Genomic DNA, 57,671 nt, shown 5'->3' with positions numbered 1-57,671 from the left:
GAGCCCTTCGCCCGAACCCACCGCGTCATAGCTGAGCGTGACACCCGACGATGCGGCATACCCCGTCGACCAGATGCGATACACCGGCGCAGCGGCAGTCGACCCCGCGCCGCGCACTTGCGCGTGGGCGAGAACGGGCAGGCCCGCAGCGGTAACCGCCAGGGCAATAACAAGGTGTTTGAACATGGAAAGACCAGCGAACAGCGGTGGGAACGAAGCCGGCGATTGTAGCGATGCATGCGTGACAGCACCGTATGTGGGCCTATGCGTCCCCTCTATTGCGGGGGTGTGAGCGTTGTAATCCGTTCCGCAAACGTTGGGCAGCTTGGGTGCTGCCAATATTTCCAATATAGTGGAAATATGGAAGAAAACGACATCATCCGCGCCCTCGCCGCGCTCGCACACAACCTGCGCCTGCGCGTGTTCCGCATGCTGGTCGTCGCTGGCCCGGCGGGGCTGACGCCTGGAGCGATGGCGGAACAGCTCGACGTGCCCGGTGCGACGCTCTCATTCCACTTGAAGGAACTGATGCATGCGCAGCTCGTGACGCAGGAGCGCGATGGCCGCAACCTCATCTACCGCGCCGCGTTCGATCACATGCAGGGCGTGCTGGCTTTCCTGACCGAAAACTGTTGCCAGGGCGAGCCGTGCGGCGTGGAAGGCGCCGCCTGCCCGTGCTGACGGTGCACCCATGACCACCAACGTTCTGATCCTCTGCACCCACAACTCCGCGCGCAGCGTGCTGGCCGAGGGCATGCTGAACCACTGGGCGCAGCAGTTGGGCAAAGACGTGCGCGCCTACAGCGCCGGCAGTGCACCCAGCGGCCGCCTGAACCCGTTCGCGCTGGAGGCGCTCGCCAATGCCGGCGTCGACACCACGGGCTATCACAGCAAAAGCTGGGACGCATTCGCGGCCGAGGGCGCGCCGCCCATGCGCATCGTCATCACCGTCTGCGATAGCGCGGCCGCTGAGGCTTGCCCCTACTGGCCCGGTAGTCCGGTGAAAGTGCATTGGGGCTACCCCGATCCGTCCAACGCGCTGGGCGGCGATGCGGGTAAGCGCCAGGCCTTCGAGCTGACGCGCCAGGCCATCGGCTACCGGATGCTGCAACTGCTGATGCTGCCGCTCGATACGCTGAGCCACGCCGAGCTGCAGGCCCATCTCGAACGCGTTGCACGCACCTGAACACCATGGCGGATTGGCGCAACCGATGGCTGGCTGAAACGCTGGGTACGGCCTTGCTGCTGGCAGTCGTCATCGGCTCGGGGATCATGGCCGAGCGGCTGGCTGGCGGGAACGTGGCGTTGGCGCTGATCGCCAATACGGCCGCCACGGTAGGCGGGCTGTATGTGCTGATCGAAGTGTTGGGGCCCGTGAGCGGGGCGCATTTCAACCCCGTGGTGTCGGCAGTGATGGCCGTGCGAGGGGAGTTGTCGGGCGGCGCGCTGGTGCTCTACATCACGGCACAACTGGTGGGTGCGGTGTTGGGTGCCTGGCTGGCGCACGCCATGTTCGACATGACGCTGCTGCAGTTTTCCACCAAGGTGCGCAGCGGCGCAGGGCAGTGGATTGCCGAAGCGGTGGCGACGGCCGGCTTGCTGCTGGTGATTCTGCGCGCGCCCAATGGGCGGGCCGCTTCGTTGGTGGCCAGCTATATCGGGGCGGCGTACTGGTTCACGGCGTCCACGTCGTTCGCCAACCCGGCGGCGGCGTTCGGGCGCATGTTCAGCGATAGCTTTGCCGGCATCGCGCCGGCCAGCGTGCCGGGCTTCATTGTCGCGGAATGCATTGGCGCGGCCATTGGGCTGGGGCTGCATCTCGCCTTGCTGCCGCGCCATGGCGGCAGTGCCCCGCCCAATGTCATCGAACGCTCAGGCGACTGAGCTGGCGGCTTCTTCCTTCACCAAGCCTTCCGCACGCAACGCAGCTTGCACGGCCGGGCGCGCAGCCACGCGGTCCATGTAGGCCAGCACGTTCGGGTACGCCGTCATGGGCAACGACAGGAAGGTCGCCCAGTTCAGCACGGTGAAGGCGTAGGCATCCGCCACGCTGTAGTCGCCGGCCAGATAGGGCTGCTTGGCGAGGCGCGCGTCGAGCTCCGCAAAGCGCTTGGCGAGCTTGTCCTTGGCGCCCTGGCGGGTGGCTTCGGGCGTGTCCTTGTACCAGAGCGGCCCAAAACCCTTGTGCAGCTCGGTGCTGACAAAGGTCAGCCATTCGATCACCGACAGACGGTGCGTGCTGCCGGCCTTGCCGATCAAGGCCTGTGCCGGGTCGAGGTCGGCCACGTATTGCAGCAGCGCAGCGGCCTCGGTGTGGCGGGAGCCGTCGGCCAATTCCAGCAGCGGCACATAGCCACGCGGCGAGATCGTGTAGTAATCCGTGCCGTCCGCGGTGAGGTGCTGGGCGAGATTGACGGCGGTCAGGTCAAACTGCGCACCGACTTCACGCAGGGCGATATGCACGGCCAGCGAGCACGCGCCGGCGGAGTAGTAGAGCTTCATGGTCGTTTTGATCTCCAGGTTGGAACAGCCACTGCGCACGCAGGCAGCAGCGGCATTGGCGACACTGTAGGATTGCGTCCACGCCAATGGAATAAGCACCAAGGAAAGTCATGCTTGCACAGACGCAATACCGCCTGAGCGCGGCCGACCTGGAAGTGGTGCTGGCGATGGCACGCACGGGCACGCTGGCGGCAGCGGGGGAGCGGCTCGGCGTGGATGCGTCCACGGTGTTCCGCGCGGTGCAGCGCATCGAGCGCGGGCTCGGGCAACGGCTGTTCGCCCGCTCGCGCACGGGCTATCTCGCCAACGAGCTGGCGCTGTCGCTGGCCGAACGCGCGGAGCAGGTGGAAGCTGCGCTGGAATCGGCGCGGACGGTGGTCAATGCGGCGCCCGACCAAGTCTCGGGCACGGTGCGCATCACCACCACGGACACCATCCTCCTGGGCCTGGTTGCGCCCGCGCTGCAGGCCCTGCGCGCCGAGCACCCCAATCTCGCCTACGACTTGCGCGCCAGCAACGAGCTGGCCAGTCTCACACGGCGCGATGCCGATATCGCCGTGCGTGCCACGCGGCGCCCGCCGCAGCATCTGGTGGGCAAACACCTCGGTTCCATCCGCGTGGCGCTGTATGCGGCGCGCGGTAGCGGCACGACCTACGCCGATGTGGAAGCGGGCCGCACGCCGTGGCTGGCCATTGACGACGCGATTCCCGAGCACCCTTCCGTGGCCTGGCGCAAGCGACATTTCCCCAAGGTCATGCCCACGTATTTCGTGAACAGCCTGCAGATCGTGGCCGAGATGGTGGCGATGGGCATGGGGGTCGGCATCCTGCCCGTACTGATGGCCGAGGCGCATACCGACCTGGTGCAGTTGCGGGATCTGCACGACGCCAATCAGTCGGAGCTGTGGCTGCTGACCCATCCGGAGTCCCGCCACCTGCGGCGGGTGGCGGTGGTGTATGGGCATCTGGCGCAGGCGTTGCGCCTGCCGTAACCGCGCTTAGCAGACGACTCCCTGTACCTGCAGGTGTGCGGGGTTATGACGAGGCGACCGGCCGCTCCTCTGGCGTGGGTTCGTCAAAGCGCAAACGGGTATCGACGAGCGCTGCACGGCGGCGCAGGTCTTCCGTTGTTTCGCCATTGCCGTCGGGCCGCCAGCCGGGCGGGCGCAGCAGATAACCGAACACATCACCCGCCGAGCGGGCCGTCTTCAGGTCTTGCCACAGCGCGCGCCAGTGGCTGAACTCGATGGTCAGCAGGTTGTATGTGCGCATCGGGCGCACGAGGCCGTAGCGGCAGGGCACGTCTTTGCGCTCGGGGATGTAGGTGCCGAACAGCCGGTCGAAGAGGATCAGCACGCCGCCGTAGTTGCCATCGAGGTATTCGAGGTTGGCGGCATGGTGCACGCGGTGCGCCGACGGCGTGTTCAGCACCCACTCCAGCGGGCCGAGGCGTGGAATCCACGTGGCGTGAATCCAGAATTGGTACAGCAGGTTCAGCGACAGCAGCATCAGCACGATGCGCGGCGGCATGCCCAGCAGCGGCGCCAGCGCGAAGAAGGCGAGGGTGCCGGTCAGCTTGCCCGTCCAGCCGAAACGGTAGGCGGCGGATAGGTTCAAGTCATTCGGCGAATGGTGAATGGCGTGGGTGCACCAGAACCAGCGCACGCGATGCGCTGCGCGGTGGTACCAGTAATAGCAGAACTCCTGGCCGAGAAAACAGGCAGCCCAGCCGGTCCAATGGTCCATCGGCAGGGTCCAGAGGCGGTGCTGGTAAATCCATTCCAGGCCCTGCGTCCAGAACGCCAGCGGCAGCAGCCAGCGCAGTGGGTACTCGCGTACGAGGAAATCGACCACCGAGACGCCGGCGGCCTTCCAGTCGTACGCGGCCCAGCCGTTTCTCAGTGACAGCACGATCGCCTCGGCCAGTGACGACACCAGCACGATGACGACGGCGATCTTAAGGATGGTCAGCAGCACGGCCATGGCGCTGGGCTCCGTGGAGGGATGCCGGCGACGGTACTGCAAATCGTGCCAGGGCGGCAATCGGGGCCCTCCACGACCCGATTCACCTCAAAGCGGCGCCATCGTGCCCTAGACGCCCGTTGATGCTGCTTTTTTCAGCATGAACGGGTTTCAGACTGTCGCGCATGCCTCTTTTTTATGCATTCACGAACCTTGGATGCTCCGTTCGTGCTGCTTTTTTATGCATTCACGAACCGCAGATCCGCATTCATGCGGCTTTCTTGCGCATTCACGGCGCGCAGACGCTCGTGCATGCCGCTTTTTTATGCATTACCGGGTCTCGGACTGCCGCGAATGCCGTTGCGTACCGCAATGCACTGGATTTTGTCTGGCCCAGCGGCACACCCCCGAACGGCTTGCCCCTCGGAAGGGCGGGTTTCACCGGCTCAAGTTCCCCCAGCCGCTGCCGTAGCAGCTTGAGTGGCCCCGACAGCCGGCAATCAATCTGGAGGGCGCTACGGTCATACCCGTACGCAGACTGATTCACGCAGGACGTTCATCTAAGAAGAATCATGATTTCCTCGCTCCGCACCCGCATCCTCCTGATCTCATCGGCCACTGTGGTCGGTGCCCTGGCGCTGTCCGGCGCTGCCACCTATTCCATTGTGCGCAGCAACACGATGGAATCGATTGACCAGAACCTCGCCGCCATCGCCAGCGGCAACACGCTCGCCATCGACAAATGGGTCGCGGCCAAGGCGCAGGCCGTGAAGTCCACCGCCAGCGTGATCGAACATGGTGACCCGCAAGGCTTCGGCAAGCACATGGGCGATGCCAACGGCTTCCCGATCATCACGGTCGGGTGGACGGACAAGTCGTTCATCTCCACCAGCGCGACCACGCCCAAGGACTACGACCCGACGGCTCGCCCCTGGTACAAGCAAGCGATTGCCGCAGGCCAGCTGCTCGTCACCAAGCCCTACGGCGACGTGTCGACCGGCGTGCCGTATGTGTCGTTTGCCGCGCCGATGGTGAAGAACGGCGAAACCACGGGCGCGCTGTCGGGCGCCGTGCCGCTCGATGGCGTGCGCGAAGTGGTGTCCGCCGTGCACCCCACGCCGTCGAGCCTGGCGTTCGTGGTCGCTAAGGACGGCCAGGTGATCGCCCACCCCGACGCCAAGCTGATGCTCAAACCGGCCACCGACGTGGCGGCCGCGCTCAACGCCGATGCGCTCGCCAAGCTGGCCACCGCCACGGCCCCGCTGGAGCTGGAACTTGCCGGCGCGCCCAAGCTGCTCAAGGCCCAGGCCGTGCAGGGCACCGACTGGTATCTGGTGATCGCGTTGGACAAGGCCGAGGCCACCGCCGGCTTGCGCAACGTCGTCAAGGCGCTGGCCGTGGCCATGGTGCTGCTGACACTGGCCGCCGTAGGCATTGCCGCATTCTTCACCTCGCAATCGTTTCGCCGCCTGTCGCAGGTGCGCGATGCGATGGACACCATCGGTGCTGGCGGCGGTGACCTCACGCACCGCCTGCCGGTGGTCGGCAACGATGAAGTCGCGCAGATCAGCGCATCGTTCAATACCTTCATCGACAAGATTGGCGAGGTGCTGCTGGAAGTGCGCGCCAGTGTCGACAGCATGAAGTCGGCTACCGGCGAGATCGAGATGGGCAACCGCGATCTGTCCAACCGCACCGAGGTGTCCGCGAGCAATCTGCAGGAAACCTCCGCCGCACTGACCGAGCTGACCACCAGCGTGAAGAACTCCGCCGACGCGGCCGTGCAGGCCACGCGTCTGGCCAGCGAGGCAAGCGATGCCGCCACGCGCGGCGGCGAGGTCGTGTCGAGCGCCGTGAGCACGATGGACGAGATCGGCAAGTCGTCCGCGCGCATTACCGAGATCATTGGCGTGATCGACAGCATCGCGTTCCAGACCAACATCCTGGCACTCAATGCCGCCGTGGAAGCTGCTCGCGCTGGCGAGAACGGCCGCGGCTTTGCCGTGGTGGCCGGCGAGGTGCGCACGCTCGCCCAGCGCAGCGCGACGGCCGCACGCGAGATCAAGGACTTGATCCAGGCCTCGGAAGCCAGCGTGCAGACCGGCGCGCAACGCGTGCAAGCCGCCGGCGCGACGATGCAGGAGATTGTGCAGGGTATCGAGCGCGTCGCGCGCATCATCGGTGAGATTGACGGTGCGATGCACGAGCAAAGCGCCGGCATCAGCCAGATCGACCGCAGCGTCGCCGAGATGGACCAGGCCACGCAGCAGAACGCGGCGCTGGTGGAGCAGTCGACGGCGGCATCGGCAATGCTCAATGAGCAGGCGCAGGGGCTGGCGCGCACGGTGGGCTTGTTCAAGCTGCGCAACGCCTGAACGCACGCTGTTACGCCGTCGCAATACCCCTCTTCAACACACGCGGGCCGGGCGTTCCATTGCCTAGAATGGAGCCCCGGCAGCATCCCCCGCGCCTCTCGCCCCCGGCGGACGTTGCCTGACCTCAACGCTCCGCCCGTATGCCCAATGTGCTGATCCTCGGTGGCCGTGCGCCTGTCGCGCTCGACCACGCCCGCCGTTTTGCCCACCAGGGGTGGACGGTCTGCATTGCTGACAGTATTGCGTGCCAGATCAGTGGGGCGTCCAAGGCGGTGACGGCGACGTTGCGCATGGCTTCACCGCGCTATGCGCCGGCGCAATTTGTGGCGGACCTTGCGCGCATCGTGCGCGAGCACCGTATCGATCTGGTGGTGCCGACGTGCGAGGAAGTCTTCTACCTCTCGCGCTATCGACATCACCTGCCGAGCCGCGTGCGCGTGTTGGCCGACGACTTCAGCAAACTGCGCGCGGTGCACAGCAAATGGCAGTTCTTGGAACTTGCGCAGGATTGCGGCGCCGATGTGCCAGTCTCCGCGCGCGTGCAGTCGCTGGACGAAGCGCGCGCCTGGGCCGCCGGTCGGCCCGTGGTGCTCAAGCCGGAGTTCTCGCGCTTTGGCGTGCATGTGCGCCTGTATCGCAACGGCATCCCCGACGATGCGCCGCCGCTGGCGGACTTGGGCGCGTGGGTGGTGCAGACGCTGGTGGCAGGGCAGGAGTTCTGCTCGTACAGCGTGGCCGATCGCGGCCGGCTGGTGGCGCATGCGGTGTATCGCCCGGACTGGCGGATGTCGACCAGCGCGAGCTTCTACTTCGCGCCCGCGCGCATCGATGCAGTGCGCGACTTCGTCACCAACTTTGCGCGCAAGCTCGACTTCACGGGGCAGCTCTCGTTCGACTGGATCCAGCAGGCTGACGGCCGCGTGAGCCCGCTCGAATGCAACCCACGCGCGACCAGCGGTAGCCACTTGTTTGGTCTCGATGATGCCTTGCCCGCCGCACTGGCCGGCACGCTTGATGGCTGCATCGAGCCCTCGCCCGGCGCGCCGCGTATGGCGGCGGCGGTCATGGCGTCGGTCGGGCTGTTTGAGGCACTGCGCCGCGGCAAGCTGAGCCAATGGCGCCACGACTGGCGTGCCGCCACCGACGTCCTCGGCACCCCGGGCGACCGCGGTCCACTGTGGGGCGGCGTGCGCAATCTCGCTGCATATGCGCGCCTGGCCATCGCCCAGGGCTGCAACATGCGCGAAGCGGCCACGCAAGACATTGAATGGGACGGCCAGGAGCTGCCCGAGGTATGAACGCGCCGGGCGCCATCACCGTTGCCATGCATGCGTGTTTTGCCGACAAGGCGGCTGCGTTCTTGCACGTGCATCGCGGGCAGGCGTCGCTGCCCTTCGTTGCGAATCTCGTCACGCAGATCGACATGGTGGAGGCGGGTGGCTTGCCGTTGCCGGTCACGGTCAACGGCAGCGAGGATCGCGCCGGTCATGCCGACAACGCCTGGATCTGCTCGCCCATCACCACCTACGGCCGCTATGCGGCGGAAGAATCCGAGCGGCTGATGCCGCGTGTGCTCCGGCCGGTCTTGCGTGGCGCGATTGGTTTGGCCGACGCGTGGATGCGGCATGCGCAGTTGGACCGCGCCGTCGCCGTCAACAACTGGTTGGTGAGCACGAACCTGTACCCATCGGCGGCGGCGTTCGACCTCGAGGCGCTGGTGCGCATGTGCCGCGAGCGCTGGCCGGATCGCGCCATCTGGCTGCGCTCGCTCAACACGTTGCAGCATGCCGACTGGTTGCGTGCTACTGCGGCTGCGGGCTTCGATCTGATCCCCACGCGGCAGGTCTACGTGTTCCGCGATCTGCACAACACACGCCAGCACCAGAACCTGCGGCGTGACCTGCGCTGGCTCGACAAGACGCCGCTGACGTTCGTGCCGCACGACGCCTTTAACGATGCCGATTTCGTGCAAGCCGAGCGGCTGTATGCCCAGCTCTATCTCGACAAGTACTCCGCGTTGAACCCCCGCTACACGGCGGCGTTCCTGCAGGCGTGGCATGCAGCGGAGCTGCTCGACTGCGCGGGCTTTCGTGATGCGCAGGGCGTGCTGCGCGCGGTGGTCGGCGTATTCGGGCAGGGGCCGCTGCTGACGGCGCCCATCGTCGGTTACGACACGACGTGGCCGCCGTCTGCCGGCCTGTATCGCCTGCTGATGGCGCACGTGCTGCGCCTGACGATGGCGCGCGATGCCGAGTTGAACCTCAGCGCCGGCGCCGCCCACTTCAAGCGCCTGCGCGGTGGCGTGCCGGCCATCGAGATGAGCGCTGTCTACACGCAGCACCTGCCGCCTGCCACGCGCCGCGCGATCGGTGTGTTGCGCAGCCTCACCACCCGGATCGGCGTACCGATCATGCAACGCTTTCAGCTATGACGGCCGCTGTCTGGAACCCTACGCTGCTGCGCGGCTGGTATCCCGTGGCCGAGGCGCACCGCCTGCGAGCCACGCCGATGCGCGTGACGCTGTTCGGCCGCGCGGTGGTATTCGCCCGGCTGCCATCCGGCAAGCTGCTCGCGTTGGACGATCGTTGCCCGCATCGGCAGGTGCCGCTGTCGGATGGCGCGCTCGTCGGCGAGACGCTGCAGTGCAAGTACCACGGCTGGACGTTCGGGGCCGACGGCCGGTGCACCGCCATACCCGGCCTGTGCCCGAGCGCCGCCGTACCCACCGTGCAGGTCCATGCATGGCACGTCTTTGAGCACGATGGGCTGATCTGGTTGAGCGCGCGGCCACCCGGCGAAGCCGGCCCCGCTGCGCTCCCGGCGTTCCTGAGTCGCCTACCGTCCGGCAGCCGGCGCTTTCTGTGGAGCACGCTCTGGCAAGCCCGCCCTGTTGACGCGCTGGAGAACTTTCTCGACCCGCTGCACACGCATCTCGTGCATCCGGGTCTCGTGCGCAGGCACGGTGCACGCCAGCCTGTGACAGTTGCCGTCACGCAATCCGCCGAGGGCCTGCAGGTGGACTACACCGGCCAGCCGCAGCAAAGCGGTTTGCTGTACCGGTTGTTCGAATCCCCCCGCACGATGGAACGCGCGCATTTCGGTACGGCCGCTCCCGCGACGGCGCAGCTCGAGTACCGCTATGCCAATGGCAGCGCGCTGGCTTTCACGCTGCATTTCACGCCAGAAGACGAGATGCGCACGCGCGTGTTCGCCACGCTGCATGTGGAGAACCGCTGGGCGCCGGCCTGGGCGGTGCGCTGGCTCGTGTGGCCGTTTCTCTATCGCGTGGCCGAGCAGGATCGCCGCATGGTCGAAGCCCAGGCCGCGAACAGCGTGCGCTTTGGGCGGCAGGATGGCATCTCTACCGAACTAGACCTGGTGCGACCGATGCTCGATGCGGTGTGGATGCCGAATGGCGAGCCGGTGAGGGCGGGGCAGCGGGTCGTGCAGATGTGGCTGTGAGCCACTGCCGCCTATGGCAGCGTGCAATCCACCAGCGCTGACAGGGCCTCCGCGCCGATCGTCACGCTGCCCGCGAACGGGCGATCGTGCAGCACGAGCAGAAAGAAGATCATCCCGAAGCCGGCGGTGAAGAGCGTCAGGGCGATGCGGCGTTCGCGGGTGGCGCTGCGGTGCAATTCGGCAATCACGAAGGCATTGGTGAACAGCAGCCAAGCCATGGCGGCCAGCTTGACGCCGCTCAGTTGGCGCTTGGCCAGTTGCAGGCGTGTGGCGCGCGCGTTGTCGATGGTATCCAGGCGCTTTTCCAGTTCATCCAGCTCATGCGCGATGTGCTGGGGTGCATCGATACGGCGGACGTCTGCCAATGTCGCCGATGTCGTGCGCGGGGCCTGAGCGCTTTCTTGGCGCGACACCCACAATGCCTCGCGCAACTGCGCGAACGCACGGCCAGTGTTCGGGCTGGAGGTGCGATGTGCCATGGCGGGCCATTCATCCTGGATGGCGCTGTGCACATACACCAGCAGCGCGGTTTGAACGGGCGTGGCCAGGCGGGCGGGCAGCGCGTCGAGGATGCGCTGGGCTTCCGCAGCGGCTATGCCTTCGCGTTCCACGGCGGCCTCCGCACGGGCATTCTGCGTCCAGATATCGCTGGAGATAAAGCCGATGATGACGGCTGTCGGCACTAACAGCCCCGTCAGCAGCGTGCCAATGACGGTGGTGCCCGGACGCGCCGGCCACAGACGCGCTACGCCCGCAGAGCCGGCCGATGCCGCCGCCGACACGACCCCCAGCGAACCAAAGCACACCGCCAGCAGGGCCGGCGTGGAAAGCGTGAAGAGCCAACTGTAGTAGTCGAAATGCAGCATGGTGCGCGACGGGCCCGCCCTGAACGATGGGGCCGGATGCTCTCACGCAAGGTAGGCGACACTCAATCAAAGCGCCGTGCCGTGCGCGCAAATGGTGATGGCGTCGCGCCAACTGATCGCTGTGTCTCAGCCGGCCTAACGCGACCGCCCGTCGAAGTGCGTCACAGGCACGCTGTCCAGATCGATGTCTTCCAGGCAGCGCACGTTCACCGCAATCATCGGCGTGCCATCTGGCATGGCGCCCTCGGCATACGGATGGATGCCGCAAGTCGGGCAGAAGCGGTGGTTGATCACGTGCTTGTGGAAGACGTAGGTGCGGGCGTTGTCCTCGGGCGTGAGCAGCCTCACTTTGTCGCGCGGCACGAACCACAGCAGCGACCCCTTGCGCTGGCAGATCGAGCAGTTGCATGCCATGGCGCTGTCCGGATGGCCCTCGACCTCGAAGGCGATGTGTCCGCAGTGGCAGCTTCCCTTGTGTGTCATGCCGGTCTCCTGTTCGGGGGGGGGTGGGTGCCGTCCACTATAGGCAAACGGCAGGGCGACGGACGACACGCCCTTGGGAGTCGCCCTAGTCTCCGCGCCCGCGCACCGATGCGACAATCGCCGCCATTGCGCCACACAGGAGGAGATGCCATGCGCCACCATCGTTCTGTTGCTGTCTTGCGGGCGGCTTGCTTTGTCGCCGGCTTTGGCGGATGTGCCGGTGCGTTTGCGCAAGCGTCGGCGCCGGTGGCTGCACCGGCTGCACCTCCGCTTGCGGCGCAACTCATCAACATGGGCAGCATGACGCCGGACGAAATCGGCCCCGTCATCGCCGAGATGGGGTCGCTGCGCACCAAGACGCTGGTGAGCACCACCAACGGCACGGTGGGCATCCAGGTGGGCACCGTGGCCAAGCACACGCATACCTATTCGGACGAGATCCAGTACGTCATGTCCGGCACGGCTACCGTCTGGCTCGACAACGGCCCGCGCGAGGTCCGGGCGGGCGATCTGCTCGTCATTCCGCACGGCGTGGTGCACGGCACGCTGACCACCAGCACGGACTTCAAGGCCATGGCGATCAAGCTGCCGCCGCAGCGCGCGGGCGATACGCACAAGGTGCCCTGAAGTGTGTTCTGACCTGCGCGGAGGTTGGCGTGGATCAGGCCGGGGCGGAAACACCTTCCCTTACAATGGCGCCCTCATCCAGAGTCCTCCGCCATGTCCGCACCGCTCGCCAACGACACCTTCCTGCGCGCTCTGCGCCGCCAGCCGACCGACTACACGCCGCTGTGGCTGATGCGCCAGGCGGGCCGTTACCTGCCCGAGTACAACGCCACGCGCGCCCGCGCCGGCAGCTTCCTCGGCCTGGCCAAGTCGCCGGCGTATGCCACGGAAGTGACGCTGCAGCCGCTGGACCGCTATCCGCTGGACGCCGCAATCCTGTTCTCCGACATCCTGACCGTGCCCGACGCCATGGGCCTGGGGCTGTCGTTCGCGCAGGGTGAGGGCCCGCGCTTTGCCAAGCCGGTCCGCACGGAGGCTGACGTGGCGGCGTTGTCGGTGCCGGACATGTCGCAATTGCAATACGTGTTTGATGCTGTGGCGGAAATCCGCCGCGCGCTGGTGCAGGACGGCCGCCAGCGCGTGCCGCTGATCGGCTTCTCGGGCAGCCCATGGACGTTGGCCTGCTACATGGTCGAAGGCGCTGGCTCGGACGACTTCCGCACCGTCAAGTCGATGCTCTACGCGCGCCCGGACCTGATGCATCGCATCCTGGAGATCAACGCGCAGGCCGTCATCGACTACCTGAACGCGCAGATCGAAGCCGGTGCGCAGGCTGTGCAGGTGTTCGATACCTGGGGCGGCGCGCTGGCCGACGGCATTTACCAAGAGTTTTCGCTGGCTTACATGCAGCGTGTGGTGCAGGGCATCCGCGCCGGGGCCGATGGCCAGCGCGTGCCGGTCATCCTGTTCACGAAGGGCGGCGGCCTGTGGCTTGAAGCCATGGCCCAAACCGGCGCCGATGCGCTGGGCGTGGACTGGACGGTCAACCTGCAGTTGGCTCGTCAGCGCACCGGCGGCCGCGTTGCCCTGCAAGGCAACCTGGACCCGACCGTGCTGTTTGCCGAGCCCGAAGCGATCCGCACCCAGGTGCGCCGTGTGCTGGATGACTACGCGGCTGGCGGCAGCAGCGACGGCCACATCTTCAACCTCGGCCACGGCATTTCGCAGTTCACGCCGCCCGAAGCGGTGACGGTGCTGGTGGACGAGGTGCACAACTACAGCCGCGCGTTGCGCGCCAAAGCCAAGTAACACATCAATGTTGCAGTGCGATAGTGTTTGAATCGACCTGCTACGGTGCGTGCAGCCGACGGCACGAGTGGAATCATCGCCGCTTTGGTGCAGCTAGGGTGAGTGGCCACTCGCGTGCGGGTGGCCCAAGCTGGCCCAGAACCCCTGTCAAGCGATTTATTTCGCACGTTTTTGTGCAGACTTAAGCTGTCAAGACTTGACTTATGCACAAAGCTGTCTCGGCTGGTTTTTTTCGCGGCGCAGCACCGAATGGTTCGCGCACACATCGCATAAGTGTTTGATTTTTTTGAGATAAAGGCGAACGCGCGGAAATCGTGCAAGCCAGAAAATCGCTGTGTTGACGGCCTTCCACGAGCAGAACCAGCGACTTTTCAACAAAGTTATCCACAGCCTGTGTGGACAGATCAAAAATCCGCCATCGATCAGGGCGCCAAGACGCAAACCTCAAGTAATACTTGAGCATTGGCGATGCGGCAGCGTCGCTGCGCTGGCAAGGGGCGACGGGCCAGCCGCTTTTTTCAGGTGCACGATAGATCGCCGCAACGCAACAAACTCTTTGCAATTCAACCGTTTGCGCTCCGCATGACCACCACCCACGTCGACGCCGTGTTCCCTGATGCCAACGCGTCGGCCGCCATCGCACGGGTGGTGATTGATACGCCGCTCGATGCGGTGTTCGATTACCGGTACGGCCCGACCTTGCCGCCGGTATTGCCCGGGCAACTCGTGGTCGTGCCGTTCGGCAACCGTCGCGTGGTAGCGCTGGTCGTGGAAACCGCAGCGACCACCGAGGTGCCGCAAAACAAGCTGCGTGATATCGAGCGCGTGCTCGATTGGGTGCCGCCGCTCGATGCTGAATGGCGCGCGCTGGCCGAATTCGCGGCGGGCTACTACCACCGCGCGCTTGGCGAAGTGACCTTGCCGGCGCTGCCGCCGCTGTGGCGCACGCCCGGCAGTTGGGACAACCTGGCCCGCCAAGCTACGGAAACCGTCTACGTGATGGTTGAGCCGGCGCGGGCGGCATTGCTGGACAGCGTGCCAAAGCGCGCCACTGGCGCCATGCGTCTGGCCGAAGCGTTGACCGGCGACGGCGAGCTCTCCACCAGCGCTGCTGTTGCCCTGCATGGGCAGGCGGTAGCCAAGCTACGCGACTGGGCCGCCGTCGGCTGGCTACGCGCCGAACTGCGGCCGAAGCCGCTCCTCCCGCAGCCGCTTGAATTGCCCGAGCCGTCCGTCGCGCCCGCTCTGAATGCCGAGCAGGCCACCGCCGTGGCGGCCATCGCGCAGGGTGGGGCGAGCGGTGCGTTCTGCCCGTTCCTGCTCTACGGCGTGACCGGCAGCGGCAAGACCGAGGTCTACCTGCACGCCATCGCCGATGCCCTGGCGCGCGACCCTGCCGCCCAGGTGCTGATGCTGGTGCCCGAGATCAACCTCACCCCGCAACTGGAAGCGCGCATTGCGGCGCGTTTTCCGGGCGTACCCATGGCTGCGCTGCACAGCGGGCTCGCCGAACAGCCGCGCGCGCTGAACTGGCTGGCCGCGCACCGTGGCGAGGCCCGCATCGTGCTCGGCACGCGGCTGGCGATGCTGGCGTCGCTGCCCAACCTCGCGCTCATCCTCGTCGATGAGGAGCACGACACGTCGTACAAACAGCAGGAAGGCTTGCGCTACTCCGCGCGTGACCTGGCGCTGTGGCGGGCCAAGCAGCGCAATATCCCGGTCGTGCTGGGGTCGGCCACGCCCTCGCTGGAAACGTGGTGGCGGGCGGAGCAGAACGCCACCGTGCGTCTGACGCTGTCCCAACGCGCGCAAGCCGAGGCGGTGCTGCCGCGCGTGTCGCTCATTGACCTGAATCTGGAGCGGCGTGCTGGGCGGGAGATCCGCGATGGGTTGTCCAAGCCGCTCGTGGATGCCATTGCCGACCGCCTCGCGCGCGGCGAGCAAAGCCTGCTGTTTCTCAATCGACGTGGCTACGCACCCGTGCTTTCGTGCGACGCGTGCGGCTGGTTGTCGGGCTGCCCGCGCTGCTCGGCGTACTTGGTGCTGCATAAGCCCGAGCGGCGCCTGCGTTGCCACCACTGCGGCTATGAATCGCGAATTCCGCATCACTGCCCCGACTGCGGCAATGTCGATATCGCCCCGCTTGGGCGCGGCACACAGCGCATCGAAGAGACGCTCGGCGAGCTGTTTCCGCAAGCCCGCGTCGCCCGCATCGACGCCGATTCCACGCGCCGCAAGGGCAGCGCCGAAGCGTTGTTCGACACCGTGCACGAAGGCAGCGTCGACATCCTGATCGGCACGCAGATGGTCGCCAAGGGGCACGACTTCCAGCGCGTGACGCTGGTGGGCGTGGTGGCGCCGGACCCCTCGCTGTTTTCCCATGACTTTCGCGCTGGCGAACACCTGTTTGCCTCGCTGATGCAGGTGGCAGGGCGGGCGGGCCGCGCCGGGCTGGCGGGGGAGGTGCTGATCCAGACGCGGTATCCGGATGCGCCGGCGCTGCAGGCGCTGGTGCGGCATGACTACGGCGGGTTCGCGCGGCAACTGCTGCGTGAGCGCAAGCAAGCCGGCCTGCCGCCGTTCGCTTACCAGGCGCTGCTGACCACCGAGCACAAGGAGGTGGCACGGGCGCTGGAATTCCTGAAGGCTGCGCGGGAGATGGGGGAAGCACTGGTGGCTGAACTGGGCGCGCCGGTGTTTTTGCATGACCCGGTGCCGATGACGATGGTGCGGTTGGCCAACCGCGAACGGGCGCAACTGCTGGTGGAATCTGCCTCTCGCGCGGCGCTGCAGAAGCTGCTGACCGCCTGGACTGAGCGGTTTGGGGAGATTGGGAAGACGGTGAAGGGGGTGCGGTGGCAGTTGGAGATTGATCCGTTGCGGATTTAACTGCTTTTTTTTTGGGGCCTTGGTGGTCCACCTCCCTTTCACCCCCTGCCGGGGGCGACTCACTTTCTCTGTCTTGCCAGAGAAAGTAAGCAAAGAGAGGCGCGCCCGAGATGGCGACTTCCCCTTGGATTTGTGTCGCGGGGAGGGGAAGGAGCCAAACTCGCTGCGCTCAGACAAGGCTCCTTCCTTTTTCCTCCCCGCAACAAAAATCCAAGGCGCCATCTAGGGCAAGGGCAAAGCAAACCAAACCAAACCATCGATTGCTCCCGCGCTACTTCGGCTCTAGCGCAGCCTTCGGCTTTGCGCTCTAAAACAATTCTTCCTGGCGCTTGCATTAGTGCCCCGTCGGTTTGGCCTTTGACGTTCCTGCCCTTGATGGCGCCTTGAATTTTCGTAAGCGGGCGGAAAAAAGGCCGGGAACTGTCTGAGCGCAGCGAGTTTTCCCGGCCTCCGCCCGGTTACGGAAATTCAAGGAGGGGGTCGCCATCTCGGGCGCGCCTTTCTTTTGCTTACTTTTCTTTGGCAAGACAAAGAAAAGTGAGTCGGCCCCGGCAGGGGACGATACCGGGGATGGACCACCAACCCCAAACCAAAACCCAGAAAAAGCCACCCCAACACCACGTGCGGTTGCACCAAATTTACCCCTTTCGAACCAAGGGGTTGTACTAGGTTGCACCCTCCAAACCGCCGGGCGTATGATCCGCTCCAATTTGCCGGCCACAAGCTTTGGCAATGGCAGCTACGGATAGGAACCCACATGGCTACAACCACCCTCGGGGTCAAACTGGACGATGCTTCGCGTGAACGCCTCAAGCGCGTTGCGCAGTCCATTGACCGCACGCCGCATTGGCTGATCAAGCAGGCGATCTTCACGTATTTGGATCAAGTGGAGCGGGGGCAGCTGCCAACAGATGCAAACGGCCCGGCGACGGATGGCCTCCCGTCCGCCGCCGCAGCCGTCTCTGACATGCACGATGGCGAAGATGCCGTGGTGCAACCGTTCCTCGAATTCGCGCAGAGTGTGCAACCGCAATCGGTGCTGCGCGCTGCCATCACGGCCGCGTACCGCCGGCCGGAAACCGAAGCCATTCCGATGCTGCTGGAGCAGGCCCGCTTGCCGGGCGCGCTCGCTGCAGAAGCCAAGCAGCTCGCCCGCAACCTCGCGGGCAAGCTCCGCTCACAGAAGGCGGGCGCCGGCCGCGAAGGTCTGGTGCAGGGCCTGATTCAAGAGTTCTCCTTGTCGAGCCAGGAAGGCGTGGCGCTGATGTGCCTGGCCGAAGCGCTGCTGCGCATCCCCGACAAGGCCACGCGCGATGCGCTCATCCGCGACAAGATCAGCAACGGCAACTGGCACTCGCACCTGGGTCAGAGCCCGTCGCTGTTCGTCAACGCCGCCACCTGGGGTCTCCTGCTGACGGGCAAGCTGGTCGCCACACACAACGAAGCCGGCCTGTCGAAGGCGCTCACGCGCATCATCGGCAAGAGCGGCGAGCCGCTGATCCGCAAGGGCGTGGACATGGCGATGCGCTTGATGGGCGAGCAGTTCGTCACCGGCGAAACCATTTCCGAAGCGCTGGCCAACGCGCGCAAGTTTGAAGCCGAAGGCTTCCGCTATTCCTACGACATGCTCGGCGAGGCCGCCATGACGGAGGAAGACGCGCAGCGCTACCTCGCGTCGTACGAGCAGGCCATCCGCGCGATCGGGCAAGCTTCGGGCGGGCGCGGCATCTATGAAGGGCCGGGCATCTCCATCAAGCTGTCGGCGCTGCACCCGCGCTACAGCCGCGCGCAGTACGACCGCACGATCAATGAGCTGTACCCGCGCGTGAAGGCGCTGGCGATGCTGGCGCGTGAATACGACATCGGCATCAACATCGATGCGGAAGAAGCCGATCGTCTGGAGCTGTCGCTCGACCTGCTGGAACGCCTGTGCTTTGCGCCCGAGTTGGCCGGCTGGAACGGCATCGGCTTCGTGGTGCAGGGCTACCAGAAGCGCTGCCCGTTCGTGCTCGACTTCATCATCGATCTGGCCCGCCGCAGCAAGCACCGCCTGATGATCCGCCTGGTGAAGGGCGCCTACTGGGACAGCGAGGTCAAGCGCGCCCAGGTGGACGGCCTGGAGGGCTACCCGGTCTATACGCGCAAGGTCTACACCGACGTGTCGTACCTGGCCTGCGCGCGCAAGCTGCTGGCCGCGCCGGAGGCGATCTTCCCGCAGTTCGCCACGCACAACGCGCACACGCTGGCCGCGATCTACCAGATGGCCGGCCAGAACTATTACCCCGGCCAGTACGAATTCCAGTGCCTGCACGGTATGGGCGAACCGTTGTACGAGCAGGTGGTCGGCAACAAGCCGGGCAAGCTGAACCGCCCGTGCCGCATCTACGCGCCGGTCGGCACGCATGAAACGCTGCTGGCCTACCTCGTGCGCCGTCTGCTGGAAAACGGCGCCAACACCTCGTTCGTGAACCGCATTGCGGACGAGTCGATTCCTCTGGACGACCTCGTCGCCGATCCGGTGGCCGTGGTGGAAAAGATGCACGCCGATGAAGGGACGCTCGGCATGCCGCATCCGAAGATTCCGCTGCCGCGCCACCTCTACGGTGACGTTCGCGCAAACTCGTCGGGCATTGACCTGGCGAACGAGCAGCGCCTGGCGTCGTTGTCGTCCGCCCTTCTTGCTGGCACCAGCACGGTCTGGGCCGCCGAGCCGACCATCGGTGATGCACCGTACGCAGGTGGCACGCCGCAGCCGGTGCGCAACCCGTCGGACCTGCGCGATGTGGTTGGCCACGTGACGGAAGCCACGGAAGCGGATGTCGATGCCGCGCTGACGGCCGCCGCCGCCGCCGCGCCGATCTGGCAAGCCACGCCTCCCGAAGCGCGCGCCGCGCTGCTCGATCGCGCAGCAGACCTGATGGAAGGCGAGATGCAGCACCTGATGGGGCTCATCATTCGCGAGGCGGGCAAGACGCTGTCCAACGCCATCGCTGAAGTGCGCGAAGCCGTGGACTTCCTGCGCTACTACGCAGCGCAAGTGCGTGGTGGTTTCTCGAACGACACGCATCGCCCGCTGGGTCCGGTGGTCTGTATCAGCCCGTGGAACTTCCCGCTGGCGATCTTCACCGGCCAAGTGAGCGCGGCACTGGCCGCCGGCAATCCGGTGCTCGCCAAGCCCGCCGAGCAGACGCCGCTGATCGCCGCCCAGGCTGTCCGCATCCTGCGCGAAGCCGGCGTACCGGCCGGTGCCGTGCAGCTGCTGCCGGGCCGCGGCGAGACCGTCGGCGCCGCGCTGGTGAAGGATGGGCGCACCAAGGGCGTGATGTTCACGGGCTCGACCGAAGTCGCGCGCATCCTGCAGCGCACGCTGGCTGGCCGGCTGGATGCTAACGGCGCACCGATCCCCCTGATTGCGGAGACCGGCGGCCAGAACGCGATGATCGTGGATTCGTCCGCGCTGGCCGAGCAGGTGGTGGCGGACGTGCTGTCGTCCGCGTTTGATTCCGCAGGCCAGCGTTGCTCGGCACTGCGCGTGCTGTGCGTGCAGGACGACGTGGCCGACCGCGTGCTCACGATGCTCAAGGGCGGCATGGCTGAACTGGCGATGGGCAATTCGGATCGCCTTGCCACGGATGTCGGCCCGGTGATCGACGCCGAGGCGCGCGACAACATCGTCGGCCATATCGAAGGCATGCGGGCCAAGGGCCGCCGCGTGCATCAGGCGCCGGTGCCGGATGCGTGCGCACATGGCACCTTCGTGCCGCCGACGGTGATCGAACTCGATAGCCTGTCGGACCTGACGCGCGAGATCTTCGGCCCCGTGCTGCACGTGGTGCGCTGGAAGCGCTCGGGTGACAACACCGGCCTGACCAAGCTGATCGAGCAGATCAACGGTACCGGCTACGGCCTGACGCTGGGCATCCACACGCGCATCGACGAGACCATCGCGCACGTGGTGGACCGCGCCCACGTCGGCAACCTGTATGTGAACCGCAATATCGTCGGCGCCGTGGTGGGCGTGCAGCCGTTCGGCGGCGAAGGCCTGTCGGGCACGGGCCCGAAGGCGGGCGGGCCGCTGTATCTGCTGCGTTTGCTGTCGACGTGTCCGCAGGACGGCATGCGCACCGCGCTGTCGCTCACGGCGGGCGCCGGCACTGAAGTCGATACCGATGCGCGCCGCGCGCTGCTGGCGCCGTTCGATGCGCTGGCCGACTGGGCGCGCAAGCAATCGCCCGAGCTGGCAACGCTGTGCGAACGCCTGGCCGCTGCCTCGGCCGCTGGTGCCACGGCCACGCTGCCCGGCCCGACCGGCGAACGCAACACCTACACGCTGCTGCCGCGCGAAGCGGTGCTGTGTGTGGCCGCCGATCCGGCCGATTGGCTGCGCCAACTGGCGGCCGTGCTGGCGGTTGGCAGTACGGCGGTTGTGCAGGAAAACCCTGCCATTGAAGCGGTACTGCGGGGCCTGCCGGCGGCAGTACAATCGCGCGTCCGTGTGGTCGGGTCGACCGACGAAGCGGCGTTTGATGCGGTGCTGCACCACGGCGATTCGGACCATCTGCGCGCTATCTGCGAAGGGCTGGCACGACGTGCAGGCCCGATCGTCGGCGTGCAAGGCCTGCCGCATGGTGGGGAAGGGCTGGCGCTGGAGCGCCTGCTGATCGAGCGTTCGCTGTCGGTCAATACGGCCGCGGCGGGTGGTAACGCCAGCCTGATGACCATCGGCTGACGGGGAGCACGAGCAGGATTCGCGGTTTCACCCACACGACGGGTGCGGGTGGAATGCGAAGCGGGAGGAGGGCGATGGTGATCCCGTCGCGCTATTGATCCAAATTGCGTTTGAACTAGGAGACGCACAAATGAAATTGAAGCAACTGTGTCTGGCCGCCGCACTGTGCGCGCTGGGTGGTGCCGCATCGGCCCAGGAAGTCATCAAGCTGGGCTTTGCTGCCCCGATGTCGGGTCCGCAAGCGCAATACGGCACGGACATGAAGAACGGCGCGACCCTGGCCGTTGAAGAGTTCAATGCCACGCACCCGAAGATTGCCGGTAAGGAAGTCAAGTTCCAGCTCCTGGCCGAAGACGACCAGGCTGATCCGAAGACGGGCACTGCCGTTGCACAGAAGCTGGTGGATAGCGGCATCAAGGGCATGCTCGGCCACTTCAACTCGGGCACGAGCATCCCGGCATCGCGCGTGTACAACCAGGCCGGCATCGCGCAGATCGCCATGGCAACGGCCCCGGAATACACCAAGCAAGGCTACAAGACGACCTTCCGCATGATGACCTCCGACACCCAGCAGGGTTCGGTGGTCGGCTCGTTTGCCGTCAAGAAGCTGGGCTACAAGAACATCGCCATCATTGACGACCGCACCGCCTACGGCCAAGGTCTGGCTGACGAGTTCGAGAAGGCTGCCAAGGCTTCCGGCGCCACGATCGTGCGTCGCGAGTACACCAACGACAAGGCCAGCGACTTCAAGGCCATCCTGACGCAGATCAAGTCGAAGAACCCGGACGCCGTGTTCTACGGTGGCGCCGAAGGCCAATCCGCGCCGCTGCTCAAGCAGATGCGCGAACTGGGCATCAAGTCCACGCTGATGTCGGGCGAAATGTCCAAGACCGACGAGTTCATCAAGCTGGCCGGCCCGCAAGCGGCCGAAGGCATGGTGGCATCGCTGGCTGGCCTGCCGCTGGAGCAGATGCCGGGTGGCGCAGGCTACAAGGCCCGCTATGAGAAGCGCTTCGGCACGCCGGTGGCGACGTACTCGCCGTACGCCTACGACGGCGCGATGGCCCTGATGAAGGCGATGGTTGCGGCTGGCTCGTCGGATCCGGCCAAGTACCTGCCGATCCTGGCAGCGACCAACGCGCAAGGCGTGACCGCCAAGCACTACGCCTACGACGAAAAGGGCGACCTGAAGGACGGCGGCATCACCGTCTACAAGGTCACCGGTGGCAAGTGGGCACCGCTGGAGAGCGTCGGCGGCAAGTAAGCCGATCGGTTTCCTCCATTCGCAGGATGAAAACCGCCCTCCGGGGCGGTTTTTCTTTGGCAGCGACGCGCCCTCCAAACACAGAGTTGCTGACATCTGCATCGAAAATCTTCGATCTATTATTAAATATCGTGTAACACGGTCTTATCGCGTGTCAGTGCTTGACTGACTTTTCCGGCGGAGGCCTTCGGGTACCATGTCGGCCATGACAGGACTTCACGATCTCTTCCCTGCGTGGCCGCCCGCTCCTGGCGGCCTGTTCTGGATCGGGCTGGCGCTGGTGGGTGCGGCGCTGTGCGGCGAGTTTGCGCGCGTGGCATTCAAGTTGCCACGCATCGTGGGCTACGCGGTGGCGGGCCTGGCGGCGGGCGTGCTCGGCCGCCCGCTGATCGACGCCGACATGCTCGACCAGACCCACATCCTGATCGAGATGGCGCTCGCGCTGGCGCTGTTCGAGCTGGGGCACCGGCTCTCGTTCGAGTGGCTGCGTGCCAATCGTTGGCTGTTGCTGACCAGTGGCTTCGAGAGTCTGCTGACCTGGGGCCTCGTCACCTGGATCCTTCAGGCGATTGGCGTGGCCGTACCGGTGGCGGTGGCCGCGGGCGCCATTGCAGTGGCCACCTCGCCCACCGTGCTTCTGCAACTGAAGAATGAGTTGCGCGCCGAAGGCCAGGTGACGGAACGGCTGCTCTCGCTCGGCGCACTCAACAGCATCTACGCCAGCGTGCTGGTGCCCTTGACTGCCGGTTGGCTGCACAGCGAGTACGGGCATTGGGGCGCTGCACTGCTGCATCCGCTTTATCTGCTGGTCGGCTCCGTTGCGCTGGCCTGGGTGGTCGGCAAGGTGGGCCACACGCTGTACCACCGCATGGCGGGCGATGACCACTATGCCTTCCTGGTGCTGGTCGGCCTCGTGCTGTTTGCCTTGGCGCTGGCCAAGTTGCTGAAGCTCTCCGTGCCGCTCACGCTGCTGCTGGCCGGCGTGGTCTTCAAGCATCAGGACGACCACCCGCGCGTATGGCCGTCGCACTTCGGCAGTGCGGGCAGCATTCTGATCGTGGTGATGATCGTCTCGCTCGGCCTGCCGCTCAAGGCGTCGGATTGGATGATCGGCGGTGTGGCGGCTGTGGCACTGGTGCTGGCGCGTTTTATCGCCAAGCTGGCCGGCACCACCGCGCTGGGTTCGTTCTCGGGCCTGTCGATGCGTCAGAGCGTGGCGCTGGGCCTGGCGCTTGGGCCGATGTCGGGATTGTCATGGTTGCTGATGCACGATACGGCGGCGCTGTACCCGCAAACCGGTGGTCCGCTGGCGGCCATCATCCTGTGCACGCTGGCGATCCAGCAAATCGTCGCCCCCATCCTGACCGCGCGTTCGCTGCGCTGGGCGGGTGAGGTGCGACAAGACGAAGGGAGGCGTTGAGCCCCATGTCCCTCGAACCGTTCTCGAAATCCGAAGCCCTGACATTTGGCGTTGAGCTGGAACTGCAGCTCGTCAATCGCCATGACTATGACCTGGCTTCGGCGTCGCCCGACCTGCTACGCATGCTCAAGGGCAAAGAGCACCCCGGCGACATCAAGCCGGAGATCACCGATTCGATGATCGAGATCTCCACCGGCATCTGCCACAGCCACGACGAGGCGCTGTGGCAACTGCGCGAGATGCGCGACCGCATGGCCGATGCGGCCACGGCGCTGAACATCGGCATCTGCGGCGGCGGCACGCATCCGTTCCAGCAGTGGAGCCAGCGCCAGATTTCGCAGTCGCCGCGCTATCAGTACATCTCGGATCTGTACGGCTATCTGGCCAAGCAGTTCACCGTGTTCGGGCAGCACGTGCACATTGGCTGCCCGAACCCGGACGACGCGCTGTACCTGCTGCACGCCATGTCGCGCTACGTGCCGCACTTCATTGCACTCGCGGCATCGTCGCCGTTCGTGCAGGGCGTGGATACCGGGTTTGCTTCCGCGCGCATGAACTCGGTCAGCGCCTTCCCGATGTCGGGCCGCGCGCCGTTCGTGCTGACGTGGGACGCCTTCATCGCGTACTTCGACAAGATGCACGCCACCGGCGTGATCGAAAGCATGAAGGACTTCTACTGGGACATCCGCCCCAAGCCCGAATTCGGCACGATCGAAGTCCGCGTGATGGACACCCCGCTCACCGTTGAGCGCGCCGCCGCCATTGCCGCCTACATCCAGGCGCTGGGCCGCTGGCTGCTGCTCGATCGCCCATTCACGCCGGTGGAAGACGACTACCTCGTCTATACGTTCAACCGCTTCCAGGCGTGCCGCTTTGGGCTGGCGGGCGAATACGTCGACCCGGCCACCGGCAACCGTGGCGCGCTGGCCGATCACATCCTGGAGACGAGCAAGGTGCTGTCAACGCACGCCGAGGCGCTGTCGTCCGAAGGTGCACTCGACATGGTGCGCGAGGTGGTGGAGGCGCGCGATACGGATGCCGAATGGATCCGCCGCGCCCAAAATGAAACCCGCAACCTGCACGAGACCGTGCGACGCGGTTGCGGGCGTTGGACGCAGGCCTTGGTGCAGCCCGCGTAGATGTCGATTCATTAGTTAGTGCATTAGTACGTGGGGCGCACCGCCAGCACGCGGCGCGCGAACGCCCAGCACACCAGCGCAAACACGATCAGCCCCAGCCACTGCGCCGTGCCTTCAAACGACGCGCCGACGATCGCCAGCGGCGCATCCTTGCCCGTGCCGCCGATGATGGCCGCCATCAGCACGCCGACCAGGCTTTCGCCCACGATCAGGCCCGACGCCAGCAGCACGCCGTGGCGGTTCGGCACTTCGGCATAGCGCTCGTAGGGCACGCCGGCCGCTTGCGCGCGCTTGCGGAGAATCTTCTCGATGACCCACGCCAGCACGGCACCGGTGACCAGGACCGTGCTGATCGTCGGCGGCAGGTAGATACCGATGCCCACTGCCAGTACGGGCAGACGCGCGACGCCGCCCCGCTGCTTAAGCGCCCAGTCGATGGCGATCAGGATCACGCCGACGATGATGCCGGCAATCACCATGTTCCATTCGAGCTGGTGCGTGAAGATGCCGGTGGCAATCGCCGTCATGAGCGTGGCCTGCGGCGCGGACAGCGCCTGTGCGGCATCCATGCCCGCGCGCGGCAGCGCACCCGGGAAGCCGTACGCGTTGTACAGCAGTTCCAGCACCGGGGAGATGACCGCCGCACCCGCTACGCAGCCGATCAGCAGCGCCACCTGCTGACGCCACGGCGTGGCCCCGACCAGCCAGCCGGTCTTCAGATCCTGCAGGTTGTCGTTGGAGATGGTCGCCACGGCCACCACGGCCGAGGTGGTGAAGATCGCCAGCGCAATGCCCAGCTTGCTCGCTTCCGGCGAACCCATCAGGCCGTTGTTCGCGCCAATGGCCAACAACAGCAGCGACACCAAGGTGATGGCGATGATGCCGATGCCCGAGATCGGACTCGACGACGACCCGATGAGCCCGGCCATGTAGCCACACGCCGCTGCCACCAGAAAGCCGAACACCACCGCGAAGATCACCGCGCAGGTAATCAGCGTCCAGCGCGAGCCGGCCGACAGCATGGTCGGTGCCAAGAACGCCGCGAAGGTGATCACCAGCACCACCACCATGGCCAGCGTGACCAGCAAGATCCAGCGCGGCGCCATGTCTTGCTCGGTGCGCTGTTTGGCATCGCCTTGCGGGCGCAAGCTGCCGAACGAGCGCTTCACGCCTTGCACCACGGGGCTGATCAGCGTGGCCAGCGTCCACACGGCCGCCACCGCAATCACGCCTGCGCCGATGAAGCGGACCTGTGTACGCCAGATGTCGGTACCGAACGCCGACAGCGCCTTACCCACCGGCATGGGCGTAATCGATGTGAGGTACGGCACGGCGATGCCCCAGGCGATGACCAGGCCGACGAGCATGGCAATCCCCGCCACCAGCCCGATGAGGTAGCCCGCGCCGAGCAGCGCCGTCGAAAAGCCCAGCGGCAGGCGCACCACCGCGGCACCCGCGGCAAACCACCAGCTTGCACCTTCGCCGAGCAGCCGCAGGCCACTGGTGGCAAACGCCACGATGGCCGCGACGATGCCGCCGGCAGCAAGATCGCGCATGCCGGTGGCGGCGGGCACGGTGTCGTCATTGGTGGCATCCGAGCCATCGGCCGCGTGGCCACTGCCCACGCGCAGGATTTCCGCTGCCGCCACGCCTTCGGGGTAAGGCAGATCACTCTGTACCACCATCGCGTGGCGCAGCGGGATCGTGAACACCACGCCCAGCATGCCGCCGGCCATGCAGACGCCAAACGTTTGCCAAAACGGAAAACCTTGCCAATGCCCGATCATCACCAGGCCGGGCAGGATGAAGATGATGGAAGACAGCGTCCCCGCCGCAGACGCCTGCGTCTGCACCATGTTGTTCTCGAGGATGTTCGTGCCGCCCAACATGCGCAGCACCGCCATCGAGATCACTGCCGCCGGAATCGCCGAAGAAAACGTCAGGCCGACTTTCAGGCCGAGGTACACGTTGGACGCGGTAAAGACGACGGTGATGAGGGCACCGAGGACCATGCCGCGCAGTGTCAGCTCCGGCAGGGTTGCGGCCGGAATGTGCTTGGGAGGATGGAGGGATTGCATCCTGCGGGTCTCCTAAGAGGGGGCTTGTGGCGCGGATTATAGAAGCGCACGGGCCCGCAGGACGGAGGGTTTGAGTTTGCAGATCCCTCTAATTCCGGATATTTGGTGGCGCGGCTCAGCACTCCACAATATTCACCGCCAACCCGCCGCGCGCCGTTTCCTTGTACTTCGTCTTCATATCCGCCCCCGTCTCCCGCATCGTCTTGATGACGGAGTCGAGCGATACATAGTGCGTGCCGTCGCCGCGCAACGCCATGCGTGCAGCATTGACCGCCTTCACCGAGGCCATCGCATTGCGCTCAATGCACGGAATCTGCACCAAGCCGCCAACGGGGTCGCACGTCAGGCCAAGGTTGTGCTCCATGCCGATCTCCGCCGCATTCTCGACCTGCGCCGGCGTGCCGCCCTGCACAGCGGCGAGCGCACCCGCCGCCATCGAGCACGCGACGCCCACTTCGCCTTGGCAGCCGACTTCCGCACCAGAAATGGAAGCGTTCATCTTGTAGAGCATGCCGATGGCGCCGGCGGTGAGCAGGAAATCCACCACGCCGTTGTCATTCGCGCCGGGCACGAAGCGGTCGTAGTAGTGCAGCACGGCCGGGATGATGCCCGCCGCGCCGTTGGTCGGCGCCGTCACCACGCGGCCGCCGGCGGCGTTCTCTTCGTTGACGGCAATCGCGTACAGGTTGACCCAGTCGATCACCGACAGCGGATCGGACAGCGTGCGTTCCGCCTGACCGGTGAGCCGTGCGTACAGCTCAGCCGCGCGGCGGCGGACGTGGAACGGGCCGGGCAGTTCACCTTCGGTGCGGCAGCCGCGCGACACGCACGCCTGCATGACGTGCCAGATGTTGAGCAGACCGGTGCGCACTTCCGCTTCGGTGCGCCAGACCAGTTCGTTTTCCAGCATCAAACGCGCGATGGACTTGCCCGTCGATTCGCACATCGCCAGCAGTTCTTTGCCGCTGCGGAACGGATGCGGCAGTTGGTCGTGCGCCGATAGCACCTGCGAATTCGGCGCACCCGCCGTGACGACAAAACCACCGCCCACCGACAGGTAGCGCGCCTCGCGCAGCCGCTCGCCGGCCGCATCGAAGGCGTGGAACTTCATGCCGTTCGGGTGCTCGGCCATGGCCTCGCGGCGGTAGAAGGCGATGTGCTCCTTCTCGGTAAAGCGCACGGGGTAACGGCCCAGCAGCGACAGCGATTGCGAGGCGCGCAACTCGGCGAGCTTGGCGTCGATGGTGTCGGGGTCGATGGTGTCCGGCGCCTCGCCCATCAGGCCGAGGATGACGCCGCGGTCGGTGCCGTGGCCCTTGCCGGTGGCGCCGAGCGAGCCATACAACTCCACGCGCACGCTGGCGACTTGCGGCATCAGCCCATCGGCTTCGAGGCCGGAGGCAAACATGAGCGCGGCGCGCATCGGGCCGACGGTGTGCGAGCTGGACGGGCCGATGCCAATCTTGAAGAGGTCAAAAACAGAAACAGCCATGGGGTAAGGCTCCGGGGGCTTGATAAGCGTTAAGGCGCAAGTCGGCTTGTGGCCACTTGCGCCAGGGGATGCGTGTCCGCTGTTGAAATGATGCGCCGATCAGCGGGCCGCGCACAGCGCCAGCCAATCGGGCGCGGTGGCGACCAGCCGTTCGGCCAGCGGGCGGTATTGCGGGTCGAGCCGCGCGGCCTGCCAGAACAGGGTGGCGGCGTTCTTCGGCGACCACGGGCCGGCAAAGCCGGGCAGGCCCGCATCGGCGCGCGTCTTGTCGAAGGGCACGTGCGAGTGAACGTATTCTTCGTGCGTGCGGCTGCCATCGGCGTACGGCACCAGCCAATCGATGGCGGCAGCGAGTGTGGCGCCGTTGCTCGCACGCTCGCGCAGCCAGTGCTGGCCGTACGGCTGCACGGCAATCGCGGCCAGCGTGAGCGGCTCCAGGTCGTAGACCACGTAGTGCAGCGCATCGCGGTCTTCAAAATCTTCCACCGAGCCATCTGGCCGCACGTTGTTGGCGAGCTGCTGCAAAAACAGGCGACGCGATTGCGCCATCAGCGTGCGATCCCCCAGCGCAGCAACGGACATCGTCATGAGCTTGATGCGGTGACTCTGCCAGTTGTTGATCCACGTGTGCGACAGCGGTTGCTTGGCAGCGTTGGTTCGCGCGATATAGCCCTCGGCCAGCGTGCGCAGAAAGCGCTGCGTTTCATCGCGCGTGCTGGGCGTCAAGCCATCGCGCGCCAGCGTGTACGCCTGAATCAGCGCATCAAACTTGGTCTCGTCGATCGGGTTGAAGCTCGGCATGTAAGTGCCAACCCACGCGTGCAGGAAGGCGTCGACCTGCTCGACAAAGCGCTTGTCGCCGGTGAGGCGCCAGGCCAGTGCTGCGTCACGCATGAGCGGAAAGTCGCGCGCGGCGCTGACGGATTCGTCGTAGATGCCCTGGTGCGGCAGCGTGCCTTCGGTGTGCAGGCGCGGCAGCGGGTGAGGCGTCTGCGCGAGGTGCTGTGTCGCGCGGGCGATGAGCTTGACGGCAGCCGGATCGCCCGATTCGGCCGGTGAAACACTGCACCAGTCGCGCACACCCGGGGCGGAACGCGCATTGGCGTACGTGGGCGCCGCAGTTTCAGCCTGCGTGGGCGCGCATGTGGCGCACGCGCCAATGGCGGCGGCGCAGGCGAACAGGCGAAGGAGCGGGGCGCGGGAGATCATCGGCATGGAAGGCCTCGTCGGTGGATGGGTTGCAGCCACCTTAGCCGGCGAGGCACCCGAGCGAGCGTCGATTGTGAGAACGGTTACAGCAGTTGCGCACGCTTACATGTGATACGGCGGCGCGCTGCACGCCACCGTATCCCATCAAGCGCGTCAGTCTTGCGCGTACTCGCTCATCGGCACGCAGGCGCAGAACAGGTTGCGGTCGCCGTAGACGTTGTCTGCGCGGCCAACCGGCGGCCAGTACTTCTGCTTGCGCAGCGATGCCACCGGGTAGGCAGCCTGCTCGCGCGTGTACTTGTGCGACCAGTCGTCAGCCATCACCACGTTGGCGGTGTGCGGCGCGTGCTTGAGCGGGTTGTCTTCGCGGTCGAATTCGCCCGAGATCACCTTGTCGACTTCGCCACGGATGGCGATCATCGCGTCGATGAAGCGGTCGAGTTCCACCTTGGGCTCGCTCTCGGTCGGCTCGATCATCAGCGTGCCGGGCACCGGGAAGCTCATCGTCGGTGCGTGGAAGCCGAAGTCCATCAGGCGCTTGGCGATGTCTTCGTTGCTGATGCCCGATTCCTTCTGCAGCGGACGGATGTCGAGAATGCACTCGTGCGCCACCAGGTCGTGTGCCCCCGTGTACAGCACCGGGTAGTACGGGGCGAGCCGCTTGGCCACGTAGTTGGCCGACAGAATGGCCGTCTCGGTGGCAGCGGTCAGGCCGGCCGCGCCCATCATGGCGATGTACATCCACGAGATCGGCAGGATCGACGCCGAGCCAAACGCCGCAGCCGACACGTTGCCAATGTTCTGGCTGGCGTCTTCACCCGAAGCTGCGCGGCCGGGCAGGAACGGCGCCAGATGCGCGCCCACGGCTACCGGACCAACACCCGGGCCGCCACCGCCGTGCGGAATGCAGAACGTCTTGTGCAGGTTCAAGTGCGAGACGTCGCCGCCGAAGTGGCCCGGTGCGGCGGTGCCGACCATCGCGTTCATGTTGGCGCCATCCACGTACACCTGACCGCCGTGGCTGTGCACGATCTCGCAGACGCGCTTCACGCCTTCCTCGAACACGCCGTGCGTGGACGGGTACGTGATCATGATGGCCGCGAGGTTCTTGCTGTGCTCAGCCGCCTTCTTTTCCAGATCAGCCAGATCGACGTTGCCGCGCTCATCGCAAGCAACCACGACAACTTGCATGCCGGCCATCTGCGCCGATGCCGGATTCGTGCCGTGCGCCGACGACGGGATCAGGCACACGTTGCGGTGGCCTTCGCCACGGCTCGCGTGGTACGCGTGGATGATCAGCAGGCCAGCGTATTCACCCTGCGAGCCGGCGTTCGGCTGCAGGCTGACGGCCGCGTAGCCAGTGGCGGCACACAGCATCTGTTCGAGCTGGTCGATCATCTCGCGGTAGCCCACGGTCTGGTCGGCCGGTGCGAACGGGTGGATGTTCGAGAACTCGGGCCACGTCACCGGCAGCATTTCGGCGGTGGCGTTGAGCTTCATCGTGCACGAGCCCAGCGGGATCATCGTGCGATCGAGCGCCAGATCCTTGTCGGCGAGGCTGCGCAGGTAGCGCAGCATTTCGTGCTCGGAGTGGTGCGCGTTGAACACCGGGTGCGTCAGGTATGCGCTCTGGCGCACGAGCGATGCCGGATAGCCATCGGCGACGCTGGTTTCGGTCTTGTCGAAGTCCGGCGCAGCAGCGTGTGCGGCATGCGCGAACACGTCCCACAGGGCGACCACATCGGCGCGCGTGACGGTCTCGTCCAGCGAGATGCCCAGGCGCGCGTCGTCGATCTGGCGCAGGTTGATGCCGTGCGCCTGCGCAGCGATGTGCAGGTTGGCGGTGCGCGGGCCGGTGGCGACCGTCAGCGTGTCGAAGAAGGCATCGGCTTCCAGCGTGTAGCCGATCGCGCGCAGGCCGGCCGCCAACGTGGCGGTCAGGCGGTGCACGCGCTGGGCGATGCGCTTCAGACCTTGCGGGCCATGGTAGACGGCGTACATCGACGCCATCACGCCCAGCAGCACCTGCGCGGTACAGATGTTGGACGTGGCCTTCTCGCGGCGGATGTGCTGCTCGCGCGTTTGCAGTGCGAGGCGATACGCCGAGTTGCCTTGCGCATCGATCGTCACGCCAACGAGGCGACCGGGCATCGAGCGCTTGAACGCATCGCGCACGGCCATGTAGCCGGCGTGCGGGCCGCCGAAGCCGAACGGCACGCCAAAGCGCTGCGTGTTGCCGATCACCACGTCGGCACCCCATTCGCCTGGCGCGGCGAGCAGCGTGAGTGCCAGCAGGTCAGCGGCAGCAACGACCAGACCGCCCGCAGCGTGCACGGCGTCGGTCAGCGCTTGGTACGTTGCCAGATCGCCCAGCAGCGCACCGTTGGCGCCCGGATATTGCAGCAGCACGCCAAAGGCGTCGTGCTTGGCGGCATCGGCAGCGGGGCCCGTCACGACTTGCACGCCGATCGGCTCGGCACGCGTGCGCACGACTTCCAGCGTCTGCGGCAGCACGTCGTCGGCGACGAAGAACACGGTCGACTTCGACTTGCCGATGCGCTGCAGCAGCGTCATCGCTTCAGCGGCGGCGGTGGCCTCGTCGAGCATCGACGCGTTGGCGATGTCCATGGCGGTGAGGTCGATCACCATCTGCTGGAAGTTCAGCATCGCTTCCAGGCGGCCCTGCGAGATTTCCGGCTGATACGGCGTGTAGGCCGTGTACCAGGCGGGGTTCTCGAGGATGTTGCGCAGGATGACGCCCGGCGTGTGCGTGCCGTAATAACCCTGGCCGATCAGGCTCTTGACCACGCGGTTCTGCCCGGCGATGCTGCGCAGCTTGGCCAGCGCCGCTTCTTCCGTCAGCGGCTGCGTGAATTCACCCAGCGGCATCACGTCTTGGCGGCGGATGGCGGCGGGGATCACGGCGTCGATCAGCGCGGCACGGCTGTCGTAGCCAAGCGCGGCCAGCATGGTGGCCTGCTCTTCAGCAGACGGGCCGATGTGGCGGTGCGAGAAGGCGTCGCGCGCCTCCAGGTCAGCCAGGGAAGGGCGTTCGGCAGACAGCGCCGAGGAAGCGGGGTGCGGAGCGTTCATGGCAAGGGCTCGAATCAAACAGAAAAAGCCGATGCGCAGGTGAGGCGCATCGGCTTGAGGTGTGGCTTAGCCTTTCGTGGCAGCGTACTGCGCGGCCGACATCAGGGCGTTCACGTCGTCGGCGTTGGCCGGCTTGATCTTGAACAGCCATGCAGCGTAGGCATCGGTGTTGACGGATTCGGGTGCGCCCGAAGCGGCCTCGTTGTTGGCGATGATCTCGCCCGACACGGGTGCGTAGATGTCGGAAGCGGCCTTCACCGATTCCACCACGGCAATCGCTTCGTCCTTGGACACGGCGCGGCCGGCTTCCGGCAGATCCAGAAAAACGATGTCGCCGAGCGCATCTTGCGCGAAGTCGGTGATGCCGATGGTCAGCGTGCCGTCGGCTTCAACGCGGACCCACTCGTCGTGTTCGGTGTACTTCAGATCAGCAGGAAAGTTGCTCATGAAAGGTTTCTCCGGAAGATTGGAATGATTGGAATTCGGGTTCAGCTGACCAGCGCCTTGCCATTGCGCACGAACGGCAGTTTAACCACAGTCGCGGTCAACTTGCGGTCGCGGATCTCGACCTGTACGTCGGTGCCGATGGCCACATCCTTCGGCAAGCGCGCCAGCGCGATGGAGAGCGACAGGCTCGGGCTGAACGTGCCGCTGGTGATCTCGCCATCACCGGCGGGGGTGATGACCTTCTGATGGGCGCGCAGCACGCCGCCCTTGTCGCGCAGGATCAGGCCGACGAACTGCTCGCGCTGACCCCCGGCTTGCAGTGCAGCCTTGCCGGTGAAGTCGCGCTCGCTTTGCAGATCGACCGTCCAGGCGAGGCCTGCGTCCAGCGGCGAGACGTGCTCATCCATGTCTTGGCCATAGAGGTTCATGCCCGCTTCCAGGCGCAGCGTGTCGCGCGCGCCGAGGCCTGCCGGGCGCACGCCGGCCTGCAGCAGGCGCTCCCACACGCCGGCGATCTGCGCGGCGGGCACCACCAGCTCGAAGCCGTCTTCACCGGTGTAGCCGGTGCGGGCGACCATGATCTCGCCCACGTTTTCCACGGTGACGAAGCCTGCATTGAACGGCTTGAGCGCGTCGCCCACAGCCTGCGTGCCGGGCAGCGCGGCGTAGGTCTTGGCGCGCGCGTTCGGGCCCTGCACGGCGAGGATGCCCAGCGGCTCGGCGCCAGCATTGTTGTCGGAGCGACGCGGGGTGATGGTCACGCCGGTGCCAGCGGCTTCGTTTTGCGCGACGATCCACTCGAGGTCGGTCGGCGCGGTGCCGGCGTTGACCACCAGGCGGAACCAGTCTTCGCGGAAGAAGTAGACGATCAGGTCGTCGATCACGCCGCCCTTGGGGTTCAGCATGCAGCTGTAGAGCGCCTTGCCCGGGGTTTGCAGCTTGTCGACGTTGTTGGCCAGCAGCCCCCGCAGGAAGTCGCGCACGCGCGCACCGGTGAGGTCGACCACGCACATGTGCGAGACGTCGAAGATGCCGGCGTCTTGCCGCACGGCGTGGTGTTCTTCGATCTGGGAGCCGTAGTTGACGGGCATGTCCCAGCCGCCAAAGTCGACCATGCGGGCGCCCAGCGAGCGGTGGATGGCGTTGAGCGGCGTGTGTTGGAGCGTCATGGAATCTCTCGGCTTGGGCGCCGCCGGTGGCCTCGGCGTGGCGCGTTATTCGGGACCAGAAAAGCAAAAAGGCCACCTGCGCAGCCTGATGCCTCATGGTGACGCCATGAAGATGCAAGCTGCGCAGATGGCCCCTCTGTCCTTGGTACCTGAGAGATTGCGAGGCGCGGTGCACATAGCGGTGTGCGCCGGCTCGTGAGCCCCTTCGGTGGGCGCCTGCAGTGGTCGTGCAGCGCCAGCTCTCCAGAGTGCGGTCAGACGCATGTCTGGCCGATCCACCCGGTCCTGGATGCCTGAGAGTTTTCGGGTGCTACCCCTTCGGCGGCGACAGGCCTGATGTGGCTGACGCGCTCTCCCGGATGGATGCGCGGAATGTACGGAAGGGGGCTGTGATTGTCAATCAGGACAAATCGGCGGCGCTTTTTGGCGGTCACGCGGCCCAAAAAACTGGCCGCACCTCGCGCGGCGTGGCGATATCGCCTAGCCCCCAGGGTGCGGCCGATCGCGGGTCGTCGGAAACGCGGCGCAGTTGCCGCTCACTTGCCCGTTACTTGCCGATCTGGCGGCTCACCTTGTTTTCTTGCTGGTTCAGCGTGCGTTGTTCCTGCTTGGTGATGTGGCCACCGTTCTGGGCGGCCATGTCGCGCTCTTCCTGGCGGATCTGGCGGTCTTCCTTGTGCAGCGCCTTGGCCTGGCCCTTGGTGATTTCGCCTTCCTTCACTTCGTTGTGGATGCGCTTGTTCTGATTGGCGAGGCGGTGGTTCACCTCGGCACGGCGCGGGTGATCCTTCTGCCATTGCGTCTGCGCGAAGGCGCCAGTGGTGGCGGACAGGGCAACAGCGGACACAGCGAGGATTTGGGCGATGCGGTTCATGGTTTCTCTCCGGGTGGTGATCGGGCGGCGGGTGGATTGCGCCGCTGTCCTGTCCATAACGAACCGCATGTGCGGCGCGCCTACGGCGTTCATGTAACCGCGCGTAAGCCGTGTAACGGCGACGGGTAAAGCGAGGGGCGCAAACGAGTGCGGTGCCGCTTTGCGCATCCAGAAAGAAAAACGGACGCGCCCGTGAGGTGCGCGTCCGTCGATTTCAAGCAGTCAACGCCGTCGGCTTACCAGCCATAACCGGCGCCCACGCCGACGTTGTACTCGCTACCACCTGCCGTCGAACCACCGATCGTGACCGTGGCGCGCGAACCGACCTTGCGCTGATAGCCGATTGCCAGGGCAGTCTGACCGCGGTACAGGCCGGTGCCGATGGCCATGCGGTTGTCGGTCTGCAGGCCGGCGGCGCTGGCCACCATCGTTGACATGGCGGCGTTCATGGCGCCGACGCGGTTGATGCGGCTGTCGAGTTGGCCGACCTGGTTCTGCAGGCTGCCGATGCTCTGCTGCATGCTGTCGGCCTGCGCGCGCACTTGGTTGAGTTGCTTCACGTTGACGGCGTCGGTCTCCTGCACGCCTTCCTTGACATTGGCGACGATGCGCTCATTGCCAGCCGAGCCGACCGACACGGTGTCGGCGCGATCGGCCACCGAGCCGGCACCCAGAGCGACGCTGTTGTCCGCCGAGGCGACAGCATTGGCGCCTGCTGCAGTCGAGTTGGTGCCGCTGGCAACGGCGGCCTCCTTGCTAGTCGGGGTCGCGCCCGTGCTGGCGAACATGGGGTTGTTCTGGTCGCCGCCGCCGCCGCCAGGGTTGCCGATGCCGCCACCGATGTGGTTCTCCAGTGTCAGCACGCGATTACCCAAGCCTTCGAAGGCGTCGTGCACAGTGCTGTAGACGTTGCCGCCCGCCGTGAACGTGATCGCGTTGATCATGCCGAGCGGGTTCAGCGTGGTGCCCAGCATCGAAGCAACGGCCTGGTTTGTCGCATACAGCTGGCTACCGTTGATGGCATCCGTGCTGGTGCCGCTCAGGGTTCCCGCCGTGACGCTCAGCAGCTTGCGGGTGATGGGATTGCCGGAAGCATCCTCACCCGCGAAGTCGACTTCGGTGCCGTCCGTGCTCTTGGCCACGGTGATGGCTCGCGTGGTCTGGTCTTGTTGTACTAGGCCGATCGTGCCGTCGTTGATCTGCGTGGTCAGGTTGGTGATGTTGTCGGTGTTGTCCTTGATGCGGCTATCCAGATTGCCCAACGCGCCGTCCACGGTGCGGTAAGTTGTGGTGCCCGTCTTGTCAGCACCCAGCGTGTACGTGGGCTGGGTGAACGTGACCGTGCTGCCGGAGAGGTTTGCCGTGGCGCCGCCCCCCAATGCCGAGGCGATTTGCCTTGCCGTGGTTTGAAGTTGGCCAACGTTGGCGGCGTCTGTCAGCGATTGTCCATTCGACACCCCCGTCAAACGGCGATTGTCGCCATCCTGGTTGGCAAAGGCGACCTCTGACCCACCGGTACTACTGCCTACATAGATCGGCCCGGTCGGATCGGGCTGCACAATGGGCTGCGCAACGGCGCCAGTGGCGCCGACAATCGCCGCGATGGCGGTCACTGTCGAGATGGCTGCCCGCGCGGCGACACACTGCTTGCCACGCCCGCGCGCAACTTCCGAGACTGCCGTCCATGCCCCAGTCGCCTTGTTGAAAACGACGCGATATGCCTTGTTCATGTCATCACCCTGCGGAGAAAAATTGGAATTCGGTGCCGATCCAAACGGATGCTCGGCGGTCGCAGAGTCTGGCCAAATTGCGCGATGGGTTTTGTTGGCTTCTGTACAGATCGCAATAAGTGGTGGAAATCGTAGGATCAGAAAGCTCCTACGTAACAGGGGGCGATGAACATTGATCTGCCATCAATAACAAATCACGTTCAGTGTGTTAGGGCGAAAACTTGTGGCTTTCACCGTCACAAGAAATTTCAAGCGTCGGACAATTCTTATTTTCTTGTTTGACGACGGCGAATAAATCGACTTCGAGGTGCATATCGACGCATTTGCTCGCCATGCCCAGACGTACTTTGCCCGTTGCCCGGAGGCGGGCGGTGGCGGCGGTGGTGCGTGCTACCATCGCCTTCCGCTGTACCCTCCCGCCCGCTTTTCTCCGCCTGTCCCCATGTCTTCCAGACTCGCCCACGGGCTCAATGCTGCCCAATCCGAAGGTGTGCACTACCTCGACGGCCCGTGCCTGGTGCTGGCCGGAGCGGGCTCGGGCAAGACGCGCGTGATCACGCAGAAGATTGCGCACCTGATCCTCGACAAGGGCTTCGAGCCCAAACACATCGCAGCCGTCACGTTCACCAACAAGGCGGCCAAGGAGATGCAGGAGCGCGTGGCCAAGCTGATGGAAGGCCAGACGCGCGCAGACGGCAAGCGCATCCCCATCAAGCAGCTGACGGTGTGCACGTTCCACTCGCTGGGCGTGCAGATCCTGCGGGCGGAGGCTGAGCACGTGGGCCTGAAGCCACGCTTCTCGATCATGGATTCGGACGACTGCTTCGGCATGATCCAGGAGCAGCTGGCGACGACCGACAAGCAACTGATCCGCCGCGTGCAGAGCACGATTTCGCTGTGGAAGAACGGCCTCGTCGATCCGGAAACCGCCATTGCCGAGGCGCTTGCCAACAACAACGTCGATGACCACCAGGCCGCGCTGGTCTACCGCAACTACGTCGCCACGCTGCACGCGTATCAGGCGGTGGATTTCGACGATCTGATCCGCCTGCCCGCCGAGCTGTTCGCGCGCAATGAGGAAGTGCGCCTGAAGTGGCAGAACCGCCTGCGCTACTTCCTCGTCGACGAATACCAAGACACCAACGCCTGCCAGTACCAGCTCCTGAAGCTGCTGGCGGGCGGCTCGCACCTGCGTGCGCCAGCCTTCACGGCCGTGGGCGACGACGACCAGGCGATCTACGGCTGGCGCGGTGCCACGCTCGACAACCTCAAGCTGCTGCAGACGGATTTCCCGAACCTCAAGGTGATCAAGCTGGAGCAGAACTACCGCTCCACGGTGCGCATCCTGAATGCCGCCAACGCGGTGATCGCGCAGAACCCGAAGCTGTTCGAGAAGACGCTGTGGAGCGAGCACGGCATGGGCGACGCCATCAACGTCACCAGCGCCAATGACGAAGAGCACGAAGCCGAGAGCGTCGTATTCAAGCTCTCCGCGCACAAGTTCGAGCGCCGCGCGCAGTTTCGGGATTACGCGATCCTGTATCGCGGCAACTTCCAGGCGCGGCTGTTCGAGCAGATCCTGCGGCGCGAGCGCATTCCGTATGTGCTCTCGGGCGGGCAGAGCTTTTTCGACAAGGCCGAGATCAAGGACCTGTGTGCGTACCTGCGCCTGATCGCCAACGCGGACGATGACCCCGCGTTCATCCGCGCCATCACCACGCCCAAGCGCGGTGTGGGCAATGCGACGCTGGAAGTGCTGGGGGCATTCGCGGGGCAGGCGAAGGTGTCGCTGTTCGAGGCGGCGATGATGGGCGGCATTGAAGCGCAGCTCGCACCGCGCCAGTTGGAGCCCTTGCGCGTGTTCTGCGAATTTATCGTGCGCCTGTCAGACCGCGCCGCGAAGGAACCCGCCGCCACGCTGCTCGACGAGATGATGGAAGGCATCCACTACGAGGCCTACCTGTACGACACCTACGACGAGCGCCAGGCCCAGAACAAATGGACCAACGTGCTGGAGTTTCTCGACTGGCTCAAGCGTAAGGGCACCAAGCCCGAGAAAGACGACGCTGAAGACGCCACCGGTTTCGACAACGCCGACGGCTTGATGGACACAGGCAAGAACCTGCTGGAACTCACGCAGACCATCGCGCTCATCAGCATGCTCGAAGGCAAGGAAGAGGACCCGGATGCGGTGCGCTTGTCCACGCTGCATGCGAGCAAGGGGCTGGAGTATCCGCACGTGTTCCTGGTGGGCGTGGAGGAGGGGATCCTGCCGCACTGCCGTGAAGACGACGATCTGACCGACGAGAAGATCGAGGAAGAGCGGCGCTTGATGTATGTGGGCATCACACGCGCGCAACGCAGCCTGCATATCAGCTGGTGCAAGAAGCGCAAGCGCGCGCGGGAGACGGTGGTGTGCGAACCGTCGCGTTATATCGCGGAGATGAAGCTGGGCGACGATGCGGGCCCCACGCCTGAAGACACCATGCCCGCCATGTCGCCCAAGGACCGGCTCGGTGCGCTGAAGGGGCTGCTGGCCGCCAAGAAGCCGGTGGCGACGTAGCCGCGCGGGCGGCGCACCCGCTAGCGCGTTGACCAACGTTGACGCATATCAACGCGACGCTTAAGGGGGCGTTTTACGATGAAACATCGCCCCCATACCGTTCGCACCCATGTTTCCGTTTGCCAAGCCGGCTGACGCTCCGTCTGCCGCAAACGATGCGGCTTTTCGCTGGTCTGCGCCGCAAGTGCGTGACCTCGCCCAGCGCTTTGATACGCACGGCCCGCGCTACACCTCGTACCCCACAGCAGACCGTTTTCACAACGGCTTTGACAACGCCGACTACCTCGACGCGTTGCACCGGCGTGCGGCGATCGCGCCCGCGCTGCATGCGCCGCTGTCGCTGTACATGCATCTGCCGTTTTGCGCGAACCTCTGCTACTACTGCGGGTGCAACAAGGTCATCACGAAAGATCACGCGCGCAGCGCACGGTACGTGCAGACGCTGGCGCGCGAGATGGCTCTGGTGGCCGAGCACATTGGCCCGCTGCGGCGCGTCAAGCAACTGCACTGGGGTGGCGGCACGCCCACGTTCCTCGCCCATGATGAGATGCGCGCCGTCATGGCCGCCACGCGCGCGCACTTCGATTTGACGAGCGACGCGGAAATCTCCGTCGAACTCGACCCGCGCCATGCAGATGACGCCACGCTGGCCGTGCTGGCGGAGATCGGTTTCAACCGCGCGAGCCTTGGCATCCAGGACTTCGACCCCGAGGTGCAACGCGCCGTCCACCGCATGCAAAGCGTGGAAGAAACGCGCCGCGTGGTCGACACCGCGCGCCACCTGGGCTTCGAGTCGATCAGCTTTGATTTGATCTATGGCCTGCCGCATCAGCACACCGAGACCTTCAACGCCACGCTGGACAGCGTGCTGGAGATGGCGCCGGATCGCCTGTCCGTCTACAGCTATGCGCACCTGCCGCACCTGTTCAAGCCGCAGCGCCGCATCGATCTACTCGCGCTGCCCAGCGCCGATGAGAAGCTCGACCTGCTCGCGATGACGGTGGAGCGCCTCGTCGCCGAGGGCTACGTCTACATCGGCATGGACCACTTTGCACGCCCTGACGACGCGCTCGCCATTGCGCAGCGCGAAGGCCGGTTGCAACGCAATTTCCAGGGCTACTCCACGCATGCCGATTGCGACATGCTGGCCTTTGGCGTGTCCGCCATCAGCCGCGTGGGTGATGTGTATGCGCAGAACGAGAAGGACCTCGACGCGTACTACGCGCGCATTGATGCCGGCGAGCTGGCGGTCCTGCGCGGGATGTCACTCACACCGGACGACCACGTGCGCCGCGCACTGATCGGTGAACTGATGTGTGGCTTCGAGCTGGACATGCGCGCGTTTGGCGCGCGGCACGGCTTGGATTTCAAACGCACCTTCGCCAGTGAGCTGAAGGCGCTCGCGCCGCTGGAAGCTGCCGGGCTGGTGAAGGTGGGCGACGAGCGCATCGTTATCTCGCCGCAGGGGCGCTTGCTGGTGCGACGCATCGCCATGGTGTTCGATGCGCATCTGCAAACCGCCGGCACCGAGCGCACGGTTGAGGCCGAAGGCAAGCCCGTGGCCGTCGTCCCGCGCTACTCCAAGGTGGTTTAACTTACACGGTCGCAGGCTCAGGCTGCTGCACGACGGTTTCCGTCTGCGCGGCGGCGAGGGTCTGCGGCCAGATCTCAGCCAAGCGCAGCAGGTTGGTCGAGCCAGCTTGACCAAACGGCATGCCCGCCGTAATGGCGATCTGATCGCCCGAGACGGCAAAGCCTTCACGCGCGGCGGCGCGGCACGCCGCATCCACCATCTCATCCACGCTCGTCACATCCGCGCTGACGGTGCTGTGCACACCCCACGCGATTGCGAGACGGCGTGCCGTGTCCAAACGCGGCGTGATGCTGACGATGGGTGCCAACGGCCGTTCACGCGACGCACGCAGGCTGGTCTTGCCGCTGGACGTGTAGGTGACGGTGGCCACCGCGCCCAGGATGTGTGTCACGTCGCGCAGGGCCGCGCAGATGGCGTCCTGGCGTGTCGGCAGCGGGGCCTGATGCTGTGCGTCGATCAGGTTGCGGTACAGCGGATCGCGCTCGGTCTCGGCGATGATGCGGTTCATGATGCTGACCGCCGCCACCGGGTGCTTGCCGCTGGCCGATTCGGCCGACAGCATCACCGCGTCGGTGCCGTCGTACACAGCCGTTGCCACGTCGGAGGCTTCGGCGCGCGTCGGCACTGGTGCTTCGATCATCGATTCCAGCATCTGCGTGGCCACGACCACCGGCTTGCCGTGCTGACGCGCAATGCGCAGGATGCGCTTCTGCACGCCGGGCACGCGCTCGGGTGGCAGCTCCACGCCCAGGTCACCGCGCGCCACCATCAGCGCGTCGGAGGCCTGCACGATGTCTTCCAGATGCAGCAGCGCGGCGGGCTTCTCGATCTTGGAGAGCAAGCCGGCGCGGTCGCCGATGATCTCGCGCGCGGCGATCACGTCTTCCGCACGTTGCACGAACGACAGCGCGATCCAGTCCACACCCAGTGACAACGCGAAGTCCAGATCGCGCAGATCCTTCTCGGTGAGCGCGGGGATGGGGATCACCGCGTCGGGCACGTTCACGCCCTTGCGGTCCGACAGCGCGCCGCCGTCGACCACGCGGGTGACGATGGCGGTCGGGTCGGCAGCTTCCACGGCCAGGCGGATCTTGCCGTCGTCGAGCAGCAGCGATTGGCCCGGCGCAGCGGCGGCGTACAGCTCGGGGTGCGGCAGGTGTACGCGCGTGACATCGCCCGGCGTGGGGTCGCGGTCGAGCACGAAGCGCTCGCCATTCTTGAGCACGACGCGGCCTTCGGCAAACGTGCCGATGCGCAGCTTCGGGCCTTGCATGTCGGCCAGGATGCCGATGGGGCGGCCGGTCTCGGCTTCTACCGCGCGCACGGTGTCGTAGCGCTTGCGGTGGTCTTCGTGCGAGCCGTGGCTGAAGTTCAGGCGGAAGACGTCTGCGCCGGCGTCGAAGAGGGCGCGGATGGTTTCCTTATCGCTGCTAGCGGGGCCGAGGGTGGCTAGGATTTTGGTGTTGCGGAAGCGGCGCACTTTTTTGCTCCGGTGGGGTTGTTTGGTTGGGCCTTGGTGGTCCACTCCCTTTCACCCCCTTGCCGGGGGCGACTCACTTTCTTTGTCTTGCCAAAGAAAAGTAAGCAAAGAAAGGCGCGCCCGAGATGGCGACACCCTCCTTGAATTTGTGTAACCGGGCGGGGAAGGAGGCAAACTCGCTGCGCTCAAACAGCCTCCTTCCTTTTTCCGCCCGCTTACACAAATTCAAGGCGCCATCTAGGGCAGGGTACGGCCACACCATCTGTGGGCTGCCCTGTGGCGCTGTGTTGCGTGCTCCTATCGAAGCTCAAAGCCTCAGTGTTGAGGCTCGACGCTCCAACGTCGAAGCCCAACGCGTGAACGCTGGGACGCCAAGAGTCGATGCTGACTCTCAAAGAGCCGGTACCGAGTGTTCCGCGACGGTGTGGCCGTTCCTTGCCCTAGATGGCGCCTTGAATTTCTGTTGCAGGGAGGAAAAAGAGGGGAGGCTTGTCTGAGCGAAGCGAGTTTGCCTCCCCTCCCTCTCTGCGACAGAAATTCAAGGAGTGTTTCGCCATCTCGGGCGCGCCTTTCTTTGCTTACTTTCTTTGGGCAAGACCAAAGAAAGTGAGTCAGCCCCGGCAGGGGATGAAACCAGGGATGGACCCACAACATCAATCCACCCCTCATCCAAACTCACCCAGTAATCAAAATCGCCCGAAAGTCATTCACATTGGTCCGAGTCGGCTTGGTGACGATCAAATCGCCGAGCGCATCAAAGAACCCATACCCATCGTTGTTGTCGAGCAACTGCTTCGGCTTCAACCCAAGCGCCTCAGCACGGGCAAGGCTATCCGGCGTGAGCAGCGCCCCAGCGTTGTCTTCAGAACCATCGATGCCATCCGTATCGCAGGCAATCGCATACACGCCCGGCAGGCCATCCAGCGCCACGCCCAGCGCGAGCAGGAACTCGGCATTACGGCCGCCGCGCCCATTGCCACGCACGGTGACGGTGGTTTCACCACCCGACAAAATCACGCACGGCTTCGTGAACGGCTGATTGCGCGCCACGATCTGCCGCACGATGCCGGCATGCACTTCGGCCACATCACGCGCTTCGCCTTCGATGCTGTCCGACAGGATGTGCGCCTCATAACCGAGTGCGCGTGCTTGTGCGGCCGCCGCTTCCAGCGCGTCCTGTGCCGTCGCGATGACATGGCTGCGATGGCCTTCGAAGCGCGCATCGCCGGGCTTGGGCGTTTCACCCGCGCCGGTTTCCAGATGACGACGCACGGCTTCCGGCACGTCGATGCCGTACTTGTTGATCACGGCCAGGGCATCCGCGCAGGTGGTCGCGTCGGGCAGCGTCGGGCCGCTGGCGATGAGCGTCGGATCATCGCCGGGAATGTCGGAGATGAGCAGCGTCTCCACGCGCGCCGGTGCGCAGGCCAGCGCCAGGCGCCCACCCTTGATCGACGACAGGTGCTTGCGCACGCAGTTCATCTCGCCGATGCTCGCGCCGCTCTTGAGCAGCGCGCGGTTGACGGTCTGCTTGTCGGCCAGCGAGAGGCCTTCGGCCGGTGCGGCCAGCAGGGCAGAGCCACCGCCCGAGATCAGGCACAGCACGAGGTCGTCTTCGGTCAGACCCTCAAGCAGTTCGACCATGCGTTGCGCGGCACGTTGGCCCGCAGCATCGGGCACCGGGTGCGAGGCTTCAACGACTTCAATGCGGCCTTGCGTGCCGGGCGCACGGCCATGTTCATAGCGCGTGACGACCAGGCCAGACAGCTCGCCTTGCCAATGTTGTTCAACGGCTTCCGCCATGGCGGCAGCGCCCTTGCCGGCACCGATGACGATGGTGCGCCCCCGCGGGGGCTTGGGCAGAAAAGCGGGCAGACACTGCGCTGCACTGACCGCAGCCACTGCGGTATCAAACAAGCCGTGCAGCAGCGAGCGCGGCGATGGGGTCGGCAGAGCGGCACGCAAGGCGGCCTGGGCGGAGGAGTCGTTGTGCATGGCAGAAAGCATTGAGACGGCAAAAAGAACTGCCGCCACCCGAAGGCCGCGACAGTGCACACAACTTAAGCACGCATTTACGCGATCTCGTGGTTCGACATGATCTCGATCGCGCGGCACAGCGCGGAGTGATCTTGCTTACCCAGACCGTTCGCGGCGCACGTGTTGAACAGCTCTTGCGCAGTCGCCGTGTTGGGCAATGCCACGCCCAGTGCCTTGGCGCCTTGCAGAGCCAGGTTCAGATCCTTCTGGTGCAGTTCGATACGGAAGCCCGGGTCGAACGTGCGCTTGACCATGCGCTCGCCGTGCACTTCCAGAATGCGCGAGTTGGCAAAGCCGCCCATCAGTGCCTGACGCACCTTTGCGGGGTCAGCGCCGGCCTTCGATGCAAACAGCAGCGCTTCCGACACAGCCTGGATGTTCAGCGCCACGATGATCTGGTTGGCCACCTTGGTGGTCTGGCCGTCACCGTTGCCGCCGACCAGCGTGATGTTCTTGCCCATCAGTTGGAACAGCGGCAGCGCACGGTCGAACGCAGCTTGCTCGCCGCCAACCATGATCGTCAGCGAGGCGGCCTTCGCGCCCACTTCACCACCCGACACCGGAGCGTCCAGGTATTGCGCGCCGGTCTTGTTGATGCGCGATGCGAAGTCCTTCGTCGCGATCGGCGAGATCGAGCTCATGTCGACCACGATCTTGTTGGCGGCGGCGTCCTTGCCGGCATCCTTCAGTGCCTTGGCCACGCCCTTTTCGCTGAACAGCACGGCTTCAACGTGTGGGGTGTCCGGCACCATGATGAAGATGATGTCGGCGCGCTTGGCGACTTCTTCCGCGCTCGTGCAGACCGTTACGCCGGCTTCCACCAGCGCGGCCGGGGCCGGGTTCACGTCGTGCACGAACAGCGTGTGACCTGCTGCGCGCAGGTGACCGGCCATGGGGGCGCCCATGATGCCGAGGCCGATGAAACCGAGATTCAGTGCGTTTGCCATGGTGAGGGATCTCCTTGGTGTTGAATGGTTTGTGTGTGTTGGATTGAACCGTGGTGGTCCACTTCCCTTTCACCCCCTGCCGGGGGCGACTCACTTTCTTTGTCTTGCCAAAGAAAGTAAGCAAAGAAAGGCGCGCCCAAGATGGCGACACCCTCCTTGAATTTGTGTAACCGGGCGGAGACGGGGAAAACTCGCTTCGCTCAAACAGTTCCCCGTCTTTTTTCCGCCCGCTTACACAAATTCAAGGCGCCATCTAGGGCAGGAACGTCAACGGCCCAACCGTTGGTCTGCATGCCCTGTCAGGCTCTTGTTTGTTGCTGTGTGCTGCTTTGCTTCGCTCGCACTCCACTACTGGGTTTGCTCGCGGTGCTTCGCGTCTTGTCGCGTACCTACTACTGCGTTTGTGCTTCGATGGTTGGCCGTTGGAGCCCTAGATGGCGCCTTGAATTTCTGTTGCAGGGAGGAAAAAGAGGGGAGGCTTGTCTGAGCGAAGCGAGTTTGCCTCTCCTCCCTCCCTGCGACATAAATTCAAGGAGTCTTTCGCCATCTCGGGCGCGCCTTTCTTTGCTTACTTTCTTTGGCAAGACAAAGAAAGTGAGTCAGCCCCGGCAGGGGGTGAAACAAGGGATGCACCGCCCCCGCCGGAACAAGGCAAACAAAAAATCAAGCAACGTTGTGAGCCGCACGCCAGCCAAGACCTTCCACAGTCCCGGCCTTAGGCTTGTACTCACACCCAATCCAGCCCTGGTAGCCAATCTCATCCAGCCACTTAAACAAAAACTGGTAGTTGATCTCCCCAGTCCCCGGCTCATTCCGCCCCGGGTTATCCGCCAACTGCACATGCTTGATCTTGTCCAGATGGCGCTTCAGCGTGTTGGCCACTTCGCCTTCCATCCGTTGCATGTGATAGATGTCGTACTGCACGTACAGGTTGGACGCATCCACGTCGTTGATCAGATCCAGCGCCTGCTGCGTGCGGTTCAGGTAAAAGCCCGGAATATCAAACGTGTTGATCGGCTCGATCAGCAGATCAATCTTCTCGGCCTTCAGCGCCTTTGCCGCAAACTTCAGGTTCTCCACCAGCGTCTTGCGCGCAGCGTCTTCGCTCACGCCTTCGGGGCGGATACCCACCAAGCAGTTGAGCTGGCGCGCGCCAAGCACCTTGGCGTACTTGATCGCCTCGCCCACGCCTTCCTGAAACTCACCCACGCGATCTGGCAGCACGGCGATGCCGCGCTCGCCGCCGTCCCAGTTACCGGCCGGCAGGTTGTGCAGGACCAAGTCCAGTTGGTAGCTGTTCAGCTTGTCGGCGATCTGGTCTGCATGGAACGCGTAGGGGAACAGGAACTCCACGCCACGGAAGCCCGCACGCGCGGCGGCTTCGAAGCGGTCGAGGAAGGCCTGCTCGTTGAAGAGCATGGTCAGGTTGGCTGCCAGCTTTGTCATGTTTTCTCCTTATCGGAAGATGAGCGGACGGTGAGGGACAAGCGCGCCGTCTTTATGCGGTGACGCCTTCGGCTTCCGTGAGGGTGTCTTCCAGGTCGAGCACGTCTTCAAACTCGACCACGTTGTCGATCTCCGTGCCCATCGCGATGTTGGTCACACGCTCGAGAATCACCTCCACCATCACCGGCACCGAGAACTCGGCCATGAGCAAGCGTGCCTGCGCAAAGGCGGGTTCGATGTCTTCCGGCTTGAACACGCGGATCGCCTTGCAACCCAGGCCTTCCACCACTTTCACGTGGTCGACGCCGTAGCCGTTCAGCTCAGGGGCGTTCACGTTGTCGAAGGCGAGCTGGACGCAGTAGTCCATGTCGAAGTTGCGCTGCGCCTGGCGGATCAGGCCCAGGTACGAGTTGTTCACCACCACGTGGATGTACGGCACCTTGAACTGCGCGGCCACCGCCATTTCTTCGATCATGAACTGGAAGTCGTAGTCACCCGAGATGGCGACCACGTCGCTGTTGGGCGAAGCCACCTTCACGCCGATCGCGGCGGGAATCGTCCAGCCCAGCGGGCCGGCCTGGCCGCAGTTGATCCAGTGGCGCGGCTGGTTGACCGACAGGAACTGCGCAGCGGCGATCTGCGACAGACCAATCGTCGACACGTAGCGAACGTCGCGGGGGAAGTACTGGTTCATCTCGCGGTACACGCGCTGCGGCTTGATGGGCACGTTGTCGAAGTCCGAGCGACGCTGCATCGTGCGCTTGCGCTTCTGCACGTCGGCGCACCAGCCCTTGCGGCACGGCAGCTTGCCGGCAGCCTTCAGTTCGCGGGCGACTTCAATGAACTTCTCCAGCGCAGCACCAGCGTCCGACACGATGCCCAGGTCCGGACCGAACACGCGGCCGATCTGGGTCGGTTCGATATCGACGTGGATGAACTTGCGGCCCTTGGTGTACACGTCGACGCTGCCGGTGTGGCGGTTGGCCCAGCGGTTGCCGATGCCGAACACGAAGTCCGACGCCAGCAGCGTGGCGTTGCCGTAGCGGTGCGAGGTCTGCAGACCGACCATACCGGCGTTGAGCGGGTGGTCATCGGCCAGCACGCCCCAGCCCATCAGGGTCGGGACCACGGGCACGTTCACCAGCTCGGCAAACTCGACCATCAGCTTGGCCGCATCGGCATTGATCACGCCGCCGCCGCACACCAGCAGCGGGCGCTCGGCCCGGCACAGCATCTCGATGGCGCGCTCAGCCTGGGCACGCGTGGCCGCGGGCTTGTAGACCGGCATCGGGCTGTAGGTGTCGATGTCGAATTCGATCTCGGCGACTTGCACGTCGAACGGCAGGTCGATCAGCACCGGACCCGGACGGCCCGAGCGCATCAGGTGGAACGCTTGCTGGAACACGCGCGGCACCAGCGCCGGCTCGCGCACGGTGACGGCCCACTTGGTAACCGGCTTGGCGATCGACTCGATGTCGACGGCCTGGAAGTCTTCCTTGTACAGGCGGGCGCGCGGTGCTTGGCCGGTGATGCAGAGGATGGGGATCGAATCCGCCCAGGCCGAGTACAGGCCGGTGATCATGTCGGTGCCCGCCGGGCCCGAGGTGCCGATACACACGCCGATGTTGCCCGGTTCGGCACGCGTGTAGCCTTCGGCCATGTGCGAGGCGCCTTCCACATGGCGGGCCAGCACGTGGTCGATGCTGCCGGCGCGACGCAGCGCCGAGTACAACGGGTTGATGGCGGCGCCAGGCACGCCGAAGGCGGTGGTGATGCCTTCTTTTTCCAGCACCGCAACGGCGGCATCGATCGCTCTCATCTTCGGCATGGGGTGTCTCCAGGAAGGGGAAGGTGGGAATCACGTTGAGCTGATCCTATTCCCGCATGCCGATACCGATAAACGCCGATTTCGTCAGTTGATTGTGAACCTCACATATCGAATGAGTTTGCGTGCCGCAGCAATCCCGAGTCAACAATCAGCCGAAGAGACGCGGTGTCACAACGTTTCCGCGCGATTTTGTGCAGCGCAGAAATTCAGCGACTCCCCCGAGCATCGATCACATCACTGCCTGTCATTTCAGTCATTCGTCATAGGTGATATGCGCTGGATAGTGGCAATCCGCGTACGGAATCCTCCCTACACTGTTTGGACATTGCAGACTGGAATGATGGAATGGACAAGCTCAAGCAAATCGAAGCGTTCATCGCCGTGGTGGAGCACGGCAGCATGGCCGCCGCCGCGCTCACGCAGGACGTGACGCCCGTCATGATCGGCCGGCGCATCAACGCGCTGGAGGCGCGACTGGGCGTGAAGTTGCTGCATCGGTCCACGCGCCGCATTGCCGTGACAGAGCAGGGCGCGGTGTTCATGGAGCAGTGCAAGAAGGCGCTGGGTGAGCTGGACCGCGCCGAGCTGCTGGTGGCTGAAGGCCGCCACAAGGCGACGGGCCACCTGATCGTCTCCGCGCCGGCCGCGTTCGGGCGCAAGCACGTCGCGCCGCATGCGCCGGACTTCCTACGCGCCAACCCGGACGTGCGCATCTCGTTCAACCTGACCGACCGCGTGGTCGACCTGGTGCGCGAGGGGTACGACCTGGGCATCCGCATTGGCGGCGCGATCGATCCGAACTTTGTGGCGATCCGCCTGGCATCGAACAAGCGCGTGGTATGTGGCACGCCCGCGTACTTCGCCAAGCACGGTGTGCCGCGCACGCTGGATGACCTGGCCAAGCACAACTGCCTGGCGTTCAACCTGCAGGGCGGCCAGCAGCGCGGTTGGTACTTCCAGCAGAACGGCAAAGCCGTCACCGTGAAGGTCAACGGCAACCTCGACTGCAACGACGGCGAACTGCTGCACCGCTGGATGGGTGAGGGCCTGGGCCTGGGCTGGCGCTCAACGTGGGAGATCCAGCCCGAGCTGGAATCCGGCGCGCTGATGACGGTGCTCGATGACTACGCGCTGCCCGACTACGACATCCTCGCCGTGTACCCGCAGCAGCGGCCGGTGCCGGCGAAGATCCGGTTCTTTATCGAGCACTTGAAAGCGGTGTATGGGCAGGCGGGGTATTGGTCGCGGGTGGGGTGACCGGCGCCGAACGGATGATGGGCCTCGACTCGCCATCAAGCGCATAGTAAGGACGTGCTCACGACCGGAGGCGGGAGATGCTACGCAGAATTGCAGTTGTCGCCGCCCTCATGCTCAGCACCTCCGCGCTGGCGTGCAAGCTGACCGGGCTGGAGCATCCGATTGTGTTCCCGCCCGGTGAGTCCGCGCCGCCCACCGCCGAAATCCTGAAGCTGGCGGAATGGGATTCGCAGCTCAAACAGGATTTCCCTCGCGGCGGCAAGTACAGGGTGGTCTTGCGTGAGGGGCCCGAGCCCGCTGCCGACGCAGAGCTGGCGGTTCTGCGCCTCAGGAGCCTCCAGGCTGTGTTAAACGCTGTCGGGATCGACGGCGACAAAGTGGAGTCCTCCGAAGCCGATGCGCATCTGCGCGCCGTGCAACACGACGGCGCTGCCCCAAAGATGGCGACAGCCGCCTATGTGGTCTTCCAACCGGACTGCCCACAGCCATGTTGCGCCGACCCGGCGCCCGACACGCTACCGCCCTCGAACCATGCGAGGCCGCTTGCGCGCCCGAGCTAGGTGATCGCTACCCGCCCCTGCGTCAGATCTCGCAGCGTGACTCTCGGCGCAGCGGACGCATAGCGGTCTACGCGAAGACCAACCGTGCTTTGACGCTCGCCCACCGACTCGGCCCTTGCGGCAACCCAATGGAACCGCATGTGCTGCCGCTGTCAGGTTGAATTTCTGGCGAGGGGACTGGCTGCGGCGCTGGGTTCTTGTCGTCCTCCGTTGGTGGTAGGGAGGCAGACGCTCCAGCTCACGGCGCAACTTCCCGAGCTTCGGCTTTCGCATAATTCGGAAATCGCTGATTGAACAGATAGCCGATTCGATTCTCAATTCATGACTTATTCCATCACTGGAGATACGTCATGTCTGAGCGGAAATCGACCACCCATCTGTTCGCAAGCGCGGGAGCAAGAACCGAGCGCGGCGGATGGGTGATGACCGATAGCAAGATCGTCATGGTTGGCCTGCCCGTTGCAGCAGTCGGCGACATCGTGCAGTACGAGGATGGTGGTCAAGCCGTGATTATCGATGGCGCGGGCGGTGCCATGGTGTTCGGCAATCAGCCCTGTGCGTTGGTTGGCAGTCGCTTGAGCAATGGCGACCGCATTGTGAGCACGTTCTCCACGCTAGGGATTAGCGTCTCCGAAGGAGAGTAGATCCATGGGCTATTCGATCCGTCTTATGCGCCGGAGCCACCACCGCCTGAGTATCGCCAAGTGGTGCGCGGAGCGACAACAGCACGCGGTGGCGTGGTGCAGGAAGTCTCAGGCGAAACAGCCATGCGTTCTCGGCTTGGGTGTGTCGCAATGGTGGGCGACCACGTGCACTACGCAGATGGCTCGACTGCCACCATTGTCAGCGGCGTTGCAATGGAAGACCGCTTGAGTGACGCCGCGTATGCCATTGTCGGCAGCCAACTCAGCAACGGCGACGTGATCACTGACAGCCCTGAGCGCGAAGGCGTCTTGTCATCCAGCATATTCGCACTAGCCGGCCCGCAGGTCTGAGCATGGCCATTTTCTATGCAGCCGTAGACGGTGATCCACTGACCAGCGGGAAAGGAGGCTATGTACACGCCACCTTCTGCCCATCGACCATCGAAGATGAAAGCGGGAAGCCCCATCGAATCGCCTTCATTGGAGATGGCGCCTGGTGTGTCGCTTGTAAAAGCGACGGAGTGATTACCTACGGTGTATCAGTCCGAAAAGGTGGGCGCATGCTCATGGGCGGTCGAGAGCAAGCGGTGGGCGGCGATCTGGTGTTGTGCAAGTGCTCGACACCGCCGCGGATTGTTGCGACATACGCCAAGGCACGATGGCAGATCGTAGACACGAGTGAGGCAAGCCCCGCCACGAGTTACGGCATGCCTGCCGCGACTCCGACCTTGGTGTACGACCAGCAGTTCGTCTTGCGCGACTCGCGTACCGGCGAGCCATTGTCCCGCTTGCGCTATCGCATTACTACTGGTGCGGGGCAGGTATATGAAGGCACGACGGATGAGCGTGGAAAGACAGAACGCGTGAAAACCAGCGGGGCGGAACAGCTGCGCCTCGAAATCTTGGAAGAATAAGAACGATGGCGGAAAAGGAATGGACCGAAGTCGCTACGGCTACAACGGACACGATAGACGGGTCCGAGCACGTTGTTGAGATAAGTACCGCACCAATTTGCTCCAACATGAGCAACAAGGACTTCCGGGAACTGGTGATGAGGGCACGTGATGCGGCGGTGTCGTTGATACAGCAGCGCATCGCTGGTGTGGCGAGATGGGACGCGCCGGAACAGGCGCGCGCGAAGCAATTTTTCGGTCGAGCTGACAATGAAATCCGCGCCACGCTGGTAAGCGGACTTCCAAAGCTGCTCAATGCAATGCAAGAGCTTGTGCCCGAAAAAATCGTGCGATGGGATGACGAGACCAGTAGACAGATGACCTGTAGCGTTAATCCAGATAACGGCGACAACACTGCGGCAGTGTGCAAGCCGGACTCAAAAAAGCGTGTCATTGCCATCTATTCGAGATTCTGCACAATTTCGGATGGTGACCTGTGGGCAGCGTCAAAGGTTAAGACACTCATCCATGAATGCAGCCACTACGTCGATACTTTTGACTCGGAAGATATCGCCTATTCGGATACTGAGCCCGGATTGCGAATCTTCGCAATGAGGCATCCCGATAAGGCGATTCGCAATGCAGACAATATAGCGGGCTATATTGCCACCTTCGATATAAAGATTATGAAATGACCAATCACTTCAAAACCAACATGAGAGCTGTATTGGTCGCAGTTGCGCTATCAGCAATTGTCCATGCCGCCCCTGCATATGCATGTACGGTGGGGGAGTCAGTTCGTATCCCGCTCCCATTGAATGGCGTAAACATTGCGGCTGCCGACAGACTAAAGATTGCCGTCGCGGTAATCGAGGCAAGGAAATGGCCGGACGTTGATATTCAAGCTGTCGTCATATCTGGCGCCTACACGGAGGAGCGAAACGGTGAGTATCTTAAGGAGGCACGAGCCAACGTTGCTACGACGTACCTCCAACAACTCGGAATCAAGAGCGAAAACATAATCGTCGACAAAATGACGTTTACCGACGACATGGTGAGGAAGCGCGATGGAACGCTAGACCTCTATCAGGTTGATATCGAGCTCACCCCCCTATGCAACAACGGATGCCAAAAACTCTGTGACGATCCTCGCGTGACGCCGCGTAGCAGGGTGATTCAGTAACGACCGTTGCGCCAGCAACATAGCGTCCGCTTGCATGCAGCCTCAGCCGCCGCTTGTGAGGCTGCACGCAAGCTAGTCGATCACCACACGCCCCTGCGTCAAATCCCGCAGCGTGACCCGTGCTTCGGCTTCGTCCGTCACAGGCAACCGCACGGTCAGCGTGACGCCCGCATCGTAGGCCGCATCGAGCAGCGCATAGCCGTGGTCGTCGATCCACCGCCGGATGCGCGCCTCATCGGCATAGTCGGTCACGAGCGTGAGCGAGGTGCGCGCGATGCGCTCCACGCGTTCGGCTTGCATGAGCGCGCTGGCAATGGCATCGGTGTAGGCGCGCACGAGGCCGCCCGCGCCCAGCTTCACACCGCCGAAGTAGCGCACGACGGCGCCCAGCGTGCTGTCCAGATCGTGATGGCGCAGGACTTCGAGAATCGGGCGACCGGCGGTGCCGGAGGGCTCGCCGTCATCGGACATCCCGGATTGTCCGCCGGCCAGCAGCGCCCAGCAGACGTGCGTGGCCGCAGGATGCTCGGCGCGCAGACGCGCCACGACCTCCATGGCGGCGGCGCGGTCCTCAACCGGTACAGCCCATCCAATGAAACGGCTTTTCTTGATTTCCAGCTCGACAGAGACTGGCGCACGCAGCGTGTAAGTCGGCACGCGCGGTCAGGCGAGGAGGGCGGCCACGAGGTCCGTCGCACGGCCACCCGGCGATTCGAACTTGAGCGAGCTCTCGGTATGCGCCATGTGTTCTTCCATGAGCGCGATGGCGCCTTCCACATCACCGCGCTTGGCGGCTTCCAGAAACGCGGTGTGCTCGTCGGAGGAGCGCACCGCGTCATACGTGGACTGATACAGCATCGTGATGACCGAGCTACGCGCAGACAGCTCGCGCAGCATTTCCTTGAGCACGCTGTTGCCGACCACATCGGCCATCAGCAGGTGAAAATCGGCCATCAGACGATTGCGGCGCGGTACGTCGGCGACGTTGCCACTGGCGGCCACCTTGTGCTCTTCCGCCAAGTGCTTTTCGAGCCGCGCATAGTCGGCAGGCGTGGCCTTGGCGATGAACTCGCGCGCCAGCGCCACCTCCAGCACGCGGCGCACGGCAAACACCTCGCGCGCCTCGGTCTCGTCGGGCTTGGCGACGAACGCACCGCGATCCGGCTCCATGCGGATCAGCTTGTCCTTGGCCAGCATCAGCAGCGCCGCGCGAATCTTGGTGCGGCTGACGCCGTACACCTTCGCCAGCGCCTCTTCGCGCAGCTTGGTGCCCGGCGGCAGACGGTGCGCGACGATCGCCTGGGCGATGTCGTCGGCAATGCCTTCGGAGGAGATGTCGGCGGCGGTGGTTTCGGTCATGGCGCCAATTTTACCGCCGTCCGACAGCAGGGCCGCCTCAGGCATGCGGCAGCGTGTGGGCGGCCGATGCGGCTACACCCTGGCCGTGGGCAATCGCTTCGCCTTCTTCGGTGATGTCGATCTTGCCGTCCAGCACCGCGTTGGCACGCACGCGATCGATGTCCTTCTCCCACGCCGCGATCACCACGGTGGCGACGCAGTTGCCGATCAGGTTGCCCAATGCGCGGGCAATGCCGATGAACCAGTCGACGGAGAGCACCAGCACCAGCCCGATGGCCGGAATGGCCGGAATGACCGACAGCGTGGCCGCCAGGATCACGATGGCCGAACCCGGAATGCCGTGCGCACCCTTGGAGGTCACCAGCGCCACGCCCAGGATCAGCAGCAAATCCTGGAACGCCAGCGGCGTGTTGGTCGCCTGGGCGATGAAGACGGCCGCCAGCGTCAGGTAGATCGAGAAGGCATCGAGGTTGAACGAGTAGCCGGTCGGGATCACCAGGCCCACCACCGAGCGCTTGATGCCCATCTTCTCCAGCTTGTTCATGATGGACGGCAACACCGCATCGGACGATGCCGTACCCAGCACCACCAGCAGCTCTGCGCGCAGGAAGCGGATCAGTTTGAAGATGTTGAAGCCCGCCAGCTTCAGGATGCCGCCCAGCACCACCACCACGAAGATCACCACCGCCGCATAGAACAGCAGCACCAGGAAGCCCAGCTGCTTGAGCGAACCCGCGCCGTACTTGCCCACGGTAAAGGCCACCGCACCCAGCACGCCCAGCGGCGCCAGGCGGATGATCACGGCCATCATGCGGAACAGCACATGCGAGAGCTGGTCGATGAACGAGACCAGCGGCTTGGTGCGCTCACCCAGCAGCGACAGCGAGCAGCCAAAAAGGATCGACACCAGCAGCACCTGCAGGATGTCGCCCTTCACAAAGCCGCTGACGAAGGTATCTGGAATCAGCTTGAGGAAGAACGCGGCCACGCCGGTCGATTCCACTTGCTTGGCCGTCGTCATGTACGAGGCCATGGCGGCCGGGTCGAGCGATTTTGGGTCCACATTCATGCCGTGGCCTGGCCCGAACAGGTAGGCCAGCGCAATGCCCAACGCCAGCGCAATCGTCGTGACGATCTCGAAGTAGATGACGGCCTTGCCGCCCACGCGCCCGACCTTCTTCAGCTCACCGGCACCGCAGATGCCCACCACCACCACCGAGAACACGATCGGCGCAATCAGCATCTTGATCAGCTTCAGAAAGCCGTCGCCGAGCGGCTGCAGTTTCTGCGCAAATTCAGGCGCCCAGATGCCCAGCGCGATGCCCACCGCCAAGGCAATCAAAACCTGCCCGAACAAGGGGCGCGTAAAGCGTTGCATGGTGAATCCTCCTTTGGATTTCAGATGTCATGAGCCTCCTCGTTCGTCTGTCGCGATTGTCGGAAAAGCCCCGTCACGCTCGCTGCATCGCACCAAATTGTTGTCGCGAATTGTTGAGCGGTGACGGCATCATAGGCGATACATTTTTTGTATGCAATTCTTGAATTCACGTGCTAGGATCGGTCCATGCAGTCCCGCGAAGCCTTGTGCTTCCGCCTTCTACGCTGCACTTCCCGGCGCTCCCATCGCCACAGTTTCGACTGTTCTGACGCGCTGTTTTTGTTCGATGGGCCTGCCGTATAACATCCAGAGACAAATACCAAGGAGTTTTCCCATGGCGCTGCCTACGCTCGATCCGAACGCCCCAGAATTCACCCGCCGTTACCCGAACCTGGCCGACCCGCGCCTGGGCGCCGAAGCCTTGTTCGCGACCGACGAATTCTTCGCACCGAAAGACCGCATGCTCAATCCCGAGCCGGCGGTGTTCATCCCGGGCAAGTACGACGACCATGGCAAGTGGATGGACGGCTGGGAAACGCGCCGTCGCCGCAACGGCGGTTATGACCACTGCATCGTCAAGCTGGCCCGCCCGGGCGTCGTGAAGGGCGTGGACATCGACACCAGCCACTTCACCGGCAACTTCCCGCCGGCCGCGTCCATCGAAGCCGCCTACCTGCCGGACGGCGAGCCGACCGATGCCACGCAGTGGACCGAGATCGTTCCGTCGACCACGCTGCAAGGCAACAGCCACGCCTACGTCGCCGTGACCCACCCGGGCGCCTTCACGCACCTGCGCGTGAACATCTTCCCGGACGGCGGCATCGCGCGCTTGCGTGTATATGGCCAGCCGCAAGTCGACTGGAAGGGCGCGGACCGCAGCAAGCTGTTCGACTTGGCCGCCATGGAAAACGGCGCCTACGTGGTCGAAGCCAACAACGAACACTTCGGGCCGGCCTCGCGCATGCTGATGCCGGGTCGCGGCGTGAACATGGGCGACGGCTGGGAAACGCGCCGCCGCCGCGAGCCGGGCAACGACTGGTGCGTGATCGCGCTGGCGCACCCGGGCCGCATCCGCAAGATCGAAGTCGACACCGCGCACTTCAAAGGTAACTTTGCCGACCGCGTGTCCATCCAAGCCGCACGCGTGGTGGGCGGCACGGACAGCTCGCTGAAGACGCAGGCGATGTTCTGGCAGACGCTGCTGCCCGAGCAAAAGCTGCAGATGGACCTGCAGCACTACTACGAAGCCGAAATCGCTGATCTGGGCCTCGTCACGCACGTGCGCTTCAACATGTTCCCGGACGGTGGCGTGTCGCGTCTGCGCCTGTGGGGAGTGCTTGAATGAGTGAAGACACCGCAGTGGTTGCCTCCCCCCGTATTGCGCTGACCATCGAGCCACTGACGCGTGAAGCCTTCGCGCCGTTCGGCGACGTGATCGAGCTGGAGGGGGCGAAGCAGTTCCCCATCAACCAGGGCACGACCATGCGCTTTCATGACCTCGCCA

48 protein-coding genes and 2 riboswitches (2 of these 50 cut by a window edge) are annotated in these 57,671 nt (G+C 64.6%); of the genes, 26 read left to right on the top strand and 22 right to left on the bottom strand.

The window, feature by feature from the left end:
• Positions 1-186: the beginning of a phosphate ABC transporter substrate-binding protein PstS gene (pstS, locus tag ACN9M1_RS15780; protein WP_426395824.1), read on the bottom strand. 876 nt of this gene lie to the left of the window's left edge; the window shows 186 of its 1,062 coding nt (coding positions 1-186); the start codon lies at positions 184-186; its stop codon lies beyond the left edge, outside the window.
• 174 nt (positions 187-360) lie between these two features.
• Between pstS and ACN9M1_RS15775 the strand changes: the two genes are divergently transcribed.
• From ACN9M1_RS15775 to ACN9M1_RS15765, 3 genes are read left to right on the top strand one after another with little or no spacing between them, the layout of a single operon-like run.
• Positions 361-681 (top strand): ArsR/SmtB family transcription factor, encoded by a 321-nt coding sequence (locus ACN9M1_RS15775; RefSeq protein WP_426395822.1) that lies wholly within the window; start codon positions 361-363, stop codon positions 679-681.
• Positions 682-691: 10 nt separating this feature from the next.
• Positions 692-1,186 (top strand): arsenate reductase ArsC, encoded by a 495-nt coding sequence (locus tag ACN9M1_RS15770; RefSeq protein ID WP_426395820.1) that lies wholly within the window; start codon positions 692-694, stop codon positions 1,184-1,186.
• A 5-nt stretch (positions 1,187-1,191) separates the two neighbouring features.
• Entirely contained in the window at positions 1,192-1,884 is a 693-nt protein-coding gene (locus tag ACN9M1_RS15765; RefSeq protein ID WP_426395818.1) for an aquaporin, read from the top strand.
• Here ACN9M1_RS15765 and gstA read toward each other — a convergent pair.
• Positions 1,873-2,502 (bottom strand): glutathione transferase GstA, encoded by a 630-nt coding sequence (gene gstA / locus ACN9M1_RS15760; protein WP_426395816.1) that lies wholly within the window; start codon positions 2,500-2,502, stop codon positions 1,873-1,875. The two genes, ACN9M1_RS15765 and gstA, sit on opposite strands and share 12 nt — an antisense overlap.
• 110 nt (positions 2,503-2,612) lie before the next feature.
• Here gstA and ACN9M1_RS15755 point away from each other — a divergent pair, with 110 nt between their 5' ends.
• Complete coding sequence (locus ACN9M1_RS15755) at positions 2,613-3,494, top strand: LysR family transcriptional regulator (RefSeq protein ID WP_426395814.1); 882 nt, start codon at positions 2,613-2,615, stop codon at positions 3,492-3,494.
• A 43-nt stretch (positions 3,495-3,537) separates the two neighbouring features.
• Here the strand turns inward: ACN9M1_RS15755 and ACN9M1_RS15750 are convergent, their stop codons facing one another.
• A complete protein-coding gene (locus ACN9M1_RS15750; RefSeq protein WP_426395812.1) occupies positions 3,538-4,485 on the bottom strand; it encodes a sterol desaturase family protein in 948 nt (315 codons plus the stop codon).
• Positions 4,486-5,036: 551 nt separating this feature from the next.
• On the opposite strand from ACN9M1_RS15750, the gene ACN9M1_RS15745 reads away from it, so the two are divergent.
• From ACN9M1_RS15745 to ACN9M1_RS15730, 4 genes are all read left to right on the top strand, one after another.
• Positions 5,037-6,839 carry a methyl-accepting chemotaxis protein gene (locus ACN9M1_RS15745; RefSeq protein WP_426395811.1) on the top strand — a complete coding sequence of 601 codons (1,803 nt, stop codon included), beginning with the start codon at positions 5,037-5,039 and terminating at the stop codon, positions 6,837-6,839.
• Between the two features lie 140 nt (positions 6,840-6,979).
• A complete protein-coding gene (locus ACN9M1_RS15740) occupies positions 6,980-8,137 on the top strand; it encodes an ATP-grasp domain-containing protein (protein WP_426395809.1) in 1,158 nt (385 codons plus the stop codon).
• The gene (locus ACN9M1_RS15735) at positions 8,134-9,270 is read left to right on the top strand and encodes a hypothetical protein (RefSeq protein ID WP_426395807.1); all 1,137 of its coding nucleotides are present in this window, start codon (positions 8,134-8,136) and stop codon (positions 9,268-9,270) included. Before ACN9M1_RS15740 ends, ACN9M1_RS15735 begins: the two co-directional genes overlap by 4 nt.
• On the top strand, positions 9,267-10,301 hold the full coding sequence (locus ACN9M1_RS15730) for a Rieske 2Fe-2S domain-containing protein (protein WP_426395805.1): 1,035 nt from the start codon (positions 9,267-9,269) through the stop codon (positions 10,299-10,301). The genes ACN9M1_RS15735 and ACN9M1_RS15730 overlap by 4 nt, the downstream gene beginning before the upstream one ends.
• An 11-nt stretch (positions 10,302-10,312) precedes the next feature.
• Here ACN9M1_RS15730 and ACN9M1_RS15725 read toward each other — a convergent pair whose 3' ends face one another.
• Together ACN9M1_RS15725 and ACN9M1_RS15720 are read right to left on the bottom strand one after the other, a co-directional pair.
• Positions 10,313-11,167 (bottom strand): hypothetical protein, encoded by an 855-nt coding sequence (locus tag ACN9M1_RS15725; protein ID WP_426395803.1) that lies wholly within the window; start codon positions 11,165-11,167, stop codon positions 10,313-10,315.
• 135 nt (positions 11,168-11,302) lie between these two features.
• Complete coding sequence (locus tag ACN9M1_RS15720; RefSeq protein WP_426395801.1) at positions 11,303-11,650, bottom strand: GFA family protein; 348 nt, start codon at positions 11,648-11,650, stop codon at positions 11,303-11,305.
• A 150-nt stretch (positions 11,651-11,800) separates the two neighbouring features.
• Here ACN9M1_RS15720 and ACN9M1_RS15715 point away from each other — a divergent pair, with 150 nt between their 5' ends.
• From ACN9M1_RS15715 to ACN9M1_RS15685, 7 genes are all read left to right on the top strand, one after another.
• The gene (locus tag ACN9M1_RS15715) at positions 11,801-12,277 is read left to right on the top strand and encodes a cupin domain-containing protein (protein WP_426395799.1); all 477 of its coding nucleotides are present in this window, start codon (positions 11,801-11,803) and stop codon (positions 12,275-12,277) included.
• Positions 12,278-12,370: 93 nt separating this feature from the next.
• Positions 12,371-13,465, top strand: coding sequence for a uroporphyrinogen decarboxylase (hemE, locus tag ACN9M1_RS15710; RefSeq protein WP_426395797.1), 1,095 nt, complete (start codon positions 12,371-12,373; stop codon positions 13,463-13,465).
• A gap of 582 nt (positions 13,466-14,047) precedes the next feature.
• Positions 14,048-16,354, top strand: coding sequence for a primosomal protein N' (locus ACN9M1_RS15705; protein ID WP_426395795.1), 2,307 nt, complete (start codon positions 14,048-14,050; stop codon positions 16,352-16,354).
• Between the two features lie 757 nt (positions 16,355-17,111).
• Positions 17,112-21,083, top strand: a complete 3,972-nt coding sequence (gene putA / locus ACN9M1_RS15700) for a trifunctional transcriptional regulator/proline dehydrogenase/L-glutamate gamma-semialdehyde dehydrogenase (RefSeq protein WP_426395793.1) — start codon at positions 17,112-17,114, stop codon at positions 21,081-21,083.
• A gap of 130 nt (positions 21,084-21,213) precedes the next feature.
• Positions 21,214-22,347, top strand: coding sequence for a branched-chain amino acid ABC transporter substrate-binding protein (locus ACN9M1_RS15695; RefSeq protein WP_426395791.1), 1,134 nt, complete (start codon positions 21,214-21,216; stop codon positions 22,345-22,347).
• A gap of 196 nt (positions 22,348-22,543) precedes the next feature.
• Positions 22,544-23,767: a cation:proton antiporter gene (locus ACN9M1_RS15690; protein WP_426395789.1), complete on the top strand. Its 1,224-nt coding sequence runs from the start codon at positions 22,544-22,546 to the stop codon at positions 23,765-23,767.
• A 5-nt stretch (positions 23,768-23,772) separates the two neighbouring features.
• Positions 23,773-24,906: a YbdK family carboxylate-amine ligase gene (locus ACN9M1_RS15685; protein ID WP_426395787.1), complete on the top strand. Its 1,134-nt coding sequence runs from the start codon at positions 23,773-23,775 to the stop codon at positions 24,904-24,906.
• A gap of 23 nt (positions 24,907-24,929) precedes the next feature.
• Here the strand turns inward: ACN9M1_RS15685 and ACN9M1_RS15680 are convergent, their stop codons facing one another.
• From ACN9M1_RS15680 to ACN9M1_RS15640, 9 genes are all read right to left on the bottom strand, one after another.
• Positions 24,930-26,984 (bottom strand): OPT family oligopeptide transporter, encoded by a 2,055-nt coding sequence (locus ACN9M1_RS15680; protein WP_426395785.1) that lies wholly within the window; start codon positions 26,982-26,984, stop codon positions 24,930-24,932.
• A gap of 115 nt (positions 26,985-27,099) precedes the next feature.
• Positions 27,100-28,476, bottom strand: coding sequence for an L-serine ammonia-lyase (locus ACN9M1_RS15675; RefSeq protein ID WP_426395784.1), 1,377 nt, complete (start codon positions 28,474-28,476; stop codon positions 27,100-27,102).
• Positions 28,477-28,575: 99 nt separating this feature from the next.
• Complete coding sequence (locus tag ACN9M1_RS15670; RefSeq protein WP_426395783.1) at positions 28,576-29,691, bottom strand: alginate lyase family protein; 1,116 nt, start codon at positions 29,689-29,691, stop codon at positions 28,576-28,578.
• Between the two features lie 147 nt (positions 29,692-29,838).
• The gene (gene gcvP, locus ACN9M1_RS15665) at positions 29,839-32,778 is read right to left on the bottom strand and encodes an aminomethyl-transferring glycine dehydrogenase (protein ID WP_426395781.1); all 2,940 of its coding nucleotides are present in this window, start codon (positions 32,776-32,778) and stop codon (positions 29,839-29,841) included.
• A gap of 66 nt (positions 32,779-32,844) precedes the next feature.
• On the bottom strand, positions 32,845-33,225 hold the full coding sequence (gene gcvH / locus ACN9M1_RS15660) for a glycine cleavage system protein GcvH (protein WP_426395779.1): 381 nt from the start codon (positions 33,223-33,225) through the stop codon (positions 32,845-32,847).
• A 41-nt stretch (positions 33,226-33,266) separates the two neighbouring features.
• On the bottom strand, positions 33,267-34,394 hold the full coding sequence (gene gcvT / locus ACN9M1_RS15655; protein ID WP_426395777.1) for a glycine cleavage system aminomethyltransferase GcvT: 1,128 nt from the start codon (positions 34,392-34,394) through the stop codon (positions 33,267-33,269).
• A gap of 126 nt (positions 34,395-34,520) precedes the next feature.
• Positions 34,521-34,651, bottom strand: a riboswitch (glycine riboswitch).
• A gap of 13 nt (positions 34,652-34,664) precedes the next feature.
• Positions 34,665-34,762, bottom strand: a riboswitch (glycine riboswitch).
• A gap of 179 nt (positions 34,763-34,941) precedes the next feature.
• The gene (locus tag ACN9M1_RS15650) at positions 34,942-35,268 is read right to left on the bottom strand and encodes a hypothetical protein (protein ID WP_426395776.1); all 327 of its coding nucleotides are present in this window, start codon (positions 35,266-35,268) and stop codon (positions 34,942-34,944) included.
• Positions 35,269-35,504: 236 nt separating this feature from the next.
• Positions 35,505-36,998: an ESPR-type extended signal peptide-containing protein gene (locus ACN9M1_RS15645; RefSeq protein WP_426395774.1), complete on the bottom strand. Its 1,494-nt coding sequence runs from the start codon at positions 36,996-36,998 to the stop codon at positions 35,505-35,507.
• A gap of 208 nt (positions 36,999-37,206) precedes the next feature.
• Positions 37,207-37,395, bottom strand: coding sequence for a hypothetical protein (locus tag ACN9M1_RS15640; protein ID WP_426395772.1), 189 nt, complete (start codon positions 37,393-37,395; stop codon positions 37,207-37,209).
• A 45-nt stretch (positions 37,396-37,440) separates the two neighbouring features.
• On the opposite strand from ACN9M1_RS15640, the gene ACN9M1_RS15635 reads away from it, so the two are divergent.
• Together ACN9M1_RS15635 and hemN are read left to right on the top strand one after the other, a co-directional pair.
• Complete coding sequence (locus tag ACN9M1_RS15635) at positions 37,441-39,561, top strand: UvrD-helicase domain-containing protein (protein WP_426395770.1); 2,121 nt, start codon at positions 37,441-37,443, stop codon at positions 39,559-39,561.
• A gap of 109 nt (positions 39,562-39,670) precedes the next feature.
• Entirely contained in the window at positions 39,671-41,155 is a 1,485-nt protein-coding gene (gene hemN, locus ACN9M1_RS15630) for an oxygen-independent coproporphyrinogen III oxidase (RefSeq protein WP_426395768.1), read from the top strand.
• 1 nt (position 41,156) lies between these two features.
• Here hemN and pyk read toward each other — a convergent pair whose 3' ends face one another.
• From pyk to gcl, 5 genes are all read right to left on the bottom strand, one after another.
• Positions 41,157-42,635 (bottom strand): pyruvate kinase, encoded by a 1,479-nt coding sequence (pyk, locus tag ACN9M1_RS15625; RefSeq protein ID WP_426395766.1) that lies wholly within the window; start codon positions 42,633-42,635, stop codon positions 41,157-41,159.
• 675 nt (positions 42,636-43,310) lie between these two features.
• Positions 43,311-44,630, bottom strand: a complete 1,320-nt coding sequence (locus ACN9M1_RS15620; RefSeq protein ID WP_426395764.1) for a glycerate kinase type-2 family protein — start codon at positions 44,628-44,630, stop codon at positions 43,311-43,313.
• 77 nt (positions 44,631-44,707) lie between these two features.
• On the bottom strand, positions 44,708-45,619 hold the full coding sequence (gene glxR / locus ACN9M1_RS15615; protein WP_426395762.1) for a 2-hydroxy-3-oxopropionate reductase: 912 nt from the start codon (positions 45,617-45,619) through the stop codon (positions 44,708-44,710).
• A gap of 663 nt (positions 45,620-46,282) precedes the next feature.
• Positions 46,283-47,065 carry a hydroxypyruvate isomerase gene (hyi, locus tag ACN9M1_RS15610; protein ID WP_426395760.1) on the bottom strand — a complete coding sequence of 261 codons (783 nt, stop codon included), beginning with the start codon at positions 47,063-47,065 and terminating at the stop codon, positions 46,283-46,285.
• Positions 47,066-47,117: 52 nt separating this feature from the next.
• On the bottom strand, positions 47,118-48,893 hold the full coding sequence (gene gcl / locus ACN9M1_RS15605) for a glyoxylate carboligase (RefSeq protein ID WP_426395758.1): 1,776 nt from the start codon (positions 48,891-48,893) through the stop codon (positions 47,118-47,120).
• Positions 48,894-49,238: 345 nt separating this feature from the next.
• Between gcl and ACN9M1_RS15600 the strand changes: the two genes are divergently transcribed.
• The 7 genes from ACN9M1_RS15600 to ACN9M1_RS15570 all read left to right on the top strand — a co-directional run bounded on the left by ACN9M1_RS15600 (position 49,239) and on the right by ACN9M1_RS15570 (position 53,430).
• On the top strand, positions 49,239-50,150 hold the full coding sequence (locus ACN9M1_RS15600) for a LysR family transcriptional regulator (RefSeq protein ID WP_426395756.1): 912 nt from the start codon (positions 49,239-49,241) through the stop codon (positions 50,148-50,150).
• A gap of 110 nt (positions 50,151-50,260) precedes the next feature.
• On the top strand, positions 50,261-50,710 hold the full coding sequence (locus ACN9M1_RS15595) for a hypothetical protein (RefSeq protein WP_426395754.1): 450 nt from the start codon (positions 50,261-50,263) through the stop codon (positions 50,708-50,710).
• Positions 50,711-51,060: 350 nt separating this feature from the next.
• Positions 51,061-51,354, top strand: a complete 294-nt coding sequence (locus ACN9M1_RS15590) for a PAAR domain-containing protein (protein WP_426395752.1) — start codon at positions 51,061-51,063, stop codon at positions 51,352-51,354.
• A 123-nt stretch (positions 51,355-51,477) separates the two neighbouring features.
• Complete coding sequence (locus ACN9M1_RS15585; RefSeq protein WP_426395750.1) at positions 51,478-51,705, top strand: hypothetical protein; 228 nt, start codon at positions 51,478-51,480, stop codon at positions 51,703-51,705.
• A 2-nt stretch (positions 51,706-51,707) separates the two neighbouring features.
• The gene (locus tag ACN9M1_RS15580) at positions 51,708-52,268 is read left to right on the top strand and encodes a hypothetical protein (protein WP_426395748.1); all 561 of its coding nucleotides are present in this window, start codon (positions 51,708-51,710) and stop codon (positions 52,266-52,268) included.
• A gap of 107 nt (positions 52,269-52,375) precedes the next feature.
• Positions 52,376-52,942, top strand: coding sequence for a M35 family metallo-endopeptidase (locus tag ACN9M1_RS15575; RefSeq protein WP_426395746.1), 567 nt, complete (start codon positions 52,376-52,378; stop codon positions 52,940-52,942).
• The gene (locus ACN9M1_RS15570; protein WP_426395744.1) at positions 52,939-53,430 is read left to right on the top strand and encodes a hypothetical protein; all 492 of its coding nucleotides are present in this window, start codon (positions 52,939-52,941) and stop codon (positions 53,428-53,430) included. Before ACN9M1_RS15575 ends, ACN9M1_RS15570 begins: the two co-directional genes overlap by 4 nt.
• 72 nt (positions 53,431-53,502) lie before the next feature.
• On the opposite strand, the gene ACN9M1_RS15565 is transcribed toward ACN9M1_RS15570, so the two are convergent.
• The 3 genes from ACN9M1_RS15565 to ACN9M1_RS15555 are packed head-to-tail and all read right to left on the bottom strand — an operon-like array spanning position 53,503 to position 56,167.
• Positions 53,503-54,087 carry an IMPACT family protein gene (locus ACN9M1_RS15565; protein WP_426395742.1) on the bottom strand — a complete coding sequence of 195 codons (585 nt, stop codon included), beginning with the start codon at positions 54,085-54,087 and terminating at the stop codon, positions 53,503-53,505.
• A gap of 6 nt (positions 54,088-54,093) precedes the next feature.
• The gene (locus ACN9M1_RS15560; RefSeq protein ID WP_426395740.1) at positions 54,094-54,834 is read right to left on the bottom strand and encodes a GntR family transcriptional regulator; all 741 of its coding nucleotides are present in this window, start codon (positions 54,832-54,834) and stop codon (positions 54,094-54,096) included.
• Complete coding sequence (locus tag ACN9M1_RS15555) at positions 54,827-56,167, bottom strand: C4-dicarboxylate transporter DctA (RefSeq protein WP_426395738.1); 1,341 nt, start codon at positions 56,165-56,167, stop codon at positions 54,827-54,829. The genes ACN9M1_RS15560 and ACN9M1_RS15555 overlap by 8 nt, the downstream gene beginning before the upstream one ends.
• A 334-nt stretch (positions 56,168-56,501) precedes the next feature.
• Here ACN9M1_RS15555 and alc point away from each other — a divergent pair, with 334 nt between their 5' ends.
• Positions 56,502-57,512, top strand: a complete 1,011-nt coding sequence (gene alc, locus ACN9M1_RS15550; RefSeq protein ID WP_426395736.1) for an allantoicase — start codon at positions 56,502-56,504, stop codon at positions 57,510-57,512.
• Positions 57,509-57,671, top strand: the 5' portion of a protein-coding gene (locus ACN9M1_RS15545) for an ureidoglycolate lyase (RefSeq protein ID WP_426395734.1). Its footprint extends 377 nt past the window's final position; 163 of the gene's 540 nt are visible here — the first part of the coding sequence; the start codon lies at positions 57,509-57,511; its stop codon lies off the right edge, out of view. The genes alc and ACN9M1_RS15545 overlap by 4 nt, the downstream gene beginning before the upstream one ends.

The organism is Ralstonia sp. R-29, assembly GCF_049913345.1.
GTDB lineage: Bacteria > Pseudomonadota > Gammaproteobacteria > Burkholderiales > Burkholderiaceae > Ralstonia.
The sequence above is the reverse complement of the archived record's forward strand: the minus strand, read 5'-3'. Positions and strand labels throughout refer to the sequence as shown.

Coding starts and splice junctions, on each gene's coding strand:
- ACN9M1_RS15775 (WP_426395822.1), top strand. CDS start 361: ATGGAAGAAAACGACATCATCCGCGCCCTCGCCGCGCTCGCACACAAC.
- ACN9M1_RS15770 (WP_426395820.1), top strand. CDS start 692: ATGACCACCAACGTTCTGATCCTCTGCACCCACAACTCCGCGCGCAGC.
- ACN9M1_RS15765 (WP_426395818.1), top strand. CDS start 1,192: ATGGCGGATTGGCGCAACCGATGGCTGGCTGAAACGCTGGGTACGGCC.
- gstA (WP_426395816.1), bottom strand. CDS start 2,502: ATGAAGCTCTACTACTCCGCCGGCGCGTGCTCGCTGGCCGTGCATATC.
- ACN9M1_RS15755 (WP_426395814.1), top strand. CDS start 2,613: ATGCTTGCACAGACGCAATACCGCCTGAGCGCGGCCGACCTGGAAGTG.
- ACN9M1_RS15750 (WP_426395812.1), bottom strand. CDS start 4,485: ATGGCCGTGCTGCTGACCATCCTTAAGATCGCCGTCGTCATCGTGCTG.
- ACN9M1_RS15745 (WP_426395811.1), top strand. CDS start 5,037: ATGATTTCCTCGCTCCGCACCCGCATCCTCCTGATCTCATCGGCCACT.
- ACN9M1_RS15740 (WP_426395809.1), top strand. CDS start 6,980: ATGCCCAATGTGCTGATCCTCGGTGGCCGTGCGCCTGTCGCGCTCGAC.
- ACN9M1_RS15735 (WP_426395807.1), top strand. CDS start 8,134: ATGAACGCGCCGGGCGCCATCACCGTTGCCATGCATGCGTGTTTTGCC.
- ACN9M1_RS15730 (WP_426395805.1), top strand. CDS start 9,267: ATGACGGCCGCTGTCTGGAACCCTACGCTGCTGCGCGGCTGGTATCCC.
- ACN9M1_RS15725 (WP_426395803.1), bottom strand. CDS start 11,167: ATGCTGCATTTCGACTACTACAGTTGGCTCTTCACGCTTTCCACGCCG.
- ACN9M1_RS15720 (WP_426395801.1), bottom strand. CDS start 11,650: ATGACACACAAGGGAAGCTGCCACTGCGGACACATCGCCTTCGAGGTC.
- ACN9M1_RS15715 (WP_426395799.1), top strand. CDS start 11,801: ATGCGCCACCATCGTTCTGTTGCTGTCTTGCGGGCGGCTTGCTTTGTC.
- hemE (WP_426395797.1), top strand. CDS start 12,371: ATGTCCGCACCGCTCGCCAACGACACCTTCCTGCGCGCTCTGCGCCGC.
- ACN9M1_RS15705 (WP_426395795.1), top strand. CDS start 14,048: ATGACCACCACCCACGTCGACGCCGTGTTCCCTGATGCCAACGCGTCG.
- putA (WP_426395793.1), top strand. CDS start 17,112: ATGGCTACAACCACCCTCGGGGTCAAACTGGACGATGCTTCGCGTGAA.
- ACN9M1_RS15695 (WP_426395791.1), top strand. CDS start 21,214: ATGAAATTGAAGCAACTGTGTCTGGCCGCCGCACTGTGCGCGCTGGGT.
- ACN9M1_RS15690 (WP_426395789.1), top strand. CDS start 22,544: ATGTCGGCCATGACAGGACTTCACGATCTCTTCCCTGCGTGGCCGCCC.
- ACN9M1_RS15685 (WP_426395787.1), top strand. CDS start 23,773: ATGTCCCTCGAACCGTTCTCGAAATCCGAAGCCCTGACATTTGGCGTT.
- ACN9M1_RS15680 (WP_426395785.1), bottom strand. CDS start 26,984: ATGCAATCCCTCCATCCTCCCAAGCACATTCCGGCCGCAACCCTGCCG.
- ACN9M1_RS15675 (WP_426395784.1), bottom strand. CDS start 28,476: ATGGCTGTTTCTGTTTTTGACCTCTTCAAGATTGGCATCGGCCCGTCC.
- ACN9M1_RS15670 (WP_426395783.1), bottom strand. CDS start 29,691: ATGCCGATGATCTCCCGCGCCCCGCTCCTTCGCCTGTTCGCCTGCGCC.
- gcvP (WP_426395781.1), bottom strand. CDS start 32,778: ATGAACGCTCCGCACCCCGCTTCCTCGGCGCTGTCTGCCGAACGCCCT.
- gcvH (WP_426395779.1), bottom strand. CDS start 33,225: ATGAGCAACTTTCCTGCTGATCTGAAGTACACCGAACACGACGAGTGG.
- gcvT (WP_426395777.1), bottom strand. CDS start 34,394: ATGACGCTCCAACACACGCCGCTCAACGCCATCCACCGCTCGCTGGGC.
- ACN9M1_RS15650 (WP_426395776.1), bottom strand. CDS start 35,268: ATGAACCGCATCGCCCAAATCCTCGCTGTGTCCGCTGTTGCCCTGTCC.
- ACN9M1_RS15645 (WP_426395774.1), bottom strand. CDS start 36,998: ATGAACAAGGCATATCGCGTCGTTTTCAACAAGGCGACTGGGGCATGG.
- ACN9M1_RS15640 (WP_426395772.1), bottom strand. CDS start 37,395: ATGGTAGCACGCACCACCGCCGCCACCGCCCGCCTCCGGGCAACGGGC.
- ACN9M1_RS15635 (WP_426395770.1), top strand. CDS start 37,441: ATGTCTTCCAGACTCGCCCACGGGCTCAATGCTGCCCAATCCGAAGGT.
- hemN (WP_426395768.1), top strand. CDS start 39,671: ATGTTTCCGTTTGCCAAGCCGGCTGACGCTCCGTCTGCCGCAAACGAT.
- ACN9M1_RS15620 (WP_426395764.1), bottom strand. CDS start 44,630: ATGCACAACGACTCCTCCGCCCAGGCCGCCTTGCGTGCCGCTCTGCCG.
- glxR (WP_426395762.1), bottom strand. CDS start 45,619: ATGGCAAACGCACTGAATCTCGGTTTCATCGGCCTCGGCATCATGGGC.
- hyi (WP_426395760.1), bottom strand. CDS start 47,065: ATGACAAAGCTGGCAGCCAACCTGACCATGCTCTTCAACGAGCAGGCC.
- gcl (WP_426395758.1), bottom strand. CDS start 48,893: ATGCCGAAGATGAGAGCGATCGATGCCGCCGTTGCGGTGCTGGAAAAA.
- ACN9M1_RS15600 (WP_426395756.1), top strand. CDS start 49,239: ATGGACAAGCTCAAGCAAATCGAAGCGTTCATCGCCGTGGTGGAGCAC.
- ACN9M1_RS15595 (WP_426395754.1), top strand. CDS start 50,261: ATGCTCAGCACCTCCGCGCTGGCGTGCAAGCTGACCGGGCTGGAGCAT.
- ACN9M1_RS15590 (WP_426395752.1), top strand. CDS start 51,061: ATGTCTGAGCGGAAATCGACCACCCATCTGTTCGCAAGCGCGGGAGCA.
- ACN9M1_RS15585 (WP_426395750.1), top strand. CDS start 51,478: ATGCGTTCTCGGCTTGGGTGTGTCGCAATGGTGGGCGACCACGTGCAC.
- ACN9M1_RS15580 (WP_426395748.1), top strand. CDS start 51,708: ATGGCCATTTTCTATGCAGCCGTAGACGGTGATCCACTGACCAGCGGG.
- ACN9M1_RS15575 (WP_426395746.1), top strand. CDS start 52,376: ATGAGCAACAAGGACTTCCGGGAACTGGTGATGAGGGCACGTGATGCG.
- ACN9M1_RS15570 (WP_426395744.1), top strand. CDS start 52,939: ATGACCAATCACTTCAAAACCAACATGAGAGCTGTATTGGTCGCAGTT.
- ACN9M1_RS15560 (WP_426395740.1), bottom strand. CDS start 54,834: ATGCCTGAGGCGGCCCTGCTGTCGGACGGCGGTAAAATTGGCGCCATG.
- ACN9M1_RS15555 (WP_426395738.1), bottom strand. CDS start 56,167: ATGCAACGCTTTACGCGCCCCTTGTTCGGGCAGGTTTTGATTGCCTTG.
- alc (WP_426395736.1), top strand. CDS start 56,502: ATGGCGCTGCCTACGCTCGATCCGAACGCCCCAGAATTCACCCGCCGT.